The organism is Agrobacterium genomosp. 13 str. CFBP 6927, assembly GCA_900012615.1.
Lineage (GTDB): Bacteria > Pseudomonadota > Alphaproteobacteria > Rhizobiales > Rhizobiaceae > Agrobacterium.
Map to the genome: position 1 here is coordinate 171,123 of LT009757.1, position 57,671 is coordinate 228,793.

Annotated in this window: 44 protein-coding genes and 1 pseudogene (2 of these 45 cut by a window edge); 21 read left to right on the forward strand and 24 right to left on the reverse strand. The window is 54.4% G+C overall.

Going from position 1 to position 57,671, the window contains the following annotated elements:
* The 5 genes in view from AGR13A_RS15195 to AGR13A_RS15215 are tightly spaced (at most 34 nt apart) and all read right to left on the reverse strand, a layout consistent with a single transcriptional unit that may run on beyond the window.
* Positions 1–1,817: the 5' portion of a winged helix-turn-helix domain-containing protein gene (locus tag AGR13A_RS15195; protein WP_080837128.1), read on the reverse strand. The gene continues 1,060 nt to the left of window position 1, outside the view; the window shows 1,817 of its 2,877 coding nt (coding positions 1–1,817); its start codon is at positions 1,815–1,817; the stop codon falls past the left edge of the window.
* A 34-nt stretch (positions 1,818–1,851) separates the two neighbouring features.
* Positions 1,852–2,652 (reverse strand): enoyl-CoA hydratase/isomerase family protein, encoded by an 801-nt coding sequence (locus AGR13A_RS15200; protein ID WP_080837130.1) that lies wholly within the window; start codon positions 2,650–2,652, stop codon positions 1,852–1,854.
* Between the two features lie 9 nt (positions 2,653–2,661).
* Positions 2,662–3,417: an SDR family oxidoreductase gene (locus AGR13A_RS15205; protein WP_080837132.1), complete on the reverse strand. Its 756-nt coding sequence runs from the start codon at positions 3,415–3,417 to the stop codon at positions 2,662–2,664.
* A gap of 1 nt (position 3,418) precedes the next feature.
* Complete coding sequence (locus AGR13A_RS15210) at positions 3,419–4,573, reverse strand: thiolase family protein (RefSeq protein ID WP_308400254.1); 1,155 nt, start codon at positions 4,571–4,573, stop codon at positions 3,419–3,421.
* Entirely contained in the window at positions 4,570–4,953 is a 384-nt protein-coding gene (locus AGR13A_RS15215; protein WP_080837134.1) for a Zn-ribbon domain-containing OB-fold protein, read from the reverse strand. Before AGR13A_RS15215 ends, AGR13A_RS15210 begins: the two co-directional genes overlap by 4 nt.
* A gap of 131 nt (positions 4,954–5,084) precedes the next feature.
* Between AGR13A_RS15215 and gcvA the strand changes: the two genes are divergently transcribed.
* From gcvA to AGR13A_RS15240, 5 genes are all read left to right on the forward strand, one after another.
* Positions 5,085–5,990 carry a transcriptional regulator GcvA gene (gene gcvA, locus AGR13A_RS15220; RefSeq protein ID WP_308400347.1) on the forward strand — a complete coding sequence of 302 codons (906 nt, stop codon included), beginning with the start codon at positions 5,085–5,087 and terminating at the stop codon, positions 5,988–5,990.
* Positions 5,991–6,012: 22 nt separating this feature from the next.
* The gene (locus AGR13A_RS15225) at positions 6,013–7,227 is read left to right on the forward strand and encodes an adenylate/guanylate cyclase domain-containing protein (protein WP_080837137.1); all 1,215 of its coding nucleotides are present in this window, start codon (positions 6,013–6,015) and stop codon (positions 7,225–7,227) included.
* Positions 7,228–7,662: 435 nt separating this feature from the next.
* The gene (locus tag AGR13A_RS15230) at positions 7,663–8,259 is read left to right on the forward strand and encodes a (2Fe-2S)-binding protein (protein WP_139786128.1); all 597 of its coding nucleotides are present in this window, start codon (positions 7,663–7,665) and stop codon (positions 8,257–8,259) included.
* A complete protein-coding gene (locus AGR13A_RS15235) occupies positions 8,256–9,233 on the forward strand; it encodes an FAD binding domain-containing protein (protein ID WP_080837142.1) in 978 nt (325 codons plus the stop codon). The genes AGR13A_RS15230 and AGR13A_RS15235 overlap by 4 nt, the downstream gene beginning before the upstream one ends.
* Positions 9,230–11,452: a xanthine dehydrogenase family protein molybdopterin-binding subunit gene (locus AGR13A_RS15240; RefSeq protein WP_080837144.1), complete on the forward strand. Its 2,223-nt coding sequence runs from the start codon at positions 9,230–9,232 to the stop codon at positions 11,450–11,452. The genes AGR13A_RS15235 and AGR13A_RS15240 overlap by 4 nt, the downstream gene beginning before the upstream one ends.
* 165 nt (positions 11,453–11,617) lie before the next feature.
* On the opposite strand, the gene AGR13A_RS15245 is transcribed toward AGR13A_RS15240, so the two are convergent.
* Positions 11,618–11,896, reverse strand: a complete 279-nt coding sequence (locus AGR13A_RS15245) for a hypothetical protein (RefSeq protein WP_139786073.1) — start codon at positions 11,894–11,896, stop codon at positions 11,618–11,620.
* A gap of 246 nt (positions 11,897–12,142) precedes the next feature.
* Between AGR13A_RS15245 and AGR13A_RS15250 the strand changes: the two genes are divergently transcribed.
* Positions 12,143–13,281 (forward strand): IS3 family transposase gene (locus AGR13A_RS15250; RefSeq protein WP_167377556.1). Its coding sequence is split into 2 segments (ribosomal slippage): positions 12,143–12,401 and positions 12,401–13,281, totalling 1,140 coding nucleotides; the frame shifts between segments, so codons are not numbered across the junction.
* Here AGR13A_RS15250 and AGR13A_RS15255 read toward each other — a convergent pair.
* The 5 genes from AGR13A_RS15255 to AGR13A_RS15275 form a co-directional block, all read right to left on the reverse strand.
* Positions 13,247–13,870 (reverse strand): aldehyde dehydrogenase family protein, encoded by a 624-nt coding sequence (locus tag AGR13A_RS15255; RefSeq protein WP_080837149.1) that lies wholly within the window; start codon positions 13,868–13,870, stop codon positions 13,247–13,249. The two genes, AGR13A_RS15250 and AGR13A_RS15255, sit on opposite strands and share 35 nt — an antisense overlap.
* Before the next feature lie 54 nt (positions 13,871–13,924).
* On the reverse strand, positions 13,925–15,160 hold the full coding sequence (locus AGR13A_RS15260) for an MFS transporter (protein ID WP_080837153.1): 1,236 nt from the start codon (positions 15,158–15,160) through the stop codon (positions 13,925–13,927).
* A 238-nt stretch (positions 15,161–15,398) separates the two neighbouring features.
* On the reverse strand, positions 15,399–15,779 hold the full coding sequence (locus tag AGR13A_RS15265) for a response regulator transcription factor (protein ID WP_080837156.1): 381 nt from the start codon (positions 15,777–15,779) through the stop codon (positions 15,399–15,401).
* Positions 15,776–16,423 carry a response regulator transcription factor gene (locus tag AGR13A_RS15270; RefSeq protein WP_080837158.1) on the reverse strand — a complete coding sequence of 216 codons (648 nt, stop codon included), beginning with the start codon at positions 16,421–16,423 and terminating at the stop codon, positions 15,776–15,778. The genes AGR13A_RS15265 and AGR13A_RS15270 overlap by 4 nt, the downstream gene beginning before the upstream one ends.
* A 477-nt stretch (positions 16,424–16,900) precedes the next feature.
* On the reverse strand, positions 16,901–22,558 hold the full coding sequence (locus AGR13A_RS15275; RefSeq protein WP_080837160.1) for a trifunctional serine/threonine-protein kinase/ATP-binding protein/sensor histidine kinase: 5,658 nt from the start codon (positions 22,556–22,558) through the stop codon (positions 16,901–16,903).
* A gap of 357 nt (positions 22,559–22,915) precedes the next feature.
* Between AGR13A_RS15275 and AGR13A_RS15280 the strand changes: the two genes are divergently transcribed.
* Complete coding sequence (locus AGR13A_RS15280; RefSeq protein ID WP_080837163.1) at positions 22,916–23,857, forward strand: LysR family transcriptional regulator; 942 nt, start codon at positions 22,916–22,918, stop codon at positions 23,855–23,857.
* Between the two features lie 84 nt (positions 23,858–23,941).
* On the opposite strand, the gene AGR13A_RS15285 is transcribed toward AGR13A_RS15280, so the two are convergent.
* The gene (locus AGR13A_RS15285) at positions 23,942–24,826 is read right to left on the reverse strand and encodes a LysR family transcriptional regulator (protein WP_080837164.1); all 885 of its coding nucleotides are present in this window, start codon (positions 24,824–24,826) and stop codon (positions 23,942–23,944) included.
* 119 nt (positions 24,827–24,945) lie between these two features.
* On the opposite strand from AGR13A_RS15285, the gene AGR13A_RS15290 reads away from it, so the two are divergent.
* Complete coding sequence (locus AGR13A_RS15290) at positions 24,946–25,779, forward strand: oxidoreductase (protein WP_080837167.1); 834 nt, start codon at positions 24,946–24,948, stop codon at positions 25,777–25,779.
* Between the two features lie 191 nt (positions 25,780–25,970).
* Positions 25,971–27,743 carry a monovalent cation:proton antiporter-2 (CPA2) family protein gene (locus AGR13A_RS15295; protein WP_080837169.1) on the forward strand — a complete coding sequence of 591 codons (1,773 nt, stop codon included), beginning with the start codon at positions 25,971–25,973 and terminating at the stop codon, positions 27,741–27,743.
* Between the two features lie 12 nt (positions 27,744–27,755).
* Here AGR13A_RS15295 and AGR13A_RS15300 read toward each other — a convergent pair whose 3' ends face one another.
* The gene (locus AGR13A_RS15300) at positions 27,756–28,481 is read right to left on the reverse strand and encodes a gamma-glutamylcyclotransferase (protein ID WP_080837171.1); all 726 of its coding nucleotides are present in this window, start codon (positions 28,479–28,481) and stop codon (positions 27,756–27,758) included.
* 288 nt (positions 28,482–28,769) lie between these two features.
* On the opposite strand from AGR13A_RS15300, the gene AGR13A_RS15305 reads away from it, so the two are divergent.
* From AGR13A_RS15305 to AGR13A_RS15320, 4 genes and pseudogenes are all read left to right on the forward strand, one after another.
* A complete protein-coding gene (locus AGR13A_RS15305; protein WP_080837173.1) occupies positions 28,770–29,291 on the forward strand; it encodes a PIN domain-containing protein in 522 nt (173 codons plus the stop codon).
* A gap of 629 nt (positions 29,292–29,920) precedes the next feature.
* Positions 29,921–30,415 (forward strand): hypothetical protein, encoded by a 495-nt coding sequence (locus AGR13A_RS15310; protein ID WP_080837175.1) that lies wholly within the window; start codon positions 29,921–29,923, stop codon positions 30,413–30,415.
* Positions 30,416–30,640: 225 nt separating this feature from the next.
* Positions 30,641–31,211: pseudogene (locus tag AGR13A_RS25155) on the forward strand (IS630 family transposase); the annotation flags it as partial.
* A 595-nt stretch (positions 31,212–31,806) separates the two neighbouring features.
* Positions 31,807–32,340 (forward strand): SH3 domain-containing protein, encoded by a 534-nt coding sequence (locus AGR13A_RS15320; protein WP_308400255.1) that lies wholly within the window; start codon positions 31,807–31,809, stop codon positions 32,338–32,340.
* A 100-nt stretch (positions 32,341–32,440) separates the two neighbouring features.
* Here AGR13A_RS15320 and AGR13A_RS15325 read toward each other — a convergent pair whose 3' ends face one another.
* From AGR13A_RS15325 to AGR13A_RS15340, 4 genes are all read right to left on the reverse strand, one after another.
* Positions 32,441–34,378, reverse strand: coding sequence for an AAA family ATPase (locus AGR13A_RS15325; protein WP_080837177.1), 1,938 nt, complete (start codon positions 34,376–34,378; stop codon positions 32,441–32,443).
* Positions 34,379–34,423: 45 nt separating this feature from the next.
* The gene (locus AGR13A_RS15330; RefSeq protein ID WP_080837179.1) at positions 34,424–35,041 is read right to left on the reverse strand and encodes a hypothetical protein; all 618 of its coding nucleotides are present in this window, start codon (positions 35,039–35,041) and stop codon (positions 34,424–34,426) included.
* A 306-nt stretch (positions 35,042–35,347) separates the two neighbouring features.
* Positions 35,348–35,707, reverse strand: a complete 360-nt coding sequence (locus AGR13A_RS15335; RefSeq protein ID WP_080837181.1) for a hypothetical protein — start codon at positions 35,705–35,707, stop codon at positions 35,348–35,350.
* Positions 35,708–36,039: 332 nt separating this feature from the next.
* The gene (locus tag AGR13A_RS15340) at positions 36,040–36,297 is read right to left on the reverse strand and encodes a hypothetical protein (protein WP_080837182.1); all 258 of its coding nucleotides are present in this window, start codon (positions 36,295–36,297) and stop codon (positions 36,040–36,042) included.
* 1,208 nt (positions 36,298–37,505) lie between these two features.
* Between AGR13A_RS15340 and AGR13A_RS15345 the strand changes: the two genes are divergently transcribed.
* The 5 genes from AGR13A_RS15345 to AGR13A_RS15365 all read left to right on the forward strand — a co-directional run bounded on the left by AGR13A_RS15345 (position 37,506) and on the right by AGR13A_RS15365 (position 44,608).
* Positions 37,506–38,351, forward strand: coding sequence for a hypothetical protein (locus AGR13A_RS15345; protein WP_080837184.1), 846 nt, complete (start codon positions 37,506–37,508; stop codon positions 38,349–38,351).
* Entirely contained in the window at positions 38,352–40,619 is a 2,268-nt protein-coding gene (locus AGR13A_RS15350; RefSeq protein WP_080837186.1) for a DDE-type integrase/transposase/recombinase, read from the forward strand.
* Positions 40,620–40,623: 4 nt separating this feature from the next.
* Entirely contained in the window at positions 40,624–41,694 is a 1,071-nt protein-coding gene (locus AGR13A_RS15355; RefSeq protein WP_167377557.1) for a TniB family NTP-binding protein, read from the forward strand.
* 3 nt (positions 41,695–41,697) lie between these two features.
* Entirely contained in the window at positions 41,698–43,521 is a 1,824-nt protein-coding gene (locus AGR13A_RS15360; protein ID WP_080837190.1) for a TniQ family protein, read from the forward strand.
* Positions 43,522–43,747: 226 nt separating this feature from the next.
* Positions 43,748–44,608, forward strand: coding sequence for a hypothetical protein (locus tag AGR13A_RS15365; RefSeq protein ID WP_139786076.1), 861 nt, complete (start codon positions 43,748–43,750; stop codon positions 44,606–44,608).
* 387 nt (positions 44,609–44,995) lie between these two features.
* Here AGR13A_RS15365 and AGR13A_RS15370 read toward each other — a convergent pair whose 3' ends face one another.
* The 3 genes from AGR13A_RS15370 to AGR13A_RS15380 are packed head-to-tail and all read right to left on the reverse strand — an operon-like array spanning position 44,996 to position 51,055.
* Positions 44,996–46,783 carry an AIPR family protein gene (locus AGR13A_RS15370; RefSeq protein WP_080837195.1) on the reverse strand — a complete coding sequence of 596 codons (1,788 nt, stop codon included), beginning with the start codon at positions 46,781–46,783 and terminating at the stop codon, positions 44,996–44,998.
* Positions 46,780–49,575: a Z1 domain-containing protein gene (locus tag AGR13A_RS15375; RefSeq protein WP_080837197.1), complete on the reverse strand. Its 2,796-nt coding sequence runs from the start codon at positions 49,573–49,575 to the stop codon at positions 46,780–46,782. Before AGR13A_RS15375 ends, AGR13A_RS15370 begins: the two co-directional genes overlap by 4 nt.
* 1 nt (position 49,576) lies before the next feature.
* Positions 49,577–51,055: an ATP-binding protein gene (locus AGR13A_RS15380; RefSeq protein WP_080837200.1), complete on the reverse strand. Its 1,479-nt coding sequence runs from the start codon at positions 51,053–51,055 to the stop codon at positions 49,577–49,579.
* A gap of 138 nt (positions 51,056–51,193) precedes the next feature.
* Between AGR13A_RS15380 and AGR13A_RS15385 the strand changes: the two genes are divergently transcribed.
* Both AGR13A_RS15385 and AGR13A_RS15390 read left to right on the forward strand, forming a co-directional pair.
* Positions 51,194–52,273 carry a DNA cytosine methyltransferase gene (locus AGR13A_RS15385; protein ID WP_080837203.1) on the forward strand — a complete coding sequence of 360 codons (1,080 nt, stop codon included), beginning with the start codon at positions 51,194–51,196 and terminating at the stop codon, positions 52,271–52,273.
* Positions 52,248–53,003 (forward strand): hypothetical protein, encoded by a 756-nt coding sequence (locus AGR13A_RS15390; protein ID WP_080837205.1) that lies wholly within the window; start codon positions 52,248–52,250, stop codon positions 53,001–53,003. The genes AGR13A_RS15385 and AGR13A_RS15390 overlap by 26 nt, the downstream gene beginning before the upstream one ends.
* A gap of 385 nt (positions 53,004–53,388) precedes the next feature.
* Here AGR13A_RS15390 and AGR13A_RS15395 read toward each other — a convergent pair whose 3' ends face one another.
* Positions 53,389–53,862, reverse strand: coding sequence for a hypothetical protein (locus AGR13A_RS15395; protein ID WP_139786077.1), 474 nt, complete (start codon positions 53,860–53,862; stop codon positions 53,389–53,391).
* Positions 53,863–54,446: 584 nt separating this feature from the next.
* Between AGR13A_RS15395 and AGR13A_RS25220 the strand changes: the two genes are divergently transcribed.
* A complete protein-coding gene (locus AGR13A_RS25220) occupies positions 54,447–54,695 on the forward strand; it encodes a DUF4334 domain-containing protein (protein ID WP_139786129.1) in 249 nt (82 codons plus the stop codon).
* A gap of 72 nt (positions 54,696–54,767) precedes the next feature.
* Here the strand turns inward: AGR13A_RS25220 and AGR13A_RS15405 are convergent, their stop codons facing one another.
* The 3 genes in view from AGR13A_RS15405 to AGR13A_RS15415 are tightly spaced (each overlapping or abutting the next) and all read right to left on the reverse strand, a layout consistent with a single transcriptional unit that may run on beyond the window.
* Positions 54,768–56,699 carry a hypothetical protein gene (locus tag AGR13A_RS15405; protein WP_080837211.1) on the reverse strand — a complete coding sequence of 644 codons (1,932 nt, stop codon included), beginning with the start codon at positions 56,697–56,699 and terminating at the stop codon, positions 54,768–54,770.
* On the reverse strand, positions 56,699–57,217 hold the full coding sequence (locus AGR13A_RS15410; RefSeq protein ID WP_080837213.1) for an ABC-three component system middle component 2: 519 nt from the start codon (positions 57,215–57,217) through the stop codon (positions 56,699–56,701). Before AGR13A_RS15410 ends, AGR13A_RS15405 begins: the two co-directional genes overlap by 1 nt.
* A protein-coding gene (locus AGR13A_RS15415; RefSeq protein ID WP_308400256.1) for an ABC-three component system protein crosses the window boundary here: on the reverse strand, positions 57,210–57,671 show its final stretch. The gene runs 660 nt beyond the window's last position; 462 of the gene's 1,122 nt are visible here — the last part of the coding sequence; its start codon lies off the right edge, out of view; the stop codon is at positions 57,210–57,212. The genes AGR13A_RS15410 and AGR13A_RS15415 overlap by 8 nt, the downstream gene beginning before the upstream one ends.

The window sequence follows — 57,671 nt, forward strand, 5'->3', positions numbered from 1 at the left end:
TAGACTTCGGTCCAGGCTGATCGAGCATCTTCCCCAGCCCCTTGAATGTTCATGTACGCGCCGCCGAGTGCGACGTAAAACTGAAGGATGCGCGCATCGCCCGCGCCCCGATCGCTCATTTTTGAGAGGATGCGTTCGACGTACATGCGGCATTCACCCACGAGTGAGTGTTCAAACCACATCGGGATCGCGGCCAAAGTGAGGTTAGCCACGGTTTCCATCAGTTCACCATGTTCGGAAGCCCAGTCCAACGCGCCTCGAACTTCGTTGAGTTCGTGCTCGGACTGTAAGGTCGGGCAAACAAAGGAAGACTCGCGCCGTTGTCTTAGCATATTCTGAACATAGGTAAGGTGGCGCGATCGAGCGATATCCTCTCCTCCCCGCCGCCTCAACAACTCGTATGCGTAAGTTCGCGTTGTATCAAGCAGGCAGAAGTGCTGACGGTCGTCGACAATGACCACATTGAGCATCGATTTTCTGTAAAGCTCATTTAAACCGTTCATCACGTCTTGATCGGCAACTTCAGGATGACCTTCCCCTGCAACGGCCGTCGCGATCTCTAAAACAAACGGAGACTTTAGGACGGACAAGTTCTGCAACAGTTCCTGCTCGTAGTCAGTGAGCGTAGAAAAACTCCATTCGATCGCCGCTCGCATTGTCCGCTGCCGTGGAACGCCCGTTCGAAGTCCTCCGGTCAAAATCCCTAGATGTTGATTAAGGGCTGAAAGAAGGTGGTCGACTCCAAATTGCCCTACCCGGGCAGCTGCTAGTTCGATCGCGAGAGGAAGTCCGTCCAGACGGGCGCAAATACGCCCTATCGCCCCGATCGTTGCTGGCGCAAGCGTTAGAGCACACCCTGCGCCTGACGCCCGTTCCAAAAAAAGCTCAATTGCAGGATACGCCTCGGCGGTAACAAGCTCGTCAGCTTCGTCCGTCTGAGGGAATGCCAGCGGTTGTAACCGTGTGACCCACTCTCCCGCGATTCTCAGTGAATCCTGACTCCCCACCAACACCTTTAGATTGGGTGCCTCCGGTAAGAGCTGTTCCACAAACTCTGCGGCTGCATCAATCATGTGCTCGCAGGTATCTAAGACGAGTAAGCCATTGACACCTGATAATGTTCGCAGCACCTCACGCGGATCGGCATCCGATTGTTTAACCCCAACCGCCCGTGCGACATGGGCGAGCAAGAGCCTTTCGTCCTGCAAACCACCGAGGTCAATGTAAAAGACTTCCCTGCGGCCCCAGCTATCCCAGCGCGCAGCAATCTCTTTGACCACACCAGTTTTGCCTATCCCGCCTGGACCCGTGACTGTAACAAGTTGATGGTTTAGTAGCCGCTCGGTCACCTCTGAAATCGTGCCGGCGCGGCCGATGAGCCTTCTTCTCTTGGGAAGCGCACTCGTTGTTTCCGCAAGCTCCGAACTTAGACGGAGGCCCATCCGTTGCGTGGGAACGATCAACGAATACCCTCGCCCGCTTCTATTCACGACAAAGCAGCCACTCCCGGATTCCGTTAGCGCACGACGCAGGTTCTTAATTTGCACACGAAGTGTGTTCTGCTCGACCGTCGTATTGGGCCAAACAGCCTTCATCAGCTCGTCTATGCTTATGGTCTGGCCCTGTCGACGAGCAAGATAAAGAAGGATATCAAGAGCCCTCGAGCCAATCTGAGCTGGCTTCCCATCGGCCATCAATATACGCTTTTTCAGCAACAATTGGCATTTGCCAAGATTGATTGCGTCCACATCCATCTCGCTGTTCTCGACCCTAACCATCACTGTGGTTGTCGTTTTCAGCGCATAGCCTTCCATCATCGAATACTCCGGGCAAGTGAATCGATGTTGCCTGTCAACGCCCGACGTACTTAGGCTTACGCTTTTCTCGGAAAGCCAACCTTCCCTCACGCCGATCAGCGCTATCTCTGAGCACGCCCCACGCTAGCTCAGACATCCGAAACGCCTGCTCAATCGGGAGGTGAGCAGTCTCCGATGCCAACATCTTTACGAGTTGAACGGCAAGCGGGCCGTTTGCGGCGATCGTCCCAGCGACATTCTGCGCGACCACGTCCAGTTCCTCAGTCGGCACAATTTCTGTTGCTAACCCAACTTCATAGGCTCTTACCGCTTCAATCCGCTCTCCCGTCAACAGCATTCGCATTGCAAGGTTTTTGGGAAGCGCCCGAAGGATGCTGGGCACACCGCCGCCAGCCGGAAGGCTAGAAACGACCACTTCCGGAAGACCGAACGAGGCGTCTTGCGCCGCGATGATGAAGTCACATTGCAACGCGAGTTCCAGTCCCCCGCCGAGACAGAATCCATTTACGGCCGCGATCAGGGGCTTTTTGATTTCAAGAGACTTGAGATCAAAAAGTTTTACGTACAAACCGCGTTCGGAAGCGGCTAGGCGCGATAAAGCGAACGCTTCCACAAAACTGTGGTCAGATTCGATCGTGGCCCCTAGATCAGCGCCGACGCAGAAAGCTCGTCCTATTCCCGTCAGGACCATCACCCTGACAGAAATGTCGTCGTTTGCCGTCGCGATCGCTGCTCGAAGGTCGACAAGATGTTCGACATCCAAGGCGTTTAGCTTCTCAGGACGATTGATTGTAATTGTGGCAATGTGATTTTCGATTGTCGTTTCAACTGACATGTTCCCGCCTCACACGCTCGGACTCGATAGCGAACGGCCACCGCACACGTAGAGCAGCTGTCCAGTGATGTAGGAGCTCTCTCTAGCGATAAAGAAGAGCACGGCCTGTGCGATATCGTCTGGCGTTCCAATGCGTTGCATTGGAACGCTCTTCTTCAAGCGTTCCTGGACATCATCTGCGAACGTCTGAAACAGAGGTGTCTCCACGATTCCCGGAGCAACCGCATTGACGGTGATACCCTGGCTTGCGAGTTCGATCGCGAGACTACGTGTAAGACTAACGACTCCTCCTTTGGCTGCTGAATAATTCGCTTGCCCAAATCCCCCAAGCCACGCTCTGGATGAGATATTTACGATGCGGCCAAACTGCTGTTCGATCATCGTCGGCACAACGCTTTTGCACGTGAGAAACTGCGACTTGAGATTGGTGGCAAGCACACTATCCCAGTCGTCTTCTTCCATCTTGACCAACCTACGGTCACGCACGATGCCGGCATTGTTGACCAGAATGTCGATTCGACCATGACGCTCCCGAACCTGACGGACCGCGTCTTCAACTTCCGCACGACTTGTGATGTCCGTCTTTAGGCCGGAGACTCGCTCTACGCTATACGAGCGCCTTAGTCCGTCGACGGACGCCTGCAGCGCGGCGGCGTCAAAGTCCAGTATCGCAACGTCGTGGTTTGCTTCGAGGAGCTTCTTGGCGATGCCGAGGCCGATGCCGCGCGCCCCTCCGGTGACAATCGCTATCTGCTTATTGCCCATGTCAAACTCCCAGAATGTGTACGGCAGATGCAGCATGATCTACGCCAGCAATGCCGCCGCCGGTGCATTGCGTTAAGCCGATCTTGGGACTTTCGATTTGCCGGCCGTCTGCACGTCCTTGCAGCTGCCAGGCAACTTCAACCATCTGAGCTATCCCGGTCGCGCCGAGAGGATGGCCCTTGGCGAGAAGACCGCCACTCGGGTTCACTGGAACACGGCCACCGAGAGCTGTTTCGCCGCTTCTCAAAAGCGAAGCTCCCTCACCATGCGCTGCAAGCTGAAGCGCCTCGTAGTAGATGAGTTCGGCTATCGTGAAAGCATCGTGCAGCTCCACGACCCCAACATCTCGAGGGTCGACCCCCCCCTGCTCGTATGCCATGTTCGCAGTGCGCGCTGTAATCTCCGCATCGAGTATGTCGTCGCAACCGAGTTCCTGGTAACCCGACTGAACAGCAGACGCCAATATTCGAACTGCCGGACTGAAGCTGAGCGGCCGTCGGGTGGTGAGAACTAGAGCCGCAGCGCCGTCCACCGCCGACGGGCAGCACTGCAGCAGTGTCAGAGGCTCCGCTATTTGACGAGAGCCGAGAACCTCTTCAACGGAAACTTTAGTTCGCTGCTGGGCAAACGGATTGAGTGCGCCATGCGAACGGTTCTTCACCGCGATCTGCGCGAGAATTTCGGGAGACTCGTCGCGCTCATACAAATAGCGCGAACCGCGCATCGCATAGACCGTCGGGAGGGTCATACCTTGAGCAGCGTAAAGCTCGGTCTTGTAGTCGTTGCGCTGAAGCGGAATCGTTCCACCGCCCAATTTGGTCAACTGCTCGACGCCAAAGACCACGACCGTTTCGTAAAGACCAAGCTTGAGGGCCTGGCATGCGAGGTGGACAGCTGTCGCTCCGCTCGCACATGCGTTTTCGACGTTGTAGAGGGCGGGTCCCGTTATACCCATGTCCCGCATAAGCACCTGACCGAGTACCATTCCGCCGTACACGTTGGAGGCATAGATCGCCTGCACCTCCGACTTGGCAACCCCGGCATCTTTGAGAGCGTCAAATACGGCGCGTTGCGCAAGGTCTTGCATGCCCAAATCTGCGTAACGCCCAAACGCAGTCATTGCTGCACCGGCGACGTACACTTCTGCCGACATCATTTCCCCTCCTCTACGACCGTGAAAAAGTAGGTTGTGTTCGGGTCCCCATCTGCACGAACATGCAACTTCGAACCGATGACGGGCTTTTCGCCCGGCCGAAGATGTAGGCGTCCAAACACACGGACATCCTCAGGAAAATCGGCATAGACCAACGTGAATGGCGGCTTACCCATCTTTGGATTTGGGTGAATCGTCGTATGGCTGTAGAGTGTTGCTTCGGTCGAAAGGGTTATCGGCTCGAAGCGATCAACCGACGGCGAAGTTGCCGGAAGTCTTGGGAACACGCCCTTGCCCGTTTCTTTATCGCGGGATGCCTCAAGTCGAACGAGATCGTCGCGCCCTCCAGCCTCATGCCGGTTCGCTACCTCAATCGAGGTCATATGATTTCCTCCACAAATGCGATGTATTTCAGTTGAAGCATTTTACCCAACAGGCGTCGTTATTAAGAACGACAAAGCGGCGCATGGGTGTTGACTAAAAGACAACATCTAAACTAAGTTTCCCCATGGACATGCTACCCCCGCTGAACTCTCTGAGAGCTTTCGAAGCAGCCGGCCGACTGCAAAGCATACGTCGTGCCGCCGAGGAATTGCTCGTGACGCCCGGTGCCGTAAGTCGACAGGTCCAGCGCCTCGAGACCTTTCTTGGCATTAAGTTGTTCCGTCGCGATCCGCGCGAGATCGTATTGACGGTAGAGGGCGAGCAATATCTGGCTGCAGTCAGCCGTCATCTCGATGCAATCCGGGAGGAAACGCAAAAGTTGACCGGGAAGAGGGCTAAGGAAATATTGCGTGTCAGAGCGTACACCACTTTCTCTATGAAATGGCTAATTCCGAGACTTCGCACGTTCTCAGATTCCAACGGTTCTACAGAGGTGCGGCTTACGACATCCAACGAAACAGTGGACTTCGAGCGCGAAAGTGTGGATGGTGCAGTACGACTAGGTGACGGCAATTGGCCCGGGCTTGAGGTCGATCGACTTATGCGCAACGAATTGGTGCCGCTTTGCAGCCCCGCGTTTGCCGCCGAGCACGTGATCCGAACTACAGATGACCTCCAATCCGTACGCCTTTTACACTCGCTTGTCCGTCCGGACGATTGGCGGTTTTGGCTATTGGCTGCTGGCAATGAAAAGGTCGACCCCTACGCGGGTGATAAGTATGCCAGCTCCACCTTGGCATACCAGGCGACTCTGGAGGGCCAGGGAGTAATGATGGCCCAGAAAGCCCTTTTCCTCGACGATATTCGCGCGGGGCGTCTTGTCCAACCCATCGACTTCAGTCTCGATAGGGGCGACTTCACATATTACTTTGTTTACCCACGCAACCGCCTTAGAAGTCCTGCATTCCGTCGTTTTCGCGAGTGGTTGCTCGCTCAGGCCGAACAAGCTGATCGAGGCGACAACCAGACCGAATAGTTCGAGCTAACGGAGGGGCCCCATGGCTCTGGTTGATATCGATCCAATACAAAGCTGGCTTGTCCAACAGGGCTTGGTCGGAAATGACGAGCTTGAGATGCTCACCGGATTTTGCGCTCGCTGCAACGAAGCCGGGCTCGGCCTGGTGCATGCCGTGATCTTCGTAGACACTTTGCATCCCGTCCTAGAATCGTGGGGTTTTCACTGGGATGCGGAGGCCGGTAAAGCTGAGACCCAGCCATTCCCACGGTCGGCTGCAGCCGATAATGCCGACCGCTGGCGCGCCAGCCCATTCTTCCATATGCAACTGGAAGGAAATGCCGACTATCGTGTCGATCTGACCGAGCAGGTTTCGGATCGGTTCCCCATCCTCACCGAGCTTCGTGAAGCCGGCCACACCGGCTACTTTGCCATGATTCATCCACTCAGTGGAGATGACGCGATCGGCGAGATGGACAACCTCTTTTCGCGGTGGTCCACGACCAAACCTGGCGGTTTCACTGACGACGATATCGCCGTACTTCGCGACCTCGTCCCAGCGCTTGCGCTGGCCATCAAAACCGCCGCTTTGCGACATATCGCCCAATCTCTAGTCAGCGCTTACCTCGGACGCGACCCAGGACGCCGCGTGCTCGAAGGCCGTATCTCAAGAGGTTCGTTAGAGAGCATCAACACAGTTTTATGGTACTCCGATCTCGTGAGCTTCACGGCAATATCCGAGAAAGTCGATAGTGCCACCTTGATCGCGCTTTTGAATGACTACGCCGAGGCCGCTATCCTCTCTGTGACAGAAAATGGTGGTGACGTCTTGAAGCTGGTCGGCGACGGAATCCTTGCAATCTTCAGCAGCCAATCACTAAGCGATGCAGCCTTGGCCTCTCTGGAAGCGAGACGAAAGCTTGTCGAACGCGTCGCACTGCTGAATCAGCAACGCCAAAGCCGAAGTGATGTTACCACCGATATCTACTTAGCACTGCACGTGGGCGAGGTGTTCTACGGCAACATAGGCAGCGCCGAGCGGTTGGACTTCACTGTGATCGGCCCCGCGGTCAACGAAGTATGCCGCATTGCGTCCACCTCAACGGCAACAGGTGGGTCCCTCGTTGTTTCCTCAGAATTCCTCGCGTTATTGCCTCAAGAAGCGCGTATCGCTTTCGTGGACGCAGGCGTTCACCATCTCAAAGGCGTCAGCCAGCCTAAGCAGCTTTATATTAGCCGCGGCAGTTCTCACGCATGACTCTGACCACCTTTACATACTGACGTATCTGATCCCGTTTCGAGCTCTGGCGCGAACTCTAAAAGGTTGACGCGCAGGCTATCGTGGAAGCGCGTTGATGGCCTATCCCTGCAGGTCAGGGCTGACATCTCAAGCCACCCAAAACTCGGCAGCGGTTTCCAGAGGCGGCATGGACTTAGCTGTAATAACCTTTGATCGACGCGACTAAACGATGATCGCGTAGACGAACTTATTCTTCGGCAGCACCACGGGGCAGCATAAATTCACAACTCTCAACATGCGCCATCCGCCCGGCCCTTGCTATTCTTTTAGCGGCTAGAATTCCACGATCCCGATTGCGGATGACCGTATCATTTTGACGAAGGGAGAACTGAGGTGTCAAACCAAGACTCGAACTCAGACGACAATGATCATGCTGATAGCGCTTGGGCAGACATTCTGTCTCCGTACTGTCTTAGTCGCCGTGAAGTACTGCAACTTTCCGCTGGAGCCGCGGCGTTTGCATCTTTGCCTTTCCTGCCGCGTATATCTAGCGCTCAACCGGCTGCGGTTGAGCTAGGAGAACCGGTCGACCTTACGCTGACAGTGAACGGGGAAGCGGTCGCGCTGAAGGTCGATCCGCGTCAATCTGTGCTCGATTTGCTGCGCGAGCGGCTGGCACTGACAGGTACGAAAAAAGGTTGCAACCAGGGCGCTTGCGGTGCCTGCACCGTGCTGATCAACGATCGTCGCGTAAATGCCTGTCTCGCTCTCGCGGTGATGTATGAAGGCACGTCGATCACCACAATAGAAGGGGTCGCCAGCGGCGAAGAGCTACAACCCATTCAGCAAGCCTTTATCGATCACGAAGGCTTTCAATGTGGATATTGCACGCCAGGGCAGATCATGTCGGGCCTCGGTTGCATCAAGGAAGGACACGCAGGTTCGCGCGAGGATATCAGCTACTGGATGAGCGGCAACATCTGTCGGTGTGGTGCATATCCCGGCATTGTTGCTGCAATAGAGCAAGCCGAACGGGAGAGCCGCACATGAAACCTTTTGCTTATCAGCGGGCATCAAGTGAAGCAGATGCAATCAGCGCTGCGGCTGCCGGGGCGCGATACCTGGCGGGCGGTACGACCCTTGTCGACCTGATGCGCGAGGAGGTTGAAACACCCGAAAGTATCGTCGACATAAACCGGCTACCACTGGACTACATTCGAGCCGAAAACGATGAACTCGTGATCGGAGCTCTGGCCCGAATGTCAGACGTGGCTGCCAACGAAGACGTTCGGCGATTACAGCCGCTTGTTGCAGAAACGTTGATCGAGGGGGCCTCGCCACAGCTCCGGAATGTGGCATCCATCGGCGGCAATCTGCTACAGCGCGTGCGCTGTCCATACTTCCGAATGTTGGATGCTCCGTGCAACAAGCGAGCGCCAGGTTCTGGCTGTTCAGCTATCGACGGCTTGAACGCAGGTACAGCGATTTTTGGAACGAGCACACAATGCATCGCTACCCATCCTTCGGATATGGCGGTCTCATTGGTCGCCCTCGACGCGACGCTACATGTGCGTGGCCCTGATGGAGATCGCAGTTTCCCTGTCGCTGAGCTCTTTCGTCTACCTGGCGACACCCCCCATCTGGAACACACATTGCGGCCCGGCGAACTCATCGTCGAGGTCCGAATACCCAATATCCCGTACGCCAGAAGTGCACGGTATCTGAAAGTACGCGACCGCCAGTCTTATGAGTTTGCCCTAGTGTCAGCAGCCGCGGCGCTCCAAATCGAGAACGGGCGCATCAAGGAAGCGCGCATCGCTGCTGGCGGTGTCGGAACGCGCCCCTGGCGCATGACAGCTGTCGAACAGGCCCTGGTAGGCAAACCAGCGACTCGCCAGACATTCGAGTCCGCTGCAGCAATTTCGGCGGAAGGAGCGCGGGCCCAATCGGGGAATGCGTTCAAAGTGAAGCTTTTACCGGCGACAATCACCAGGGCTCTTGAGATGGTAGGAGAAAGCGCATGACAACGTCGATTGGAACACCTTTGGCCCGTGTCGACGGACGTCTCAAAGTGACCGGGCAGGCAAAATACGCGGCCGAATTCAATCAGGACCGGCAGGCTTACGCGGTCATTGTCGGCAGTACGGCAGGCCTTGGCCGGATCGAGGCGATCAATGTGGCGTCAGTAGAGCAAATGCCCGGCGTCGTCGCAGTAATCTCGCATCTGAACGCACAACGCCTTCCATATGCGGCTCACCGCGGTCCGATTGATCCGCCCGCTGGCGAGCGCCTGCACGTGCTGCAAGATGCCGAGGTGCGTTTTTTTGGCCAGCCCGTGGCAATAGTCGTAGCCGATACGCTAGACCATGCCGAACACGCCGCGAACTCCCTGAAAATTACCTATGCCGCGCGATCTCCGCAAGTCGATGCCCACAGCGCGGAAAAGGTGTTGCCGGAAACCGCACGACGGCCAGGCTCGCGAGTGCATGCAGACATCGAACGCGGTAATGCAGTGGCGGCGCTGGATGCCGCTCCCGTCAAGGTCGACTTGGAATATGTCATCCAACGTGAGAACCACAACCCAATGGAACCTCACGCGACAGTGGCCGCCTGGAACGGCGACCGGTTGACGTTATGGAGCAAGAGCCAGTTCGTCGTCAACGAACAGGCGGAGATCGCAGCGGTCTTCGGAATTCCACCTGAGAACGTTGAGGTGATATGCCCGTTCATCGGTGGGGCTTTCGGGACAAGCCTGCGTACTTGGCCACATGTAACGCTCGCCGCTCTCGCTGCCCGCCATGTAGGACGTCCAGTAAAACTGGTCCTAACCCGCAAGCAAATGTTCTTCACTACCGGCCACCGCCCGTACACGCTCCAGCGCATGGCAATCGGTGCCAATGCGGACGGCAAGTTGACGAGCATAATCCACGAAGGCGCAGGCGAGACCAGCCGCTACGAGGAGTTTATGGAGGCGCTGACCTCGGTCACCACTTTCAACTACTCATGTCCGAATGTCAGTACCAGCTACAGGCTGATTCCGCTGGATACCAGCACGCCAACCTATATGCGCGGTCCGGGCGAAGCTAGTGGTGTCCACGCGATGGAGTGTGCCATGGATGAACTTGCCTACAAGCTCAACATGGACCCACTAGAACTGCGAAGGATCAACGAACCCACAATTGATGAGGGGCGAAACGTACCTTTCTCCAGCCGATCCATGCTGAAGTGTTACGATCTCGGGGCCGAACGCTTTGGCTGGAGCAGACGTACACCGGAGCCTCGTTCGATGCGTGACGGTCGGTTACTTGTCGGGTACGGGATGGCGACCGGCTCCTATCCGTGTCTGTTCGCACCTGCCAATGCGAGAGTACGGCTGATGCCCGACGGCACGGCGGAAGTCGAGGCGGCGGCGAGCGACATGGGCCCCGGCACCTATACGTCGATGACACAGGTGGCCGCCGAATTTTTAGGCCTATCGGTAGACCGGATCAAGTTTGCCCTTGGCCGTTCAGACTTCCCGGCGACTCCGCCGCACGGCGGCTCGATGACCATGGGCTCGGTCGGTTCAGCTGTTCGTGCGGCGTGCCTTGACGCACAGACGAAGGCTATGAATGCGGCCACGTTGAGCAACGGCAGTCCATTCTCAGGGATAGAGCGAGAACAGCTTGAATGGCGAAACGGATTGTTGTTCGCCAAGAACCGAGAACAAGCCGGAATTTCCTACCAAGAAATCGCAGCCATTTCCGATGGACAACCAATTATCGGCGAGGGCAGCGCGGCCCGGGAAGCGGAGATCGCCGGCGGCTACTCAATGCATGCCTTTGGTGCGGTGTTTGCTGAAGTGGCGATCGATCCCGACGTCGCTACTATCCGGGTCCGTAGGCTAGTTGGTGCATATGGTGCGGGTAGAGTGGTAAACCCGCGGCTAGCGGCCAGCCAATGCACTGGTGGTATGATAGGTGGTATCGGCATGGCGATAATGGAGAGGACGGTGCTCGACAGGCGCAACGGTCGGCCGATTAATGCCCATCTCGCTGACTATCTCGTCCCGGTCAACCTCGACACGCCCCACTTGGAGGCACACTTCGTTGAGGAGGAAGACACGCTCGTCAATCCGCTTGGTGTTAAGGGTTTGGGTGAAATTGCCTTGGTTGGAGTGTCGCCGGCAATCGCCAATGCAATCTTCCACGCAACAGGAAAGCGGGTACACGAGCTGCCTATCATGATCGAGAACCTGCTTTAGCAAGGATCGCATTGAGCTAGAAACATTGGGCGGCGTCGATCACGAAAGCGTAGTGATCCGAGCCGCCCAATTTTCGCTTAGCAGAAACTTCCCTGCTTGCTGTGGCCATGCTCCGCACTCCGGCCCATCAGCACACGCTGTTTGGGATGCCCCTTACCTCACTTACTACTGACATCGCCCTGACACCCATGACGAAGCTTCGGCTATCAATCCATCCACAACACCAGGCACACTGAAAAGCATGCCCAACACCGGAATCGATGCCATGTCCTGCCTTTCCACAGGACGGCCAGTGCTGACATCGAAGACGCGCGCGACATCCATGGCAAACTTGAGAACGAGTGCATTCTGGATCGCGCCGTAGGTCTGAACGAAATCCGTCTGATACCCCTTCAGGCCGGGCGGTACGATGGCGTTCTGTGCCTCCATGACTTCATGCGACATTATAGCTGTCTCGACGTCATGCCGGAGCATCGGAACGATCTTCTCTATTCTCTGGATGGCGTCGTTGCAGTCCACCGCTCACCTCATCTCCGCGTCGTATCACATACACACGCCGACGGTCATTCGAACCACGACGGCGACCGTTGTCGAAATGGGTCACATAGAGGTGGCTCGAGAAATCTGCACAGCTGGGATAAGTGGAATTTCTGCCTGACTTCGGCTTAGATGCCGGGAACAGGAGATATCATGACGAGACGACCGCGCCGGAACCACAGCCCGGCTTTCAAGGCAAAAGTGGCGCTTGCTGCTATCCGAGGTGAGCAGACTCTGGTGGAATTATCCCAGCAGTTCGACGTGCACGCCAATCAGATCAAGCAGTGGAAAGACCAGCTGCTTGAGGGGGCGACCGGCGTTTTCGGCGATGAAGCGAAACCGGAACCGGCGGGTCCGACCGTCGATGTGAAAACGCTTCACGCCAAGATCGGCGAACTGACGTTGGAGAACGATTTTTTGTCCGGTGCGCTCGGCAAGGCGGGCTTGCTGGGCGGAAAGAAATGATCGACCGCGAACACGAGCTGTCGATCGTAAGGCAGGCTAAGCTCCTCGGCTTCAGCCGCGGCAGCGTCTACTATTCGCCGCGCCCAGTGTCCGACGCCGATCTGGCACTGATGCGCCGGATCGACGAACTGCATCTCGAATATCCGTTCGCGGGAAGTCGAATGTTGCAAGGGCTTTTGAGAGGAGAAGGGTTGAATGCCGGGCGGCTCCATGTCACCACGCTGATGAAGAAGATGGGCATCGAGGCGATCTATCGCCGCCCGAACACCTCCAAACCAGCGCCAGGACACAAGATTTATCCCTATCTTCTGCGCAAGCTGGCGGTTACCCGGCCCAATAAGGTATGGGCGATGGACCTGACCTATATCCCCATGGCGCGTGGTTTTGTCTACCTCTGCGCCGTTGTGGACTGGTTCAGTCGTCGGGTTCTGTCGTGGCGATTGTCGATCACGATGGAGGCGGACTTCTGTATCGAAGCGGTCGAGGAAGCGCTGGCTCGCTATGGAAAGCCGGACATATTCAACACCGATCAGGGATCGCAGTTCACCTCCATCGACTTCACCGCCGTGCTGAAGAAAGCTGAGATTGCCATCTCGATGGATGGCAAGGGCGCATGGCGGGACAATGTCTTCGTCGAACGGCTTTGGCGGTCGATCAAATACGAGGAAGTCTACCTCCACGCCTACAAGACCGTGTCCGAGGCCCGAGCGGGGATCAGTCGCTATCTGAACTTTTACAATACTCGACGTCCACATTCATCTCTTGACCGGCAGACGCCGGATCAGGCTTACTTCAACGCGCTGGCACCGATGATGGTGGCGGCATAATCGAGGCGGAAATCCACTTAACGAAACGCTCGAAACTGTTCAGGCAAACCGAGCCACCTCTCTCTGATGGCTTCGCGACGACCGTGTTGCCAACAGCGAGTGCCGGAGCAATGGCTCTTGCGGCCTGATGCAACGGGGCGTTCCAAGGCAATATTACCCCGATCACGCCAAACGGATCGCGGCGGGTGTAAACGTGGTAGTCCGGCCCTTGGTTGATAACTTCACCGTCCATAACGTTCACGATGCCACCGTAGAACTCGAAAAACTGCGCTGTGAGGTCAATGAGCGTCGGCATCTCGTGCCCGGGCTTTCCAGTCTCTGCACTTTCGATTTCACCGAGACGCTTTCCGTTTGCTCGGATCACCCGACCCAGTTCAACCATAGTCCGGCCACGTTCGGATGGCCGCATGTCACGCCATTCCGAAAATGCATTATCCGCCACGTCGATTGCCTGCCTCACCTCTGCGGCGCTACTGTAGGTGACCTCCTCCAACTTCTCCCCGGTCCTCGGATCGATCTTTATGCCAAATTCATCGACCGACGCCCCGACGTTTTTACCGCCGATGTAGTTGTTGATCCGGATCGTCATAGTTTTCTCCTCAGTTCGATATTAGCCTTTGAGATTTAGATAGTTGCGGAAAACCTATCCGGGCAGTTCCTGTCCAAGCTTGGGTTGGCGTGGGTCCTGAAGCGGCTTGCTGCGTGCAATCGCCAAAGCGAGTACAAGGACGAGGCCGCCGACGCACATCGTGGCAATCACCAGCCCTGGCCAACCGGAACGGTCCCAAACAACGCCTCCGAATGAACCTAGCACGCTCGAACCCGCGTAATATGCGAAGAGGTAGACGGCACTTGCATGGCCACGGTAACCGAAAGCCCGACGTGTTACCCAACTCGACGCAACGGTATGCGCGCCAAAGAAGCCCGCTGTCACTACGCCGATCCCAGTTATGATCAGCCAAAGCGGCGTAGTGGCCGTCAGAAGCAATCCGACGAGCAGCATGGCGACCGGCCAGCCCAGCGTCAAACGAACACCAATTCGCCCTGCGAGCTTCCCAAAAGTCGCGGAACTTACGGAACCAACGATATAAAGAAGGAAAATCGCACCAATCTGCGAATGACTTAGCTCGTAGGGTGCAGCGCGAAGGCGAAAGGGACCATAGTTGTAAACGGTGACAAAAACTCCCATCCCGAGAAAACCGCATGCGTAGAGTGCAACAAGGACTTTGTCGGTCAGCACGATCCGATAGACCCCAATAAATCCCGAGAGTGATCGATTTGTGGGGGCAAACCCTCTCGGTTGTGGTGCGGTAAGACAGAAGATCACCGCCGCCGTGATGCTAAACAGGCCCACTACCGCCAGAGCCCACCGCCAATCCAACCATTCGGCGGCAATTGAAACACCGAGCCGCCCAATCATTCCGCCAATTGCCGATCCCGCAATATACAAGCCGAGTGCGGGACTGATTGCCGCTGGCGTCACCTCTTCAGCCACGTAGGTCATCGCGACCGCCGGCACTCCTGCTAGTGCAATGCCAGCAATACACCGAAAAACGAGCAGGATTTCCCACGTGGGAGCTAATGCCGCTAAGGCTCCAGACAGGGCCGCGAGGATTAGCGAAACCATCAACACAGTTCGCCGCCCAAACCTATCAGCAACCCAACTTGCGAAAAGAATACCGACGGCCATCGGGCCAGTGGCCAACGAAACGGCGAGACTTGCGCTCTGCGGTGACAAGTGAAAGGCGTTTGCAAATTCAGGTAAGAGTGGTTGCACACTGTACAAAAGCGAAAATGTCGAAAAACCAGCCATTATCATGGCTATCGACAGACGATAATATTCGGCTGTTCCCATTTGTATGAGTCGTGGTGCATCCATCACTTCACCAAAAACGTGCCTTCGCGCAACGAGTCAGCAGTGCGAAGCTCCATCGCGATGCTGCACGTCCAACCGTCCCTTCGGCAAATTAAGAAAAGTGAATTTTCGCTTCTGCGGGTAATACGCCATAGCTCGGACTTATTACGGCAGGCCAATACCCTTAGCTCAGCTTCTCAAACCGATCCCACGAAACGCACGCCAATCACTTACGGCTCGTTGAAGGACAATGACTTCATTCTTAAATCGGGCCGATATAGATTGCAGACTGGAGGGCGGCGATAAGCATTGTACTGTCGAAAGGTTTCTTGAAAACTCGCTCCTTGCCCTGAAAGGCCGAGCCGGCGAGCGAAGCCATCTCCGAGTCGCCTGTAATGTAGAAAATCGGAAGTTCGGGCCGCTTGAGCGTCGTCTCGCGACCAAGTTCCACCCCATTCATATCCGGCATGGCGATATCGGTGATAAGGCAGTCGATCATTGCCAACCGGGTATCCGATAAAAGCGCCTTTGCAGAATTGAAGGTAAAAACCTTAAATCCTTTGGATTCGAGTAGGTCGCGTAGCGCTTCCAACACTTTTGGGTCATCGTCTACGATGGCGACGGTATTTCCTCGGGCGCTCATTGTGGGCCTAATCCAGAATATCTGGAATGAATGATGGAAATATCTAATTTTGTCGCCATGCGCACGAGGTCCGGCAACGACGCCGCCTTCATCTTTTGCATTACGTGCCCGCGATGAACCTGTAATGTAATTTCCGTAATGCCGAGTTCAACGGCAGCCTGCTTGTTCATGAGACCGCTTACAATGAGAGGGAGCACCTCACGCTCTCGGGGTGTAAGACTTTCAAAACGTCCCCTAAGTGCATTAAGTTCCTCTCGCTCGAGCAAGCGCTTTGTATCGAGCTCGATCGCCGCTCGTACGGCGCTTAGGAGGGCCCCTCCAGCAAATGGTTTTACCAAGAAGTCTACCGCACCAAGCTTCATCGCACTCACAGAAGACGGGATGTCTGGATTCCCGGTAAGAAACACAATCGGCGGGTGATCATGACGGTGGATTTTTGCCTGAAACTCGAGGCCGCTCATGTCCGGTAAATTGATGTCGAGGACAAGGCAACTCGGTTGCTGGGGTCTAGGTCCTACCAAATACTCCTTTACCGATCCGAGCGCCACGCAACGAAGGCCGACGGACGCAAATAAATCGCACAAGGAGACTTGTACGGCAGGGTCGTCGTCAATAACGATGACAAGTTTTTCTCCATCCGACACTGAATACACCTCCTTGGAGCAAGTGCAAAGAGCCTAACATATCTAACTATTGCGCTGAATATTTGAACACACGAAACGAATCACCACTACACAGGCTCCCACTGGGAGAGAGTTTCGGTTGTTGAGGAGCGGCGGGTTCGACTGCATCTACCTCTCGTCAAATAAGCTATCTGCCCCCGACACCTTATTCCATTATACCTTTATGTAAGGCGTGCGCTGCGCTTACAGTGCCCGTTCTCCTTTAGCTGCGACGGAGTTTGACCCAACAGGATTTCGAACGCATGTCAGCTCCCTCGTTCGTTCTGTGTGGCATCTATTCCCAACAGGAGCCTCAGTCGCTCAAGGTACTACACCCCGAATATTTCTCCGGCGAAAAAATAAACTCTGAGCAAAGTCGGTTCAACACCGAAGCCTTCTGTTGCACTCAATCTTGGCACGTCGATCATCAGCGGCAAGGTTACTGGAGCGCCAAGGCGCTTACTCCTCTGTCGCTCGACTGGAACGTGATCCGGGAAGCCAGAAACCGACACTTGTACCTTGAGGTAAGCACGGCTCCCCCCATATCCGTCCACCATAGCTTTCAACAATGGTTTTGCAGATCGCCAATCCTATTCCCAAACCTTGCTGTTTCGTCGAGTAGAACGCCTTGAAGAAACGGCCATACTCTTCTGGGGGGAGTGAGGGACCGGTATCGTTTACCAATGTTGTGACGCCACCTTGATCATCGATTTGGGTGGAGATAGCTAGATTTTTCTCGCCTTCCTCCATTACTGACATAGCGTCAATCGCGTTAACAACCAGGTTCACGATCACCTGCTGCAACTGAATTCGATCAGCCGTAACAAGCGGCGTCATTTTCGCAAATTCAACTCGGATGCTTATCGACTTATGACGGGCCTCCGATTGCAGCAACGGAAGGGTGTCTAGCACCAATTCATTGACATTGATGGGTTCGTGAACGGGAGCACTCTTTTTGATGAGCGCCCTAATTTTATCCAATATCTCCGAGGCGCGATGACCTTCCTCTTCGGCTCGCAGCAACGAGCGCTTGGCAGCTTCTATATTGGGTGGCGTCGAGGAAAGCCATTGCAAGCCGGCATTCGCGCTTGCAACCATCCCGACTAGAGGCTGCCGAATGTCGTGTGCGATCCATGTTGAAAGGTGCCCAACTGTGGCGACACGGCTTGCATGGGCAAGTTCAGACTGCAGCTCACGAAACCGCCGCTCACTTTCGACGGCCTTGCGTTCTGCCATCTCACGTTGTGTCAGATCAAGAATGTAGGCTACGCCCTCGCTAGCGGGGACGTCGAATGCTGCAGCTCCAATCAGAACCCTGACCCGAGTCCCGTCGCGTCTAAAATATTCCTTCTCGCGAGGCTGCATCGCACCGGTCGTCGCGAGTTCCGACAACTCAGATTCGACTTGAGCTCGCCAATCCGGTGGCGTCATGTCGAACCACGCTAGTCCTCGAGCAAGGTCCTCCCTGGTATATTGCGTCATTGTAAGGAACGCGTCATTCGCGTCCAAAAGTCGGCCATCCCGTCCCCAAATGAAAATGCCAATGATGTTTGAATCGACAAGTCTTCGAATTCGGGATTCTCGCTCTTTAAGATCACGAATTAAACGTACCTTATCGAGGGACGCCGCAGCCTGGGATGCCAGAAACTTTAAAACAGCAATGCAGCTGGTCGTGAACGCTCCAGGGGCCAGATTGTTCTCAATATATAGAAGCCCGACTCCGTTGCCCGCGTTTGTCAGTGGAATGCAGAGAACTGATCGAAGGCGGTTATCACGAACGTAAGGATCGTCCCTAGAGATATCCCTAATGGAAGCGTCATCGAGCACAACCGCAGCACCAGTCCTAGCAACATAAAGGACAACCGATCGAGCGAGGCCAAACGACGATACATCGTATTCGTTTTGGTCAACTACCAACTCGTCCAGCTTAGTCGAGGCTTCGGCCACCACCCGTAACCCAGAGGCTCCCATGTCGAGCAGAAGAACCGCGCGTTCCGCACCTGAATGCTCAATTGCAGCCTTCATCACAATGTCCACCAGCCTCTCAAGTACAGTCTCGTTGGAGACCGCCTCAAGGACTTTGATCACAGTATCGAGGTCCAAGTGCTCCAAGGAGGCCGAGCTTGTGGATAGCTCCGAAGGCAAAGCAGAACCTTTGACTGCATCCGCCGAAAGAGCAATCTCCACATCCAATAGAGTTACCTTCGCGTCTGCACCCCATTTGTGAAAGCGAGCACGCGCTTCGCGCAATAAAAGATTACCAGTTTTCGCTAATCCACGAGCCATATAAAACCGTGCAGACGCCTCGTAAGCGACCGCCTCGTCCTGCAAGAACTCGTTTTCAACTGATAACCGGATGCTTTCCTCGTAAAGGCGTTGAGCCTCAAGATCGAGCCCGTCAAGCCGCGCGGCTTCTGCCATGACGAGCGCATGTTTTCCGGCGAAGGTAGGTGAGCAGGTTTGTTCAAGCCATAGGCGCAACTGATCCTGGAAGCGATTGAAGCGTATGCGAAGTTCGCCATTCGATCCCTCCCCGCCTTCATGAATGCGTGCTGCGCAAGCTAAAGCGCCGTAGAATTGATAGTCGAGGTGTTCAATTTGAACTATTTTGCAGGTCCCCGTCACTACCATGTCAAGAATACTCACAGCAGAGACGAACTCGCCAGCCAGATAGTGCAGCATCACTTTCCGAGTCCAGTAGAACCACCCCACCGTTGGAGCTCTTGCCCCGCCCAACTCCTGTTCGAAGGCAAGTTGGTCGAACTCGGCATCACTGAAGTCGGAGATGTGTAGTGTAAGGCCTCGCAAACACGCGCTGGCTCGCTCGGGCACCAAGGCCATATCGGCACCGTCTCGATATCCGGTATTTCGAGCCCTCTCTCTTAATTCAGCCAACTCGGCGGCTTCTTGATGGAGGTCTCGCCCTCTCTGAAGCAGGGTCATCGCAATGAACGCGCAGGGAAAGCAAGCGAAGAAAATGTCACCCGCCTCAACTCCGGCCCTATACGCAGTGCGGTACCACTCAATCGACGTGGACAACGACTGGGTCCAAGAAGAAGTGAGGCTCATTGTGTTGTAAACTCGAGCCAAGTCTACTAGCGCCTTTTGCTTTTCTGCAAGCTCGCAAGCCAATCGTACAATGTGATAGCCTTCGTCATAGCGCCCGAACGCCGGACCCATGATCCAGCCAAGCATTGCCAAACCTTGGTTAGAGGAAGGTGCTATACCGTATTGAAAACTGATGTTTACCATCCGACAGGCGATCAAAGTTGTCAGATTGAAATCCGTGAAGAAAGCGGGTGGCCACATTTCTGCAAGTATCTTCATCACCGCAAGCATTTCGGGATTGGTCATAGCTGGGAGCTTTGAGAAACTGGCGATTGGGCTCCCGTCCAAGGCAGTTGAGAGTGACTCGAACTCCCTTTCGACCTCGGATTGCTTTGGATGATCGGGAAAGTCGATGTCGAACAGGCGCAAAGCTGCCAGTCCACTTCGGACGGCAGCAAAATTGTCTGATTGGACTAGATGAAGTTCAACTTTAAGACGATAGACCGTGGCAACATGAACCTTCGTTTCGGCGAGGTGAAGAAGTTGCTCTACTAGGGCCCCTGCTTCATTGAGGTTGCCTGCCATGAACGTACATTCGGCTTTCTGCAGGGCGAGGGCGAATATTAGGTCGTAGTTGGTCTGCCATCCTTCCTCTTGGAGATATGTCATGCCCTGCGTCAGATAGCCCATTGCCGCTACGTATGCGCTTGCAGCCTTTGCCTTAATCCCCGCGCGAAGATTCAACGATGCGGCCAGCAGCTTCGTCGGCTCATCTTTGGGAACTGCTGCTCGGTTGAACTGGTCGACCACATCGAATAATTGGTCCTCCACATCGACGCCGTAGAACGCAACAAGCTGTGACGCAATTTCTTTATGCGTCGAGAGCCTTTCATCCTCTGAAAGCATCGCATAGGCAGCCTCTTGGACACGGTCATGGGCGAACGCATATGCCCCGTCTACCCTCACGAGCAGTCCCATTCGTAGGGCTTCCTTCAGAAGGTCTTGTGTGTCGCGCTCTCCCTTCCCAAGAACGAGATGGAACCGGTCAAGGTCAATCGAACTTCCCATGCAGGCGGCTAGTTTCAGGGCCTGCAAAGATTCACCGGAAAGTCTGTTCAATCTTGCTACCATGAGGTCTACGACGCTCTCGCTTACCTGCTTGGTCGATATCGCGTCCTCGTCCCAACACCACTCAAGCGCATTGCTATCGTAGTAGATGAGATTCTCGTCGGCCATAGCGCCAATGAATTGCAAGATGAAGAAAGGATTCCCGCCGACCTTGCTGCAAATTATCCGGGATAAGCGAGCAACTTTATTGGGCTCTGTCTCAAACAGATCGCTCAGCATCAGCGAGACGTCAGCAGGCGATATTCCAGATAGCCGAACCTCGTCGAACGGCCTATCGGCTGCGCGGATAACGTCCAGACGGTGGGTTAAAGGGTGGCTCGGGCCAACCTCGTTGTCTCGAAACGCCCCAATGATCATCAGATGCTTGAGGTCTTCGCGTGTCGAAATGTGCGTAAAGAGATCGAGCGTGGCCAGATCAAGCCATTGCAGATCATCAAGGAACAATACCAGAGGGTGCTCCCTGGTAGCGAAAACCGCAATAAAATTCTGAAAAACGGTCATTAGACGCGTATGGGCCTCGGGCCCAGACAATACTGGAACTGATACTTGGTGGCCAATAATGGCTTCTAGTTCGGGGACTAGGTTGACCATGAGTTCGCCGTTAGTGCCAAGCGCACCGAGTAGGCTAGCTCGCCAAGTGGCTAGCTCGACCTCTTCCTTTCCAAGTAGCTGCTGGACAAGCCCCTGAAACGCCTCCGCAAAAATCGAGTAAGGTATATCGCGCTTGTATTGGTCAAATTTTCCGGTCGCAAATAGCCCGTTAAACGGCACAAGTGCCCTCTCCAGCTCCTTGACGACGGACGTTTTCCCAACGCCAGAATATCCCGACACCAGTACAAGGTTTGAGCAACCGCTTTCAGCCATTTCGTTGAAAGCGGTGACGAGCCTCTGGACCTCTTGCTGTCTCCCGTAAAGACCTTCTGGTACCAGGAGTTCAGCAGACACATCGCCCCTGCCCAGCTCGAAGACCTCAAGAGAACTCCCGTGAAGTATGTCAGTAAGGCAGCGGTTAAGGTCTTTCTCAAGTCCCGTCGCGGTCTGGTAGCGGGCCTCGGCGGCTTTCTCCATGAGCTTCATCAAGATTGCTTCGACGGCCTCGGGAATATCGGGCCGTAACTCTCGAGGAGATTTTGGCTGCCGAGCCACATGACAATGTATCCATTCGGCTGCGTCGTACGCGACGAAAGGCAATGACCCGGTTAAGAGCTCGTATAACGCCACCCCGAGTGAGTAGAGGTCGCTTCTTGCATCCACTGAGCGATTCATTCGACCGGTCTGCTCAGGGGCCATGTACTGAAGGGTACCCTCGATCACCTCGGGAGGCATCGTTGTACGCCGTTCGCGCGGTAGGCGAGACGCAAGGCCAAATCCTGTAATTCGAACATCGTCGAACGTTTCGCAAACTAAGAGGTTAGCTGGTCGGATATCCTTGTGTATCAGTCCGCTGGCATGCATTGCCGCGATAGCTCGACTGCTAGCCGCAGCCACGCGCAAGAAGTCGGCCAGGCGAACCGGGGTCCGAAGGATTTCCGAAAGCGGACGACACAGTTGGTCGTCATACGAAAGTGACCCGGATTGAGGCTCAAATCCGCGAGGCCGCAAAGCCCAGGTCGCATCCAATTGGTCCCTAATCTGGAACTCACGGCTCAGGCGTTTAAGGTATCCTCTGGCAATACCCCCGCCCGAGGGAAAGACAACAAGTAACGGTGGCTCGCCGCTTTGCAAGGCCACTCTATAAAATACTCTGTCGTCGTCAAACCAGAGTACTTCGCCATTTATCGGGTTAAGATAGTCACGGCAATCTACGGACGTCATCGCGCAAATACAAGCTTTGGTTGACTTCAAGTGATCTGCATGAGTGGCGCGGGTTTTGCATAGTGGTCCTGCACCGGATAGAAGCCCCACGTCGAAAGGCCCGCGCTGTGCGCTTTCCATCGACATGGCAACAGGAGTTTTCTGCCTCCCTTGAGAGTTGTGCTGGGTATTCAACTTCGTTCCAACCAGTCATATGGCTACCTCAATTGTTGGCGCGGACGCCTCAATAAAGATCAGCAACTACATATATGTCGATGCAGCAGGAGCGATATACGTAGATACAGCTTTCCGCGCTCGACCCATGTAGTCAATTATTCCAATGAGCTATTGGAACACTTAGGTAATCATAAAGTATTACTAAAATAGCCATAGGCCATCACATTATTGACGAAACGCCCCATCCGCGACAGAATAAATTCCAGCAGGAAGGGCGTCAAATTCCGAATCCACGTAGTTCTATTACCGAACCTGATAGGCTTTAAGATGAACATCCGTCAGATTGAAGCGCTCCGAGCGATTATGAAGGCCGGTTCGGCGTCTCGAGCGGCCGAAACAATGGGAATCACGCAACCCGCTGTTAGTCGCTTGATTGCGGAACTGGAGAAGGCAATCGGATTTCAGCTATTTGACAGGGTTCGCGGTCGGTTGGAACCCACAGATCAATGTCGAATGTTCTACGCCGATGTCGAGCGAACATTCGTCGGATTGGAAGTGTTGAAGCATTCGGCTTCCCAGATTCGCGAGCGCGGGCCAGGCATCGTCAGGGTTGCGAACATGCCAGGAATTGGGCTGCTAGTGGTCGCCCGAGCGGTGACGGAGTTTCGACTGCTGCACCCCGAGGTCGTCGTCTCATCGCAGTTGATGTCCACCGCTGACGTATGGACGGCACTCGGAACTGGCCAGATAGATATTGGAGTGGCTCCCAAGGAAACCGATTTACCCCACGTCGAGTATCTTCATTTCTCTGGAGACGGCGCAATGTGCGCAATGTCGCCACGACACAGGCTCGCTTCGAACGAAGTCATCACACCGGCCGATCTCGACGGAACCGAGTACATCGCCCATACACCCGCCGCCCGAATGCGGCGCGCGATGGCCGAATTGATGGAACAGGGTGGCCATAAATTTAACGTTGTCGCTGAAACACCGATGTGCATGACATTGCTTTCGATGATCAGCAGCGGCGTCGGTGTGGGGCTTGTGAATCCAATGTCTGTTGAGGGCCTTGGAAACATAGACGTAGTTCTGCGCCCTTTTAAACCGACTTTGCCTCTGAACTTCTTCCTGGGATATCGCACCGATACGCCGCCCTCACGCTACGTGCTTTCCATGGCCCAATGCCTGCTAGATGCCAGGCCGATTGGCGAAACAGGTTTACCAGCGGAGCAGCGTTCATCGGAGGCTCTGCGTCAAGCAATCGCGTGAACACGAAATTTGCTCCCAGTTCCATTTGTCTTATGCAGCTGAAGCGTCGCGATTATCGCAACCGTTTCTCCTTTCGTTCAGCACCTATGCTTTGATGGCATCAACAAAGGCTCGAAATCCCGCCGACATGTTTCTTCGGCTCGGATAATAAAGGTACAGCGGCTCCTCGGGCTGGCACCAATCCTCCAAAACCTTGACCAATCGGCCCGCAGCAACAGGCTCGGCGACCCGGTCTTCCCACACGTAAGCGAGTGCGACCCCTTCCAATGCAGCTCTGGTCATCAGTTCGTGATCATCGAGCGAGAGTGGTCCCGTGGGCTGGAAGACAATAGTGCGGCCATCTTTGGAGAATTCCCACGGATAGCGCGCCCCTGAGGGAAACATATTCTGGATGCAAAGGTGCCGCTTTAGATCATGTGGTGTGTCAGGGACAGGCCTGCGTTCGAAATATGCTGGTGACCCGACGACCACCAGGCGCAGTCTAGGCCTGATCCGCACCGCGATCATGCCTTCAGCCACGCGTTCGCCAAAGCGAATCCCGGCGTCGTAGCCCTCTTGTACAATATCGACGAGCCTGTCCGTGGCGCTGATCTCTAGTTCCAGGTTCGGGTTTTTCTCCAATAGCGGGCCAATAACCGACCCGATCACAAAGGGCGCTATCGAATTTGGAACGTTCAGCTTTACTCTTCCGAAGGGCGTATGCCGAAATCTGTTCAGCGCGTCGAGTGCCGAGGCAATCTCAGCAAATGCAGGATCGAGATGTGATTGAAGTAACTCCCCCGCCTCCGTCAGAGAAACGCTGCGCGTGGTTCGATTGAGAAGGCGGACACCAATCCGGTGCTCGAGGCTGAGAACCGCGTGGCTAACCGCAGATGCGGTGACCCCCCTCTCTTCACCAGCCTTCCGGAAGCTCTTATGGCGGGCGACTGCTGCAAATGCCGACAACTCGGAAAGCTCCGTTGACCTCATTGATGAACCCTGTTCATTATTGTTTCAAAAAAGAATAGCCTTATACATCAGTCGAAACTCGGTCAAATTCCTTCTCATCAGCAACGAGCTGGTAAACAACTCAACGGAAGGAGACCATCATGAAAGTCTGGTTCATCACGGGCGCATCCCGGGGATTTGGAGCGCTTATCACCAAAGAGGCCTTGGCCGCCGGCGACGCTGTTGTTGCTACCGCGAGGAATCCCAAGACGATCACCGAGCAGATCGGCGAGCATCCAAACCTTTTGGCTGTTGCGCTTGACGTCACGAGTGAAGCCCAGGCCAACGAAGCCGCGGCTGCCGCAATCCAGCGCTTTGGAAAGATCGACGTGCTCGCAAACAACGCAGGTTATGGCCTGCTCGGCGCGGTCGAGGAGGCGACGAACGACGAAGTCGAGGCAATTTACGCAACCAATGTATTCGGCCTGTTGAAGGTAACACGGGCAATTCTGCCGCACATGCGCCGCCAACGCTCCGGTCATATCTTGAACTTCTCTTCGATAGGCGGTTACTTCGGCTTTCCGGGATGGGGCGTCTACGGCTCAACGAAATTCGCTGTCGAAGGCCTTTCAGAATCCCTGGCGGCTGAGGTCGCGCCATTTGGCATTAAGGTCACAATCGTGGAGCCCGGATTCTTCCGCACCGACTTCCTGAACGACAATTCCTTGACCGTCAGCCCGGCCACGATCGCAGACTATGTCGGTACGCCCGCAGGAGATATGCGCGAGTTTGCGGCGGCCGCCAACCATGGACAGCCGGGCGATCCTGCCAAGTTTGCAAAGGGCGTCATAACCCTTGCGAACGCCTCCAATCCCCCCCTGCGAATGCAGTTTGGCAGCGATACTGTCGCCAAGATCGAGGAGAAAAACGCGAGTGTGGCCAATGAACTTTCGCAATGGCGAGACCTCGCTCTTTCCACAGACTTTACTGCCTAATATGCCCTTACGGCCCTGGCGATAATTCGCCGGGGCCGATCGTTGCAGCGCATTACCTAGATGTCGCCTACACCAATCGGCGGACGGTGTGAATTTTTGCTGCCTATTGAGAAATCAATTGCCTATCCGATGGCCGGTAGAGCAACATTTGCTGTAGCACCTAGAGTGTCCACGCGGTTGGGGAATGTAGAATGGCTTCCGAAGCGCACGGTATGGAGCTACTGCCCATAATAGGGCTCCTCAGTGCTGCAATTGTTGCAGCTCCACTATTCAAGCGCCTCGGCTTTGGATCAGTCCTGGGCTACCTTGCTGGGGGCGTTGTCATCGGCCCGTTTGGCGCGCGCCTGTTGGATGACCCGGCGTTCATACTGAACGTGGCCGAACTTGGCGTCGTGATGTTCCTTTTCATAATTGGGCTAGAGATGAGGCCTTCACGTCTGTGGGGTTTGCGACGTGAGATTTTTGGGCTTGGTGTCGCACAAGTCGGTTTGTGCGCCATGTGCCTCACCGCCGTAGGCGTTTTCACGGGTTTTCCGCTAGCCCCTTCGTTCGTAGCCGGTGCCGGCTTTGTTCTGACTTCTACTGCAGTAGTTATGCAGCTTCTTGAGGAGAGGGGCGAAATTTCCACCCCTAAGGGCCAACGCATTGTCTCAATTCTCCTGTTGGAAGATATGTCGATTGTACCCCTGCTGGCACTGGTGGCCTTCCTAGCCCCCATCGTTCCGGGAGCATCGTCAGCGAATGAAGGTATAAACTGGTTGGCAATCGGCATCGGGATCACATCGATCGCAGGCCTGGTTTTGGCAGGGCGCTACCTGTTAAATCCATTGTTCGGCGTGATCGCTAGTGCTGGTGCACGCGAGGTCATGACGGCTGCGGCACTCCTTGTGGTACTAGGTTCGGCATATGTTATGCAACTCGGCGGGCTATCCATGGCCATGGGCGCATTCCTCGCTGGCGTGTTACTATCAGAATCCACGTTTCGGCATCAATTGGAGGCCGATGTTGAGCCGTTCCGTGGCATCCTGCTCGGCCTCTTTTTCTTGGCTGTGGGGATGTCGCTCGATTTAACCGTTATCGCCAACAACTGGCGGACCATTCTTTTCTATGTGGTAGCTTACATGGTTGTGAAGGCGATCGTGATTTATGTCGTCGCTCGGCTACTGAAATCTTCCCCTTGGGAGGCACTCCAACGATCGATATTCATGGCACAGGGCGGAGAATTCGCTTTCGTGCTTTACACGGCAGCGTTGGCCGTCGGTATCCTCACCCTCGAACAGAGCGCAATACTGACGTCCATCATCATCATTTCCATGGCGCTGACGCCGATTCTAATTACCCTGCTAAGTTTTATTGAGAAGTCAATTCCGCCGACACTGGAAGAAGCTTGGCGGCCTGAGAATCTCAAAGGCAGCGTACTAATCATAGGATTTGGAAGGGTTGGGCAAATCGTTAGCCAGCTGCTTCTCGACCGTGGTCATGACATTTCGATCATTGATACCGACGTTGAGATGATCAATATCGCACGAGAGTTCGATTTCGAAGTCTATTATGGCGACGGGAAGCGGCTCGACATCCTGCATGCAGCAGGGGCTGAACGCGCCAAGACAATCATCGTATGCGTCGACAAATCGGAGGATGCCACCCGGATCGTTGAACTGGTGAAGGCTGAGTTCCCCTCGGTCCCTGTACTGGCGCGCGCGGTCGACCGAAGACATGCCCTTACGCTTCAAAGAGCAGGTTCTGACTTTCACATCCGGGAGACCTTCGAGTCTGCCGTGGTCCTTGGACAGAGGGCGCTTGAGATGATGGGAGCGGAACTTCACGAGATCGATGAAATTGCCAACGTTGTCCGACAGCGCGATGCCCATCGATTTCAACTGGAAAAGTCAGGCGGCCTGTCTGCCGGAAAGCCTATGTTTAGCGGCAAGCGCATACCTCGGGAGATTTCGCCCGACGTTTAATTTACTAAGCATTTAGCTTGAAGTGATGACTTGATTGGTCGTGACTGTCATCGTTGGGTGAAGTAGCCTGATTTCGTCGGCAACCAACTTCTGGAGAAGCCACAGTTTTCTGTCATGTATGCCAAACTCTTCAAGATGGAGAACGGTGTTGTAGAGATACGCGGCGCACGAGCCCGCGTACCCGCACGCCCTAGCCAGCATCCACGCTACGCGTTCAATAGGTTGACCAAGCATTACACCTTCACCCGGGAGAGGGCCTACCCAGAAACTCAACGCGCGTATGGGGCCTTTGCCAGATAGAACCTTGATCCATCGGGTGGTGTAAATGCTCTCTTGGTCCCAAACCTCTCGTCGAAGCAGTCGATCGATTGCTTTTTTGTGATCGTTTCTACCTACTTTGAGCAAAAAACCGTCACAACGCCCACCCCGCTCCAGGGCCATCATCAATCCTGGTTGCTCAGGCGTTCCTCGCCATGTGACGAGTTCAAGGCAGAATGACCGATGCCAACCATAAGCCGTACCTTTCATTCGATCTGTGACCTCGAACTCTGGTTTCCAGATGAGTGAACCGTAGGCAAAAACCCAAAGATCGCCGTCACCAATTTCCTCAGAAAACCGGGAGACCAGGTCACTGTAGTCAGTATTGGAAAGCGGCGTCCATCTTTCGTCGGGTGGTGGCTCAGCTACCGCACGCTCGCAAAGTGCTACCAATTCAGGTGTGAGAGACATTTTACGCATCGATGCACCCCGACCTCCGCTGTAATAGAAGGTGGAACCGATTGCCCTGTCAAGGTTACGCTTCGGTGGCTGCCGACGCGCCCTCAGCCGAGACCTTCGCATTCAACCCACATCGAAGTTGTGCGAATTCCTCCCGCTAAGGGCACGCCTTACGACTGATATGGTCGATGATTGCCGCAGCATTTACACTCGTCAAAATCTGAATCACAACTACTTGCCGTTGACCAAATATCTCCTGCAATCAAAACTCCCCAAATCACTTCACGATGTCCCGACGGAGACCCGGGCATGTTTCTTTTAGACACGAGTGTTCTAAGCCAAGCCCAATATAAAAAAGCGCATCCTTCTGTCGCTCAATGGCTAGCCGACCAAGAAGATTTGGCGATACCGTTTCCAGCGCTTTTAGAAATTCAACAAGGAATCGTTGAAATTGGTGCGAGACAGCCGGCACTCGCCGCGGAGATTATGGCTTGGTTCGATGAATTACTCGAATGGGATTTTCTGTACCCAGAAATCAACCACCAAGTCGCCAAAACGCTCGCTAAACTACATTGTTGCGAGCCACTAAGACATCTGTGGTATACAAATCCAGAAAACGCGAGGAGGCGAAAACCCGGACAGGACCTGTTTATCGCAGCCGTCTCCATCGCACACAATCTGCCGATAGCAACGCTCAACGGAAAAGATTTTGCGTTGATAGCCCACTACTTCCCACTGCCTGGCGTGTACAATCCGGCGTTCTCGATGTGGGTCGTCGCAAAATCCGACAGACCAGTTACCGCCACCCAAGCGACAGCTAAATATGCTTAGCGATCTTTCGGTCCACCACGAGAAAGCAGAGGGCCGACTGGACCCTTCATCCGTGGCTTGAATATAATTTCAAAGAGCCCGTTCTCGTCGCGCACGCTTTGAGGGCTATCGTTACGTGCAGCCTCGAAGACTTCGGATATCCGAAGTTCAGCATCTTTCCTCTCCCAAATGGCTGTCGGTTCCCTCACATGATCCTCTCTTCGATGAAGTCCAACAATAACCGATTCCTACCGGACTGTGAACGTGAACGGACCGACACCAAGAAGCGAGTCCTTGATATACCATTTTAACCTTACTCCCCCGGGATGCACTGTTGGCTGCGGCAACACTTAGTTGTTCCTCAGCTTGCGTCCGAGTCGACAGCGCTCTCGCGAGCTCGCCCGCTGTCGGGCGACGATCCCACATTATGTCGACCAATCTCTGTCGGGGTCCTAGAAAACTGCTCCAAAAGTAAACCCCGCAGAAAGCCAGTACCGATGTCGCAGTGAAGACGGTCGAAGTCGGCAATTTACCAGCCTGCCTTGCCTTCATGTACAAGTACACTTTTCGGCCGGTTAGTTTTCATTAGCAAATTCAGGTTAGCAAAAGGGCCTATGCCGAAACTGCGATCATGCTCGAGGATGGCCTGAATGGACGAAGCGCTCACACCAGAGGAGAGGTTCTGGAAACCGCGTAATTCCAATGATTTTCCGGATGACATCATTTCAAAGTTCGCCAACACGTTACGCGACGACAAGCGCGACTGGCTCTATGAATTCCATTTTGCTTGCCACCAACGGACGATAATTTGGGATGAATGCGACAACGACCGTTTTGAGGAGGAAGCCCCTGCCGTCGCTGTCGGTTTTGAGATCATCGAGATGTCGGAAGGCCTTTTCGAGGCTATAACTCCAGAAGGTATGCACTCTCTGCTCTTTACTGGGTCAAATGCACGGTCAATAAACGCTGCATTGAAGCAAGCACTTTTTCTGGAAAATCATAGAGCGGGCACAGTGGACCATTCCGATGCTTTTCTGACACTAATTGAAAGTGAATTACAAAAAGCGCGAAAAGGGATTTTCGCAAATTGGAAAGTCGCAAGCCAAGACAAGCGCTTTCTCGCAAGCACCTCCCCCTCCGAATAACGATTGCCTTCGAAAGTTCCGCCCACGGGTGCCAAATTAAGCCTACCTTTCTATGTCATGGTCCGAAACCACTCGCCGAGGGCTGCGGAACAGAAAAACCCCACAGCATTAGTTCCAGGGTCTGAATTTAGAGCGCGTCCATTGAACGCGGAATCGGGTTGAGGATTCCCCTGGCTGCCGAATTCTGATTCCATCGCCCCGACTGTTGATTTGGTCGGAGGCAATATGACCCGAGCTTTTAGTGATGATCTGCGTAGCCGCGTTTGGCTGCGTCACGCGATGGCATGTCGGCGCGATCAGCGGCGGCCAGATTTGGAATTGGTATTTCAACGGCCATCGCCTGGATCGCCAGCGCACGGGCGGGTCAGTTGAGGCCTGCGAAGCAGGGCCGACGCGGTGGCTCACGCCTCGATGCGCACAAGGACTTCATCATCGGCATGATCGAAAAGGAAAAGGATATTACGCTCAACGAGATGGTTGTGCGATTGCGTCAGGACAGAGCCGTATCGATCGGCCGCAGCGCGCTTGACGTCTGGCTGCGAAAGCGCGGCTGGACTTTCAAAAAAAGACCGCACATGCACTGGAGCAGGAGCGTCCTGACCTCCTGAAACGTCGTCAGGATTGGTTCGACGGCCAACTCGATCTCGATCCGGCGCGGCTCGTCTTCATCGATGAAACCGGCTTGAGCACGAAGATGTCTCGGCTTCGCGGACGGGCCCTTTGCGGAGATCGATGCCGCTCACCGGTCCCGCACGGCCATTGGAAGACAACGACGTTTACCGGCGCGCTCAGGCTACTCTTCGAGGTTGACCTCAAGGTTCTTGAGGGATCGGAAATTTTCGATCTGGAGTTTTTTTAGTTTCACAGAAGCGCTCGCAAACTGTAGCAATAACCAGAGATATATTAGTGATGCGCGATTCGCGCTACACGAGAAATTTGCTCAGTCCAAAAAATCCAACTCCCCAGCATATCGAAGAAGCTGAAGCTGCCTCAGCATGAACCGATTCGGCAGAAAGGAACGCGTGCCAGGACTGTCGTCGAAAATCTCCACTGAATTTGGTTTATCGACGAGCTTCCTCCGAGCTGACAAAACGGGCTGCTTCTCACCCTCTCACATACACGTCCCCAAAAGCCAAGAAAGCTACCACCTCTAGGCATCGGCCCTCGAAATTAACCATTAAGTTGAGGGTGGCCATCAATGCTACTTGCAGAACATTTTAGCCCTCGGCAATATGCCGCGGGGGCTTTCTATGAAAAAACGGTACTGGCTGCTTTGTGGACTTATCCTATTCGGGATTTCGAAATTGGGGGAAACGCCGTCGAAGTCCGGCGTAACGACACAGCCAAGTTTCTCAACTGATGCGCGCGTCCTGGAACCTCCGCCGTCGACAATGAGCGACCAACAACCTACCTCCCCTTCCACAACAACTTTGTCTCCAGGAGGCGAGACGCCCAGATCGCCGAATTTCGCAGAAATACGAACCAAGTTTGTTAGCGGAAGTGGTGTCGCACTGCGCGGTGCGCCAAACACAAAGGCCCAAATCATTGATAGACTAGATCGAGGACGAAAAGTCGACCTCCTTCAGTCGGAAGCAGAGTGGTCTAGGATCAAGGATATTCTGACCCAAAAGGAAGGATGGGTTGCAACCAGGTTCTTGCAGGATGACAAGCCCAAGCGAGAGGAAATCTCAAAACCTTCGGAATCAAAGAGCAAGCCTCCGCCAACACTATCACCACCAATAATCATCCAGCGGATCATCGCCGAATCCGTCGCCAGCTATCCCGGCACATGCGCCTGCCCTTACAGCACGGATCGCAGGGGCCGAAGATGTGGCAACCGAAGTGCATATTCAAAGCCCGGCGGCTATGCCCCAATCTGTTTCGCACAGGATGTTACGAAATCGATGATCGAAGCCTATCGCTGACCTATTGGAAGCGCAGCCAAAGATGCCCGCGCCTACATGCAGCGATGAACCTTCGCCGACCGCTGCTTTCGTTGCCGAACGCGTCTGCCAGCGTTCCGGTCTAAGAGACAACGCTGCTCTCCCGATGCGCTCTTACGGCCGCCTTAACGACGTCGGCGGATAAAGTTCCTTCGCGTACCAGCTCAGCGTGGAGATCAAGAAGAACGCTCCGGTATTCTTCAAGCAACAATTTCGCGCGCGCAAATTCATCTTTTAATGTCGCTTCAACAGACTTAGCGACACCCCTCCGCCGATGACGATATCCAGCCAGAGCGCGCGGGCTGCTATCAGGCTCGACGGTTAGCGTTTTTCCGAGACCCCAGGTGACCTCCAACATTGTAGCGATATCCGTCGCGCGATTTAGGTCTGCCGACAGATCACCGCCGCCACTGTTTTCGAAATCCTTGAACAGCATTTCCTCCGCAGCGATACCACCCAACAGAACTGCAATCTTGTCTCGAAAGTGAGTGGCAGTCCGTCGATTGAAATGCTGTTCCTCAAACACGGTAGTTCCCATCGTCTGGGTCGACTTGTCGACACGAACGGTTTTTTCGATCGAGACCGCGACCAATGGCTCTGTCTCTAACAGAACACCGAGAATTGCATGGCCTAGTTCATGAGCGGCTACGCAGCGCTGGACAGCTAAAGGAACTGGGATTACGGGCGGCATGGCAGCTACGAGGTCGGCAATCAGCATCGAACGCTTTGCTTTCCGCGCACGGCGACGAGCGTCGCGCACACATCGTTCAATGTCTGCGCCCGACCAGCCTTCACTGGCCAAAACGACAGTCTCCAGTGGCTCATGAGCGAGTTCTTTGCCGAGATAGAACCGGAAGATGTCTTCACGTCCGCGCTCGTCCGGAAGCGGAATGGTAAAATGGCGTTCAAGCCGGCCCGCACGCAGAAGCGCCGGATCAATTACTTCTGGGTAGTTTGTCGCACCAACGATGATCACGCCTTCATGAATCTGCGCCCCGTCCAACAGTTCCAATAGCCCATTGACCACTTGCCTATGGTAATTGTCATTGCTACCGGTCCGGTCGTTGCGGCTTGTGAAACTGTCGAACTCGTCAATTAGCAGCACTGACGGCGCTTGGGCCGCGGCCTCCGAGAATGCTTTTCGCATTGCCTTCAAAAGGTCGCCAAGATGACCCCTCGCCTGCCACCTTGCTGCCGATGCGAAGATGAGCTCGGCGTTACAAGTCCGTGCCAGCGCAGCTGCGTACGACGTCTTTCCAGCCCCCGGAGGACCCGACAGCAAGATACCGCATTCTACATCGCTCCAAGGCAGCATACCCGCTTTCCACGCCACCAGGTCGTCAGCAAGCTCAATGCCCCAGGCTTTCGCGTCACCGTAGCCCGCAAGATCATGGAGTGTCGGTCCTGCTGGTGCGGTGTCGGACGACGGCCTTGGTTGCTCGGTCCGTGGATATCGTCGCAAACGGTCTAGGCTGGCCTGCAGCGATCGGTTTCGCCTCAGCCCAAGCTCGACACGCTTGGGCGATAGGCTCGCAAGGAAATCTGCGTCAGCATTGGAGAGTGTCCCCAAGCCCATTCGCCGGACTACAATTTGATAGTCAGTTGAACACGGAGCGGGCAAGGAAACCACAATGTCTGCGGAAATGCGGACTTCGCTGGTTAGAAGGTCGTGGTCCTCGAGTAGAATGATCGCGCGCTTTAGGTCTCGCAGTTTTCTAAAGCCCGAAAACTCGTCCGAAAGGTCAGGTTCCTCATCCACGACCAGAACGAAGCAGTTGCGCTTGTCCCCGTCCAAGGACGCGCTGCTCTCAAGTAGGTATTTGGCGGCCATCTTGAATGAGTGCACCTCAGCGTTGGGCGGCAAAACGAAAGCCGCCACGAACGATGATTGCCGCCTTAAAAGATGCCGGATCGGCCTCGTCATCGAGACCATCGCTAAATGAGTTGGGAGGTCAATCTCAAGGTTCGAGCTATGATACGGATCGAAGCTCGCCATCAAATTGGCTGTGTAAGATTGCATGTGATCCTCGGATAACAGAGAGAGCGGACTAGGCTGACGTCTCAGTCAGGACCGTATTCGCCGGACCAACGTTTCCGGGCCGAGCAATTCTGTATCGAGGTCTACCTCTACGAATCCGCGCAAAATTAACTGGGCGAGCGCGGCAATTGGCCTCGTCTCAGCAAAGACCGTCAAGCAGTCGGCAACGGTAAGGGTGCCGTGCTCGTTCAATGCTGCGAGCAATCTCAGGCGGTCGCCGAGTGCCAAGGTATGATTGCCGTAGCGAAGCAGGTCCCTTGCATTCTGCAATCGGTACCCGTCATAGACTTCTTGATGGACCAGACGCCGATACCTGAATCCCTGGCTGTGGGCGCAGGTCTCAATATCCATCATATCGATAGTCATTACCCTGTCGGGTGCATCGAGTAAAAACCGACTACCGTCATCGTCAACAATACCAAAATCTGGAACGTGGGCACCTCTCCCGCAATCCAGTGACATTGGCATACAATGCCAAGAGCTGATCGAGGGGTTCACGTCAAAAAGGCAGGCGGTATCTCTCGCCACCTGAGAACGGAAGATCGCCGGTCCATCGCACTTGACGGTCGCCGAAGGTTCAAAATCACGGATTGATGCGGAATTGCGGTTTGCACGAATTAACTTCGCGGCATCTGCGATACCCATTATCGAATTCCTCAACGCAATACTGTTGATCGTCGCCGTGAAACTCACGGCGGGGAGTGGATCAACCTATTCGTATGAGGCGGGTAAAGTTTTTCATGAGCGGAACAAATACAGAACACTCACCCACATGTCAAGCGCTTCGCCATTCGTCACGAGTCACCGATGGTGAAAAACAGTATTACCTCTCCCCGTCGATCTGGATCAAGAACGCCGCAATAGCCGAGATGCTTCGTGAGCAAGGTACCTATTTGGTTCTCGCTCAACCAGACAGCCTCAAGCCGAATAAAAATTACTACAATTTACACGTCACGCTGAGTTCGAAGCACCAGATATGTCGTTATTAATCAACGGATTTCTGGCCACCACTGGGTTTGCCGCTCTGACAAATTTCCATCCCGATTCAAGGAGATGATCCAAGGGCCCAGGTAGATCGATGTCTGGATCGACCTCTCCGGGATGCGTCGACCTAAAAAAGATTACGTGGGAATTGTCTACTGCGAAGTCCGCCGCATTCCTCAACTTAACAACCGGCTTTCCAGCTGAGGATTGCAGAGCGAGGACCTGGGAACCCACTTCGTAAGCCCTTGCTTTGTCCTCAAAGGCACCGATGTCGAACACTGAGTAGATATCGCCACACTTCCAGTACGTCACGACTCTATAAATCATACTTCAACCCCTCCAAGCTTCTTGCAGGGGTCAAGGTGGCAGGCTCATAGGCAAGACACCATCCGTGCGGTCCGCCACGACGACATTGCGATGCGATATCTGTGCAGCCGGCCAAGCCTTACCGTCGAGCGGTTACTGGCAGACCACTGTCATCCCAGGGCGTCCGGTTAGGGGATGTTCAACAAACCCGAGGCTCGGGAAGCCTGCCGTAACGCCAGCCCGCCTCATGTTTTACCGTCCACTACATGTTCAAAGCCTTTCCGCCTCATCTGCCTCTGCCAGTCGCACCGTCAATACCTTGATCGCCAACTCGACGTCGCCTTCCTCAACCATCAAGGCTGCCAATAGATGCCGGACCCGGGTACCTGCGGCATCGGAATGTTCGCCCAATTTCCTGCAATGGCTTTCCCTTTGGGTACGAGGGCAACTCCCTTATCGCTGACCACAAGCAGAACACCGTCAAGCGATCGGTCCGGGTCGTCAGCGTGCAACTTCAGCATAAGTTCGGACACGGCTGATGTGGCCGCGAGAATCCGGCGGGCGTGCACAGCCTCAGAAGCGCGAAAGATATTGGGGGATTTCAAAGACATTGTGGCTCCTTATGTCCGTTATGGGCACTCTGTGGGGCATCTAAAAAGATCGGACCTCGGCGGAGCGGTGGTTGAAACGGTAGCTGCGGACCTTAGAAGTGGCAGAGAGAAGCTCCGGGCAGATGCTCATGGTCATTTGCTAGCCCTCCCTTTCTGAAATCAAGCGATCGAATCGCTGCCACCATGAACCGTCCGTTACCAGTGTTATGTGCTGTCCCGCTGTTAAACCCCGGAAAATAACCAACTTTCCGGGAATAGTTAAAATCTTAGAATTATTACATTATAACAATAACTTAGATTATTTTCGTTTTTCGATCGATTTCAGTTGACGGACCCCAAAAGATCGTTAAACAGGCAGCTGCAAATCTGATGCGGCGACCTAACAGTTGCATGGTCCGCCGGATAACACGGGATTTGCCAGAGCGCGCGCGGCCCAGGACGACAACGGTCCCCGCATCGGAGTACGGTGTCACCCCGTACGAGCATGCTCCCCGGGGTGGGTTAATCCGGGAGAGAGCTTTGTTTCCCGAGTCGCTCACGGAGATGCTCCATGCCCGGTAACGCCAAATAATTCCTTTCAGGGACGCACGAGCTTCGCTCGTTCAACTTATCGCTATTGCCGCTTTGTTGCCCGCAAGTGGATCAGAGTGCGGAAAGGAGTGCCATGCCGACCCCACCCAACGACACCCTGTATGTGACCGAACACCTTTTCGTGGTTGTCGACTTCGGTTACCGCTCCCTCACCGGAACATAGAGCGGTTTCCACGTTAACTAGCCAGTAACCATCGCATGGGAACATGTCGCCAAGTTTAAACACCCGTCGCATACCGCCGGGTGTCAACCTGGGAGACGACCCATGCGAATATTGAACAAGGTATGTTTCGCGTCTCCGTGAGCAAGGCCAAAAGATGCCTTGGCCTGCGGGACGACCGCAATGAGGCCAAAAGGTAACCGGGATGCTCAATTTTACTGCCCCGAAAAATCCGACCACTCTCAACGTGATCTCACATTCCAGTCACGAGAATGACGGGTCTCGTGATTTCATGACGCTCGCTTGCCGCGCCGGCGTCACCACCTCCTCGCCCCTCATACGTCTGTAGCCGCATCAGCAGCCAGACCTGTCATCCGTCCGCAACGCGGGCTGGTGGCGTGTTCAATTCTGCAGCCGAGAGGCTCGCGGAGCGGTCCCGCATGGGGAGAGGTAGAGCATGGAAGTCGAGATTCCGCTTGCTATTCAGATTCTTCACGAGCGCCGTAAAGGACGCGATTTCCTCGCCGTCCCGTATGTGCGCACGACAAATTTCGCGTCGTCTGGCAGCAAAGGCCGCGTAGACAGCCGTCACCGTCAGGGTCGCTCATATCCGGTCATCGTTGAAGGCGACCGTGACATCTCCCTGAAAAACAAGCCTGACAGCACCCCTGTAGAAGAACGAATGAGCATTGTCAGCAACCGCATCACGATGCCGTTCGGGGAGAGCGGGGCCAGTCATCGTCTCGAAAGCCAGTTGGAAGCTGGCCTCTTGACGTTGCTTGCTTGCAACCCGCGCGTTGTGCGTGTGCGCACGCAGTTCGGACCTCTGCCATTCGTACATCAAGGAAAATTGTGCCATCACTATGCCGACATCTGCGCTGACTTCGACAACAATTGTCGGTCGCTGTACCTCGTGCGAGCGGAAGACAACCTCCGCGATCTGACTATCATCCATGAACTGTTGATGAAGCAATGCCTCGGTAGGTTCGCGCATCGCATTCACCTCTACACCGACCGCCCAATCAACAAGCCCGCCGTCTTGTGCGCCGAGGAGCGCCTTCGGTCACGCAAGCTCCAGAATGAAGCGACGAACCAACGGCTGATCGAAAAGCTCCGAATGATGGGGGGTACGGCAATGCTCTTCGACCTGTTTTCCGAGCTCTATCCGGCGATCACCTTCGCCGATAGCTGGACCGCCGTATGGGCCCTTATCGACAACAACGAGCTTCAGCACGACCATCCGCATGCTGAAGAAATGATCATGACGCGCCTCTCCCGCGTATCTCTCGCAAAGGGTATCTGAATGACGAAGAAAAAACATGATCCCCAAAAGGTGACCTACACGGAAATCGGGGCCGATGATCGTATCGAGTTCTTTGGACGTCCGTACCGTTTCGACGAGCGCTTGGAAGAAGGGGTGGTCATCAAGTCTGATGACGATCGGCCTCAAAATACCATCGTGCTGGCTTGGTCGGAAATCCGCGAATATATCCACCTAGATCAATTGGTCATCGAGAGGGGTTACTTCTCGAAAGAGAGTGCAATTAAGCGTTCCGCCAAACGGTCACTCGACAAGTTGCGCGAGGATGTTGCCCTCAAAACGGTCGCGGTGCGCCAGTTTCTGGAGGAGCTTGAAGAAGGAACGCTTACGAAGTCTGACGACGACATCAAGCAGTTTCTCCGCAAGTTTCGCTTAGAGAACGCGTCACTGATCGAAAAAGCCGATGACGCCCGGAAGGAGCGCGGCAACAAAAAGCGTGGGATCGTATCCCACCGTCAGTTCCGTCGCTGGGTAAAGGATTTTCAGAGAGGTAATCGTTTGGATTGCAGCCTCGTATGGAACCATCGTGGGCGCGTAGCTTTTGGCAGCAGTTTTTCCGCAGAGGAACTGAAGTATTTCGGCACGTACATCCGCGAATATTTGAGCGAAAACGTCCCGAATATGTGGGCAGCATATTCAAAGCTGGAACGCGATCATGCGCGGCGTGAATTGGTCAATCACAACCCGGGCCGGCTTTGCTCGTATGGCACCTTCCGTCGCATGGTAAAGGCGATGGACGAGTTCGTCGTAAAACTCGCCCGTGACAAGGACCATCAGCTCACCACACGTCAGCACGCCATCAGCCGCAAAGGTCTTCAACCGCGTTATCCGCTCCATGTCGTGGAGATGGATGAGCAGAACCTGGACCTAATGGTAATTTGCGAAATGTTCGGTTTCTGGGAGTTGCTCGACCTGGACATCCAGGACCGGATCAAAAAAATCGAGCGCGTTTGGATTTGTGTCGCTCTCGACGCATATTCTCGCTCGATCCTTGGGATGCGTGTTCTTGCTGGCGCGCCTTGTGCAGCAGAATCCATTGCCACCTTGGCCATGGCCGTCCGTGACAAGGAATACACGACCGCGCTTTCACAGGACGTGATCGAATGGCCTCAGTGTGGAGTTCCCGACCGCGTACACACTGATGCTGGAGCAGGCTTCGCAAACGACGAGTTCCCTCTCGTCGTCCAGGCTCTCACGGGTAAGCATGCGATTCCTCCGAGCAAGCACCCCCATCTTCGCGGCCGCGTAGAACGGTTCTTTAAATCTCTGTCTACCCGCTACATGCACTTCTTCTCGGGTCGGACTTTCGGGAACATCCTGCTGAAAGGACAGTACAAGCCAGAGAAGCACGCTCACATCACTCGCGAGATGCTGTGCGAACTTCTCGTACAGCTCATCGTCGTTTGCTATCACAACACGCCACACCGATCCCTTAGCGGTGAGACGCCGCTTGAGCGCTGGTATCGTGGCTCGCAACAGGAGCGCGCGGTTCCGCCTCCTCCCACTGTGGAGCAGTACCGAGACATCTTTGGCATCCGTCTCTTTCGAACGATCGGCCGTCGCGGGATCACTATCCTTGGGAACACCTACGCATCAAGGGAGCTCGATGACCTCGTGATGCACAAACTCAACTGTGAAGTGGAAGTACGGATGAACGATCGAGACATGTGGGCAATCTCCTTCAAAGACCCGCGCGACGACAATTGGTACGACGCATACGCCACATTTGAAGGCTTCAAAGGAGTATCGGTCCCGGAGTGGATGGAGACGGTCATCTATCTCCGCAAGAAGTTCGGAGAGCGCGCACCTGGTAAGGAGCGCGCGCGTCAGATCGTCGCCGACGCGTTGGCGGCCGTCGAAAAGACCGCTGAACAAACGCGGCTGGCACACGACATCGGTGGTCCACTGATTACTGACAAAACCATCAAAAACTTCGAACGCAAGAACATGATGAACTGGCAGTGGTCCAAGCACCTCTACGTCGACTTCGCTGATCCATCCCAGCGCCCAGTTTCAGACGGCACCACCGACCTTCTCGCTAGAGTCTCGGGGGACGACCCTATGAACCCAACCGGAACCTTTGACCCGGATGTCTTGGAGGAGCCGAACGATAAGCGCACAGCAAATGACGTTCCTCAGAAGATCAAACCTAAGACAACAAAGAACTCGCCGTCGTCCAGTCCATCCGTAGACGATGACGACGAGCTGGATATCGGCTCAGTCAATCTGCGTGTCGAAACGAAGGAGTGATCTCATGAGCCCTCAGCCCGCCAATTCCATGCTTGAGTTCCTTCGTTCAACCATGGACCCAGTCCAACTCATGCGCTCCGAGCTTCTGGCCAAGCTCGAAAATTTCTACGTCGCGACGAAGATGGACGATAAGTTCAGTCTCGAGTTCAGCATCATGATCTCCGAGATCGCTGCAGGCAATATGCCAGAGGGATATGCGATTGCCGTGCCGGGCAAATCCGGCAGCGGGAAGAGCACAATGATCCGACATAGGCTCAAAACCCACCCTGGTCTTCGACCTTATGTCGACCGGTACGGCAACAGCAAACAGGCCTGCCTATGGGTGAAAACACCTGCCGGATGTTCCATGAAGTCGCTGGGAGAGCATGCACTCAAGGCAGCGGGCTACCCAGGCGGCGCGCTCAAGAACGAAACCGCAATTTGGGACAAGCTGCGGGACGCTTTGATGGTCAAAGAGTACAAAATCGTCTTCTTTGATGAATTTCAGCACGTTCTCCACGCCCCAACGAGCAAGTCCAAAGAGCATCCGGCCAACCAGATCAAAGCCATCATGCAGTCCGACACTTGGCCAGTTTGGCTAATCCTGAGCGGCGTGGACGACATGATGGGTGTCATCGAGGCTGACCCTCATCAGCAAACATCGCGGAGAACCCGTGTCGTCGAGATGGAATTGCTTACGGAGCACGAAATCCCCTTCGTAGCATCGGTTTTGAATGAGCTGTGTTCCACCGTCGGTTTCACACTCTCGTTCAAACCTACCAGGAAATTCATCACGCGGCTCATGCACGGCGGTCTACAGCGGTTCGGAATGGTCGTGCAATTGATGAAGCTATCAATTCAAAGCGCCATCTTCGATGACAAGACCTTCCACCACAAAGTCATCAACCACGATCACTTCGCTGACGGGTATCGACGGCTCAGCAACTGCGATGACAACACCAATGTTTTCATCGCCGATGACTGGTTCAACATCGTTCGAGAGGTTGATGAAAACGGAAGGCTGACAACGACACTCGTGAACGGACCGAACTCAAGCCGCCGGACCTCACAAAGAATTAAATTGGGAGATGAGTAAACGATGTTGCAAGTTCCACTCTTCGCAGATGAGGTCCTGCCGGGGTTTGTTTCCCGTTTGGCGAAAGCCAATCGCATGAGTCCTCTAGGCTACTTCTGCAAAGCGTATGGGATGTCCTTCCATGGTCTGAACCACGGAAAGCCCGACGCCATGGAAATGCTTTCGTCTTTGGTCGGCCTACCAAGCGAGCAGCTGACACGCCATGCGACCGCAGTTACGTCCTATCGGTCGACGACGCTGTTCGGGCAGACATTTGAACAGGCCCTGCTGCTCAGGAATACCCTTCGCTTCTGCCCAAAATGCTTTGAGGCCGACGAGCTGTGCGACGATCGTATTCCTGGAACGCGTCGCTATCGGCGGGCACTTTGGCTCTTGAAGCCGTATCGCATCTGTCATGTCCACCACTGTGAACTTGTCGAGCTTCCCGGACGCAAAACCAGTCCTTCGTTCGACTTCTGCGTGGAACTCGATGTCGAACAGGAGGAAATTCAGAGGCTGTCTTCTGGACTTTCCGATCGGCCGGCCGGCCCTGTCGATTTGTTTATCGGTGACCGATTTTATAGCAACGGTTCTCATGGGCCGCTAATCGACCAGCTTGAGACCGCGGTAGTTCTCAACATCAGCCGCGTCCTTGGAGTGGCATTAGTTCACGGCAGAGACCAGACCCTTGAACTGCTGACGCGAGACGCTATCGGCGATGCCACCGACGTTGGGTATGAAGTCTTGGCGGGAGGCGTGGACCAATTTCACAAAGCTCTCGACCGCATTTCAGAAGGTGCGGCTGCAGGCACGTTTCTTCGTTACGGCCGCTTCTATACCCATATCCGGCAAAGCCAACACAAAGAGAGCTATCAACAAATCTGCGAACTGTTCCAGGCTCATGTGGCTGACAGATATCCCCTTACGGCCTCAGTGAAAAAGTTTGCGCGTACACAGGAGGAAAAATGGACGACGGTCGCGCATATTGCTGCTGTGACCGGGTTGTCCCCGCCCGTCGTTCGGCGTCGGCTCGTCGATGCTAACATTGACACGAAGGCGATCCCCGTAAGCGCGCTGGCGCTTTTTAACCGGATGTCCGGCGGCACGATCCAGTTTCGCAAGGCGGCAAATATCCTGAGATGCAAACCCATGTTGGTGAGCCAACTCACTGCCGCCGGTGTATTGCGTCGTTTGGACTTCGATCAAATCGGTCATCGTGGGAGACGTAACACCCGTTTGATTTCCGAAGTCGAAGTGAAAGAACTCCACGAAGCCATCCAGAAGGCCGCCACCAGCGCGCTTGAGCCAGAGATGCAGTCGATCAAAGAAGTTTCCGAGCGAATGGGAATTAATCGGATCGATCTAATCGTAAAAATCGTCAGAGGCGAACTGAAACGTGTCGCACTTAGTGGACGACCATCGCTCCTCGATGACGTTATGGTCCATCCGTCCGAACTAAAGAACACCAGATTCTTCGGCATCCACGTCGATAACGCGGAAGCTCTGGGGATTCTGGAAATTTCCCAAAGAAGTCTTTGGGCTCTTCAGAACAATCGATTGATTGGCTTTGACGAGGTGAGCTCAGACAATGGAGCTGTCTTCTATCGCGTGACGTCGCGAACAGAGTTGGCTGAATTCCGAGAACGCTATGTCACCGTGAACCAGCTCATCAAAGCGACTGGGCTAAGCCAACGGCAGGTCCGCAGTCTGATTAGAGGCAATGCGGTGCCGCCGGCCATCTCAACTGCGGAGGGTGGTTGTGCTTTCTACGATCGCGCGCGGATCGAGCCACTGATTGACGCTGCATCGCTGGTTGCGAATGCGGCTGGAGATATCGATTTTTCTTGATCATGTTTCCGGAGAGAACGCTCAATTAACGACGAGAGCAAAACGGCAGCGTTAACCATTGTTCTCTCCAAGAACTTCCGATTTGTACATCAAGTGATAGGGGCTACCACAAAGTTTTTGCGATCAAATGCTGGACTTTAACGGATTTAACCAACTACCGAAGGAGGCATCAGCTCGCAAGGTTTTCGGTAATAAATTACCACTAAACGATTTATCGGAGGTGCAAATGGGCACATACGATTTAAATCTGAAGAACATTTTCGATTCCGACGGGAGCGAAATAATTGCAAACCTGTTTGGTGAAAAAGTCATCAACCAGCAAAGCACCGACCTGTTGCTAGGCGTTCCGCGGTTTGCTGACGACTGGTACGAACTCGAAGACGGTCGTTTTCTTCACCTAGAATTTCAATCCACCAATCACCCGGCGATGGGCTGGCGTATGATCAATTACCGAACAGCGATGGCGTTCGCAAAAAGCCAATGGACCAAGCCGTTCGAACTTCGTCAAATCGTAATTTACTTCGGCGACGGTCCCTTACGCATGAAGAGAAAGTTTTCTGGATACGGTTTGTCTTCCAGCTACGAGGTCTACGATATAAGGGAACTGCCACATCCGCATTTTGACATTCACAACCAAAAATTTAACGTCAATTTAATGACGTTATTAGGTGAGACGGCAGTTTCACCGCCAAGATGGCTCGATATGATCTCACTGTCTTGTCGCTTGCGCGACAAGACAGTGAGATCATCCAGACTAATCAAACTCGAAGCTCTCGCAGGACTACGCGGTCCAGTATTTCAGAGCTTGATCGCAAAGGAGATTGAGAAATTGGCACTGGAACTTAATATCGAGCACACTACCCTCGCTCGAAATATTTACGATGCCGGAAGACGCAATGCATGGATCGAAATCCTAGTGGAAGACTACAGCGATCGGATTCCAAACCTCAGCGAACACTTAGAGAAACTCGACGCGGTGCAAGTAAAGTTCGTCTTGGACCAAGTTAGACTGGGCCACGACCTCTGGGACGCCTACAATGATGCGGAACGAGGTAATGCTGTTGTCACACCAAAGCCTAAAATCTGAAAGTTGGACGCCAGCAGGATCGTGACTTTGCGTCATGCCTTTTGACAACTCGAGGGTTGGTGTGGGCTTTGACGTCCCGAGGTCATGGCGTCCATAAATTTCGCCCCGAAACACCTCTAGGCGCTCCGAGACGAAATTGGAGAAAGCGGAGGGTGCTACGGAAAGGATTGCTTCCGTCGAGGGCTGACTTGCTCGAGTGGCCGGAATTTGACGCCAGCGACCGTTGGAGAGAGTACACTCGGCGTTCGCCTCGCGTTGGGAAAATTCGTTCTGGCAACGGAAAGCATGGCGGAATGGGCCGCCGTCGGAGACCACGCCCACAGTCGTGGTGTTACAGCTCACCATATCGCCGGAGGAGACTTTAATGGTCGCGCCTATGCCGCCCCTTCACTTTCCCACGATCTCGCGCGACTCGGGGAGCGTCAGTTCTATCGTAGACGTCGGCACCTTGCACACCGCATCCCAACACTCAAGTCGCTTGCAGAACTGCGTCACATTGCTCCGTCCCGCAGCCTGCTTTAGACTATTCTCCACCATGGGAGCCCAAAGGGACAGGAGGTTTTGAAATTCGGCCGAGACTCCCTGACGTTGCCAGATGACGTTGAGATCGATCTCATCCTTAATGCGATCACCCACTAGGGCTACGAGATAAGCAACGATTTGAGCCCTATACCCTGGGAAGTTTCCCTCTCTGACAGCCTTTTGCGCAGCCTTGAAGATTATGGCTTGAGCGATCAACGCTTTGTACCAGTCCTCAGTGGGCGTCCAGTCCTCCTCTTCCACGCGATCCAACCAGGCCTGGTAATTGTATTGAGCCCCGTTCGAAACAAGGTGAGGCGCACCACTCCATGCGTTGATGAACTTCGCAATGTCAGTCTTCGAGAATTTCCGAGCAGGCGGGCAACGAATCTTAAATCTCTTTTTGGCAGCTGTGGAGTTGCCTTCGCGCGAGCGGGCGACGTTGTATTGTCCACGAGTTCGCTCGAAGAACCAAAGGCCTCTTTCACCAGGTATCCAAACGCTCCGCGATAGACGTTCGATTTCAATGTGGAAAGGGCGATTGGCCGAAAAGTCTGCAATCTGCACGATGCTCTGCGTGTTCGCGTAAGACGACAGTTCGCCGACGAACTGAGCTTGGTCGCCCTCGCGTACGACCGTCAACTTCATCATTACCTCTGCCCTCGAAATATCGGTCCTCTCCGCATATTTCACGTGATGCAACGCAGCGAGGGTTTGACCTCCATTTACGATCTGCAGCCCGTGAACGAATATTATCGCGGAGCGGTCCTCGTTGAATTCGACGTCGCGAGCCGTGGCGGACAGACCATTGTTGTATGCGAGAAAGCGTTCCTGGTTGTTTTTCAACGTACGGCGTATTCCGACGTTCACCTTGTTGCTGCTTCCTAGAAAGGCACGAACGTTATGCTCCAACAGGGCGACATCGTACTCCTCGTATAGGTCTGCAAGGAATTCTCCCGGGAGAATGATCAGGGAGCACTCATAACTGGTGTCGTCCACCCGTTTGGATATCTGTGCTAGTGGATTTCCAACACGATCCACGAAAGGCACGCTAACATCGCGGACGGAGCGGTCGGTCAGGCGAGACAAACTCCGGATGTCGAACACCTCGCACTCCACGCTCCGGCCGTCAATTGGATCGAGATCGATTTCCTTTCCGGCAAAAACGCCATCGGTAAACAGAACAATGGTCACGGCTTCGACGTCATCGAAAGATTCAACTATGCGATCTGCAACGGCTCTAGCATCGACGGAGAGAGGACCCGTGCTCGTCCTATTCAAGGCGTCCTTTAAGAAGCGCAATGTCTGGCTAGCAAGAGAAATCAGAGCTGGTCGTTGTGCGGTCCACAGTTCCGTGGCCGACCGATAGTCCATGTTGAAAACGACTAGCTTTTTTCCGTCGTCACTCACCGTGCATCCGCCCACGGTGGACTTGATGTTGCCCTTCATGCCGGCATGAGAGCCGAGTTGCGCGTCGGGCAAACCGCGGGACGGAAGATACTGGTCCAACATCTGCTCAAGATAAATTTCGGGTCGTAGCGGCCGATCGCTTAGCTTTCGAGCGTCGGCCTCTGTATCCACGCTGGCCGCGAGGTTTTTAAGCGCTACGAGAAGCTTTGCTTCCGACGAATTTTCCCTCTCGGCGGTCGCGTTCATAGGTCCACCTCTTGGCCGCGGATGCTTTCCTCGATGTAGACGGCGTTCACGGTATAGCGGACGGCTTTACGCTTGGCCCTCTCGCTTCCAGGGAACGCTATGGCAACGCCAACGATCGGCAGGCTGCCATCGTAGTCTTTCTCATGAGGGAGATATACGAGGAGTAAAGGGTTTAGACCCATGTTTTCACGCACCAAGCAGTTGGACTGCGACGTCGGCTCTCGCAAGGGGGCTCCAGAGAGAGGGTCGGTGGGATCGTACCCTCTAGCGCGGTCCCACGCCACGTCATCGAGATCGATGCCGACATCGCGGTTGGTGACGAGACGCTTTATCCTGTAACCCGAGTTTTGGTTAACCAGGATGTCGGGACGACGGACTCGGCCTGTGATGTCCAGCCCGCCGACTTTGAAGGGCTTACCATCGTCGTCACCGTTAATAACGGCGACATTCCATTTTTTAAGGTCGCCGCTTTCTTCGAGTTGTTCGAGAATGTAGCTCCGCCAAAGCCTGCTATTTGCAAGGCGAGCCGATTTTTCCGTCTCGTAATCCGATAGGAATTCAAGAATTACCTTGCTGTGAACGTCTTTCCAAAGCAGCGACTTATCATAAGACCGCACCCGATCACCAGAGGTGTATAAGGGCGATGTCGACTTGCCGGAAACACCGAGGGCCTTGAGAAGGCTTGCCAACGCGTCACGGTTATTTTCGAGCACGGTTTTGTCGAGGCTGAAGCTTTTTGTCTCGCTGACCTTACCTGCATATGTGTCGTAGATGAGGATGTCAGCAGCATGCTTGCGCTTGTTCGCCGCTGTGGCTTTGAGCCGCTCGTGGCTAAGGACTTTGAGTCCATAGTCTATCGGGCGTATCCTCAAACTTTGCATATAGTCGAACTCACGCCTAAGCTCGTCGCTAGCGACCGCGATATGCTCGAAGGCCTCCTCTAGTATCGACGTGGTATAAAGCCTGCAAAGGTCGAGATATCCTGGCCTGTAGCCGAACCAGCGCCCCATTTGCAGAAGCGTGTCGTACATTTCGGTCTGCCGCGCAAAGTAGCTAACCGTCAGCCCTTCGAGCGTCAGTCCACGTGAGAGTTTGTCTCCTCCGACGGCGATGACATCAATCCCCTCGCCTTTGAAGTTCTCGTAGTCCAGTACGTCGCCAGCCTGGCCGTTGATCTCCTTCAGCCGAACCCTATCAGCGATGCTAGCTAGGGTTGGCGCGATTGTTCGCCAATCCGGAATGCGGCCCAAGTCTTGAAGACCTTCTATCCGCAATATGTCCGTCGTTTTCCCGAAGTCTTCGTCAAGTAGTCTGCGAAGCTCGTCCCAGATCGTTCCCGGACCGTCAGATTCATACCTAAGAGCACGCCTGGTTTTCGCGAGGAATTCGTCAATCTGGTCGAATACCAGCTTTTGAAGTCTCGTGAAGCGCGTTACGTGGACAAGCATCGAGTTGTGTTCAGTGACCTGCCCTCGCAGCTTTCTGATCGCGCAGGCTAACAAAAACGAAAGGATCGCGCGTCTCAGCGTCGATGGAAAACCATCGCTCGTCACGTCAGCCGGCTCGTGTATCTGCTTGTGCCGAGCGGGCATCCACTTCGCGAGTTGTAGTTTGTCATTGTCCGTTCCGTCGATTACCCGAACCAACGCATTGCCGTGAGACAGCCCATCGTCACGCTCTAGGCCGAACGCTCGCGTTGCACCAAAGTAGTTGCTCGGCGGGTGCAAATTGACGATGAAGTTTCTGGGAAATAGGTCTTTATCTTCTTTGTCCGTAAGGCCTTTAAAGTGGATGAAAATGTTGGCAAACGGCGTCGCGGTATATCCCACGTATGCTTTCTGCTCGAACAAACGCAAGATTTGCCGAATGGCGCTGTTGATCGCCGTCGGTTCGAAATTCCGGTCGGGCTGCATGTCGTTGCCAAACGACTGTCCGTGAGTATCGACGGAAGCATGATCGCTTTCGTCGTCGATGATCAGAAGAGGGACGCCTCTGATGTGGTTTGCGGGAACCTCGTCGTTGGTGCCCGCGAGGAAATTGCGAACGTTTTGCAGGTTCCTCGCGTTCTTCTTGACTACCAAAAGGATTGGTGGACCCGAATTCAAAGGTAGATCGAGCTGCCGTGCGATCGTTTTGTTAAAGTCGCCTCGCAATGAGCGGGTCGTTGCAGATATTGGCTCCGCACTTGGATCGATAAGACCTACGCCAATTGCTTCACGAGTATCACTCCGCCTACCGAGGAACCCTTCGTCAAGACGAATCTGCGTCTGCATCCGCAAGCTTTCATGCACACCGGCAAGTACGATGATGACCTTGTAGCCAGCATCTGCCGCCTTGCATACGAGGGACGTGTAGTTTGTCGTCTTGCCTGACTGCACTTCGCCCACCACGAGACCCCGCCGATCCCATGCTCCTGCTTTCTGCGGATCGCCGAGGAGACCAAGTACAAGATCGGTATCGGCATCAGATTGCGTCACAACCGTTTTGGGGAGCGAATGAAGAAGATACTTCTCGTATCGCGGCCAGTACTTCCACGATGAACGGTCTGTTCCGGGAAGCCAGGGCTCAGCCGAGCTATCATCGACAAGCACCGAAGCGGGGCCCACGAATACTTTGAACTTTTCTACGAGATCGGCAGCGAGTTGCTCGGCGTCGATTCCTCCGCCGAATACGCTCGAAGCCGACACCGCTTGGGCTTTGATGATTTCCGTGGTCAGTTCTTGGCCGTCGCGCAAAACGTTCCCGATGAGAATTTGGGCCACTGCAAGTGCGGCGTCATACTGTTCTGCCATGTCACGTCTCCGTTGCGCGCGCTTCGGCCGCGCCGGCTTCGGCGAGGTCAGGTCGGCTGGCAAACTGGGGTAATTCAAGAAGTCGCATAAGAGCCTCGGCGTTTGATACGCCGCCGCTTCTCTTGAGAGTGTAAAAAATTGTCTTCGCAAGCTGAATCAGAGATTGTTCTTCTGGAGACAGCGGTGTCGGTTGCGGCGTCGCCGCGGTCGCCGGCTGCATCGGCGCTGTGTTGTCAAGGAGATCGAGAAGCAATTTGAGGGACGCGCGAGATGCTTCCGTCGTCTCCGCCAGCGCCTGCCTCACAAGGGGATGTCGACGATTGATGGTGAACCGCGAGGCCGTGCCTACGTCTTTGCGTTTCCAAAGTCCGTCTCCGCCGACCAAAATCTTCGAGGACTTGCTTTCGGCCGCGGAGATAGAACGCCCCATCCTCCGTACGTGGTCGGCAAGTTGCACTAGGCGGGGGCGAAAAGCGACGGGCGGTCGCGCCGTCGACTTCATTAAATCGAGACCCCAGTCAAGGTCAGCTGCATTGGAGATATCAAGCGAAATACGGACGTTTTTGAAGGCGGCGTCCTGTTTCCATTCTTGAGTCCCCTTGCTGAGACCCAACCAGCCACCGCCCAGGACCAGACGGTCACCGCGATAGAGATAAAAACCCTGGGCGGGTATCCAACCTTTGGGACCTCCTGCGGACTTGAACTCCTCGTCGGTGAGGAAGCGTTTCGAGGGTAGAGCATGTCCCTCGAAAATCACCATCCGGTTGTTTGGTCCTCTGATGTATTCAATGCGCGTCGAGGATCGTTGCGGATGCCCGGCCATCAACGGGTCCCACGGCCGTACCTCACTTCCGTTTATCTTGATCTTCAACGTTCGTCTTTCTAGGAAACGGTGGAACGTCATGGACAGGTGTCCATCGACCTCACTGACGGCTTGCCAAAAGAGGTCGCTAGAAGCCAAGGTCCCGGAATTGTTCAACGTATCCAAGCATTCCCACAATACCACCGTTCCGCTTGTGTACCGCGCGATGGTATCCAGCCTTTCGTCAGAGCCAGGCCTGGCGTCTTCCAATACCTCCCACTGGTCGGTCGAAAGAATGTGGTCCAAATCAATACGTCGAGTAGCGGGCGGCCTGCCCGTCATTTTTGACCGCACCGTGATGCACCGGCATTGGGACCAGCTTGCGAATTTGAGACCGAGTCCAAAACGACCTAAATCACCGGGTTGCCGTTCCTTGCTTGGGTCACGTCCAAAGCGAACCGCCTCCTGCAGCGCCGACTCGACCATGCCACCACCGTCGTCGCTGACTCTGATATACGAGAGCTCTCCGTTCCAGAAGAACGACACTTGAACTTCCGTCGCACCGGCGGACACGCTGTTGTCCACCAAATCAGCGACTGCTGTCTTCAGGCTGTATCCCAGATTCCGCAATGACGGAGCGATCTCACTTGGATAAGGGGTAACATCGTGTGCGTTCATGCTTCCCAAGACCAAGTTCCGTCCGGTAGATTTGAAAAGGATTGACACAGGAATCAGCTGCCACGACTCTACAACCGGTGAGCTGCAAGGTGATTCTAGTCAGCATCGTATTAGTGGCAATTTGTGATTGGAAGCGGAATGATTGGCATCGACTTATTTTCAGGAGCTGGCGGCATGTCGCTCGGTGCTGAAATGGCTGGTCTTAAAACAAAGCTTGCGATTGACTTCGATGCGTCTGCATTTGCCAGCTACGCCTACAATCATCCGGATACCTTCGTTTTGCAGGCTGACGTACAGAGCCTGTTGAACATTTCCGTTCCATTCGACAGCCGCGATATAGTGGTCTTCGGTGGGCCACCGTGTCAGGGATTCTCCACATCAAATCAGAAGACACGGTCTGTCGAAAACGACAAAAACTGGCTCTATAAGTCGTTCATCAACTTCGTGAAACGGATCAGACCTGGTTGGGTAATTTTTGAAAATGTCCGCGGAATCCTCGAGACCGAGGGCGGGATGTTCGCCGAGCAGGTAGAGGCAGATATTAGAGGATTAGGGTATGGCACGACCAAGGGGCTGCTGAACGCGGCCGAATTCGGCGTACCACAGGTTCGATCGAGGTTTTTCCTTATCGGCCGTTTCGGCGAGGATGCGCCCGCGCTCCCCTCGCCGCCTCCGGGAACCGCGCTTGTGAGCGTCGATGAAGCGATCGCCGACTTGCCCGAGCTTGTAAACGGAGCAAGCGTTTCCCGCCTTCCCTATCGCGGGCCTGCCGTGTCAACCTACTCCCGGTTGATGCGGCACGGAGCTCTCGAAAGCGAAAATAATATTGTGTCTCGAAACTCCGACTATGTGGTGTCGCGTTACCCCTACATCCCCCAAGGGGGCAATTGGGCGGACATACCAGAAGAGATGATGACCAACTATCAGGATCGCACGCGTTGCCACACAGGAATTTACCGCCGTCTCCGTCCGGATGCTCCGTCAGTTGTGATCGGAAATTTCCGAAAGAACATGCTGATCCATCCCCACCAGGACCGGGGTTTATCCGTCAGGGAAGCAGCCCGTCTTCAGTCCTTCCCCGATAGCTTCGTCTTCAAGGGTTCAATCGGATTTCAACAACAGCAAGTCGGGAACGCAGTCCCACCTCTTCTGGCAAAGAGCATTTTCGAGACGGTCCTAAAGGCTCATCGCAATGAACCCCAAGACATCGCAGCTTGAATCTACCCCAACAGGCTACAGCGAATGCTATCTGGCATTCATCGACGTCTTGGGATTTTCAAGCATCATCTCGAAAACGGCGTTGGAACCCAAGCTTATCACTGCGGTACATGAGGCTCTGGACGGAATCACTCGGCGGGCGAAACTTGCGAGATCGCCAGAGATCGGCATTCAGATCACCAGTTTCTCAGACAACGTCGTGATTTCGATACCCGTCTCTCCTGCGGGCTTGTTTCACATCATGGGCTTGATAAACAATTTCAGCCAAGAGCTACTCAGTCTGGGCATGCTTTTTCGGGGTGCTATTGTCAGAGGATTCATCCTCCATACAGCCGAGGTTATTTTCGGCCCCGCTCTAGTCGAGGCTTATCAACTAGAAACCAACATCAGCTTGCATCCTCGCGTTATGCTTAGTGACAATGTGATGGCCGACGCAAAGGCATACGTCGTACAATCAAAAGATCGGAACATGCTCCTTCAACGGTTGGTAAGAGAGGACGCCTACGACGTCCCTTATCTAAATCTGTTTGCTGACTGGAACGACGACAATGACGCTTGGAAGCCAGAGGCGATCGCAAAACTGAATGTTCTGAGGGCCATCATCGAGCGGGGACTTTCAGAAAACAAAAGGCGTCCGTCCATTGCGGAGAAGTATCGTTGGATGGCACGCAGGCTAGACGCGTTCATACTTGAGAAACGACTAGGGTCTCATGTGCCGACGATCGGCTAAGGAAATTAAGTTTTGCTGGAAGCAAAGTTAACCTACGATACCGGTCTACCGTGTATGACTCTGATCATAGACCGAAGCATTATATGAATATGTCCCACGGCCGAAACTTGTACAAAGCTGTCAATATCCAATCGGGCCGAAGGAGCTTCTGCCCGCCATTCGAGGCTACCGATCATAGGCTAACCTACGAATATTGGAGGATTGCCGCGCTCATCAGTCGTGTAAGGTGAGTCACCGACAAGCCTACCGTAAACGCCGAGCGGGTTCAGTGCATCACGTGCAACCATGCAGTCGGATCAAACTTCTCTGTCAGGTCAATAGAGGGCGTAGCGTTCGGCCCGAAAAAAATACGTAGCCCCAGAGGATCAACTCCGGGGCTACGATTCTAGTAGCAATAGAACGATGCAAGGAACGGGCTATGCTGCTCATCCTTCTCTCCCTCATCCGCGAGAAGAGCCTTGAACGACTGCGGGTGAGTTTCGATCAAACGCTGAAGAACTTCGGCATCGAAGGCTCCCATGGGTTCGCCGTCAGGACCATCCAAGTCCCACATCGGTAGCGTTTCTTCCCAGATCACATCGGCGTAGCGGCCCAACCAGTCACCATCGGGCGCATCTTCGAAGGTTAGTGATCCACTCTTCCGCACTGTGACGATGTCGCCAAGGTTACCCGGACGCTGCTCCAGCCATTCTTTCACTTGATCATAGATTTCGTCAGGTCCACCCACGAAGCTGACATGGAAGCGATCCTCGTTTCCATGCTCAGAGATATTTCCTTCGGAAGCTGAAGCTACCGTGTGAATATTCCGACCACGAATGTCTTCTTGGCGACCAGTTCGGGTGAGATCGAGATTCGGCATGATGTCTCCTTGTTTGCCGTTAACCATCGTCGTCTTCGACGATGTATGGACTCGGCTAAAGAGACATCTTCTGACTGAGAAGCCAGAATAGTGCGGCCGGCAAGGATGTCTACGTCCAAGCCATGGAGGGCATCAAATGCAACCGACTGGTCAAACGCCGGGATATGATTTCGGGTCTGATGCACATACTGCATAGCTCATATCCTCCTTCTCTGCGACGTCGCCCGGTTACCAATGTTGTTGATACTGGAGCACATCGGAACGATGCCTGCAAGCAAGAAATTCAAGCAAACCTTTGTAACTGTTGACAATTGAGATGTTCCAAAATGGGATTGGCGTCTTGCGTCATCTCGACTTCGATCAAATCGGTCACCGAGGGAGACGTAACACCCGCCTGATCTCACCACGAGCTCGCTTGATCCAAATATGCTCTCGATCACAGAAGCGTCCGAGCGAATGGGAATCCACCGGATCAGTCTGCTTGCAAAAAACGTCAGAGGCGAACTCAAACGCGTAGCACTCAGTGGGCGGCCCTTGCTCCTCGATGACGTTATGGTCCATCCGTCGGAACTAATGAGCACCAAATTTTCCGACACTCACGTCGTCAACACCGAACTGACTACTTCAGAAGGATCAGTGAGAATGAACTGGCGGGCATGATGGTCGTACGGGGCGATGAGCGCCGGTACTTCTTTTCCCTCAAACGCGTTCTTGCTTCAACTCCAGGAAAATCGGCGCTGTGTCCCAGGCCGTATGCGGTCCTATCGACTATCACGACCGCGGAGGGTGGGTGCGCTTACACGAAAACCGCTTCATCGAACTTCTCAAACTGAGCTGTGGCAACATCGACAATCACCCTTCCGGTCTGCAGCCAAGCGAGAGACCTACCGCCACGTCATTCCTTATTACTTGTTTGTGGCACGGTCGGGAATGAAACCCCTCCGCTCGCCTGGCTTAGCCCCAAGGCCGGCGAAAATCTGTAGGTTCAGTTTGTCGGCCAGCTCAGGTGGCGGCTCCTTGTTGTCGAGAACGATTATTTGCATAGACGGATCGACAGACGCTAAGCTCTCCCAGAATTTGGGCTCAATCATAGGCTCAATCCGGCCATCGTCAGTTTCAACGTCCGTTTGACCGCGACCTTGCTTCACAGTCGTCAGCGGAGAGTCGAGCACAATAAATCCCGGATGCGGCTTTCCGCGGCTGCGGCAATATCTCAACAATGCCACCGAAATAGCCGCATGCATTACTGCTCGGAATCCCTTTCCGTGAGCACGACGGACTTTCCCATTGACCTTAATGTCATATTGGCTTTCCTCGAATTCGACTCTGACGTCGTCTTTCCAAGACCAATCCTTGAGGACCGCTTCGATCTCCTTGCACAGTTCGGTCGTGGCCATGGGATCGAGAGGAGCCCATTTCAGCTTCTTGTGGGGCTCCTCAATAGCCTTTTCAAGTTCCGCCTTCATCCTCTCGAGCTTCGCGGCTTCGGAGCGGTCGGCGCGAGCTGACTGTAGATCAAGCCGCTTCTTCACTACGTCGTCCAGCGATGCTTTGGTCTGTTGACGGGCAGGGGCTAAAACGGCGTCTTGTAGTCTGTCGATCTCCTGTAGCCGGGCGGCGTCTTCACTTGCGCCACGCTTCCAGTCATCGCGCCTTCGTCGCAGGTCGAAGATCGCGTTTTGCAGATCAGCCTGCAATCCACGTATCTTGGCAGCCTCCGCCGAAGCCGATGCATAAACCTCTTCAGAGCTGAATTTAGGTCCAAGATGATCTGCGTGGTCGTGGTCCGCTCCGTCGAGCGATTGCCCGCATAAGGGGCAAGCGTTGGTCTGCAGTCCATCAAGGTAGTAAGAGCCTTCCGCAATGAAATCGAGACGCTGGAGGTCGGACAAATATCTTTCGTCAAGCAGCTTATAACGGGTCAGCATGGCATCGAGGGCGACAACCTGTGTCTCGGACTTCACAAGCGACTGGTAGACGGTTCCTCTCTCTGACTGAAGCCGCGAGCGCTCGGCCGCGTTTCTTTCAAGAGCTTCCGACAATCTGTTGATGGTATCTTCCAGGCGGTTGATACTCTCCTCTTCTTCATCTGCCTTCCGCTCCTTCAGACGAGCGTTCAAAGGTGCAATTAGGTCCGCTAAGAGATCGCGTTGCGCTTGAAGCCGCGCAGAGACGATTTCTCGCTTTTCCTGGGCGACGATACTAGCGTCGTCTTTTCCGGTTAAGAGATACGAAAACATGCGCTTCTCTGCCGTGTCGCCGAACCCACCCCTCAAAATGGGAGAGCCTTCGGTGATGATGTCGTTTTCATCGACAAGGAATATCGGTAGCATGGTACGGATTGACAATCGCTGGGTCTCGCCGCCTGCATTCTTCCGCAGCGTCACTGTCTCAGGCAGCCCGAAGAACGGAAACACCCTCGAAGTGACATCGGGCACAACTGACCGCCCCTGGCGCTTCGAGGCGAGGATTTCCACCTGATTGTCATCGCTGCGAACCCGTTCCTCATCGGGGCGAGGCGCTTCGAAATTGTCGTCGCCGATCACGTCGCAGATGGAAAGGGAATAGGCGAGTACCTCGCCACCCTGAAGACTTCGCTCCAGAGTGAGAACCTCATCCTCGGCGTTCCTGAATTCGAGCCAAACCGTCTCGTAGTCGGCAGCTTCATCAATCGTCTTTTTTAGCTCATCTGCACCGAGGACATAGTCGACGAGCCTCGCGAGGTAGCTCTTCCCGGTATCGGAGTCGCCAGAAATCACGTTTGGGCCACGATTGAAGCGTATCATCGCGTCGAGCTGGCCCCTCCCCGTCATCCGTATCTCAGCTATTCGCGACATCAGAGAACAATATCCTTCACGGCTGCAAGGGCATCGAATTCCGCTCCCCACTTTCCCACCTGGTCCGCCATGTAGGCCTGTAGACGGTCATCGGTGTATGAGTCGAACCTCTCGGCTACCCATTTGGCACGATCCCGCAAACCTTCGGCGTAACTTGTCTTCAGAAGTCCGACAAAAGCGGATGTGAGGTCGGAGCCGGAATAATAGATTCCGCGATCAGTCATGTGCCTGACTACAAGCTCTCTCGCGCACATCAGGGATAGACCGGTATTGACGATCTGCCGCTTTATAATCCATTCCACTCCGCGGTTCGGCACCGCAGGGTGTAGGCTCGGACGCGACCGGTCGACGTCTCCGGAGTGAACGACGAGGTAGTCGTAGCTGATGAGGCGTTGAACGTCGAATAGAGCCGGCTTGGATGCTGACAATATGAACAGCAACCGAAAACCGCATTCGACTGGAGTGTTGAACAAGCGCGGTGGTTGCGGTCTTGTTTCAGCGAGCGCGGCGTTAGTCATTCTGGCACCATTTCGCTATGCCGTCGTTCGCCAGATGATGGCATATGCCTTCACGATCCAATGGTTCCATGTGAGGCTTGAGAACGTGTGCGTCGATCTCCTGATGTTGGGCGGCTTTGACCGTCGCAGTTAGACGTTCATGACCGCTGGCCGCCGGACCATTGTAGGTATGATATAGGCCGTCCCCGAACTTCTTCACCAGATCATGAAAGAATTCGACGTGTTGCATCTGATCATGGGCGAGGCGTTTGAGCCCTTCAGCGCTGTAAAACGTGATGCGCGAACGCTCGAACAATGTAGCGGATTTGCGGTGGGTCGCGAAATCAGCTTGTTCTGTCACCGGCGCGGAAATCATCTCGCTAATCACCTCGTAAAGCTGCCGAACGTACCCGCGCTCTTCTTCCGCAATTGTGGAAGGCGGAGTTGGAGGAGGACCTCGTTCACTCAGCTTTTT

Excerpts from the sequence above, each read along its gene's own strand:
- AGR13A_RS15200 (WP_080837130.1), bottom strand. The coding sequence starts at position 2,652 with ATGTCAGTTGAAACGACAATCGAAAATCACATTGCCACAATTACAATC.
- AGR13A_RS15205 (WP_080837132.1), bottom strand. The coding sequence starts at position 3,417 with ATGGGCAATAAGCAGATAGCGATTGTCACCGGAGGGGCGCGCGGCATC.
- AGR13A_RS15210 (WP_308400254.1), bottom strand. The coding sequence starts at position 4,573 with ATGATGTCGGCAGAAGTGTACGTCGCCGGTGCAGCAATGACTGCGTTT.
- AGR13A_RS15215 (WP_080837134.1), bottom strand. The coding sequence starts at position 4,953 with ATGACCTCGATTGAGGTAGCGAACCGGCATGAGGCTGGAGGGCGCGAC.
- gcvA (WP_308400347.1), top strand. The coding sequence starts at position 5,085 with ATGCTACCCCCGCTGAACTCTCTGAGAGCTTTCGAAGCAGCCGGCCGA.
- AGR13A_RS15225 (WP_080837137.1), top strand. The coding sequence starts at position 6,013 with ATGGCTCTGGTTGATATCGATCCAATACAAAGCTGGCTTGTCCAACAG.
- AGR13A_RS15235 (WP_080837142.1), top strand. The coding sequence starts at position 8,256 with ATGAAACCTTTTGCTTATCAGCGGGCATCAAGTGAAGCAGATGCAATC.
- AGR13A_RS15240 (WP_080837144.1), top strand. The coding sequence starts at position 9,230 with ATGACAACGTCGATTGGAACACCTTTGGCCCGTGTCGACGGACGTCTC.
- AGR13A_RS15245 (WP_139786073.1), bottom strand. The coding sequence starts at position 11,896 with ATGTCGCATGAAGTCATGGAGGCACAGAACGCCATCGTACCGCCCGGC.
- AGR13A_RS15255 (WP_080837149.1), bottom strand. The coding sequence starts at position 13,870 with ATGACGATCCGGATCAACAACTACATCGGCGGTAAAAACGTCGGGGCG.
- AGR13A_RS15260 (WP_080837153.1), bottom strand. The coding sequence starts at position 15,160 with ATGGATGCACCACGACTCATACAAATGGGAACAGCCGAATATTATCGT.
- AGR13A_RS15265 (WP_080837156.1), bottom strand. The coding sequence starts at position 15,779 with ATGAGCGCCCGAGGAAATACCGTCGCCATCGTAGACGATGACCCAAAA.
- AGR13A_RS15275 (WP_080837160.1), bottom strand. The coding sequence starts at position 22,558 with ATGTCGATGGAAAGCGCACAGCGCGGGCCTTTCGACGTGGGGCTTCTA.
- AGR13A_RS15280 (WP_080837163.1), top strand. The coding sequence starts at position 22,916 with ATGAACATCCGTCAGATTGAAGCGCTCCGAGCGATTATGAAGGCCGGT.
- AGR13A_RS15285 (WP_080837164.1), bottom strand. The coding sequence starts at position 24,826 with ATGAGGTCAACGGAGCTTTCCGAGTTGTCGGCATTTGCAGCAGTCGCC.
- AGR13A_RS15290 (WP_080837167.1), top strand. The coding sequence starts at position 24,946 with ATGAAAGTCTGGTTCATCACGGGCGCATCCCGGGGATTTGGAGCGCTT.
- AGR13A_RS15295 (WP_080837169.1), top strand. The coding sequence starts at position 25,971 with ATGGCTTCCGAAGCGCACGGTATGGAGCTACTGCCCATAATAGGGCTC.
- AGR13A_RS15300 (WP_080837171.1), bottom strand. The coding sequence starts at position 28,481 with ATGCGTAAAATGTCTCTCACACCTGAATTGGTAGCACTTTGCGAGCGT.
- AGR13A_RS15305 (WP_080837173.1), top strand. The coding sequence starts at position 28,770 with ATGTTTCTTTTAGACACGAGTGTTCTAAGCCAAGCCCAATATAAAAAA.
- AGR13A_RS15310 (WP_080837175.1), top strand. The coding sequence starts at position 29,921 with ATGGACGAAGCGCTCACACCAGAGGAGAGGTTCTGGAAACCGCGTAAT.
- AGR13A_RS15320 (WP_308400255.1), top strand. The coding sequence starts at position 31,807 with ATGAGCGACCAACAACCTACCTCCCCTTCCACAACAACTTTGTCTCCA.
- AGR13A_RS15325 (WP_080837177.1), bottom strand. The coding sequence starts at position 34,378 with ATGCAATCTTACACAGCCAATTTGATGGCGAGCTTCGATCCGTATCAT.
- AGR13A_RS15330 (WP_080837179.1), bottom strand. The coding sequence starts at position 35,041 with ATGGGTATCGCAGATGCCGCGAAGTTAATTCGTGCAAACCGCAATTCC.
- AGR13A_RS15335 (WP_080837181.1), bottom strand. The coding sequence starts at position 35,707 with ATGATTTATAGAGTCGTGACGTACTGGAAGTGTGGCGATATCTACTCA.
- AGR13A_RS15340 (WP_080837182.1), bottom strand. The coding sequence starts at position 36,297 with ATGTCTTTGAAATCCCCCAATATCTTTCGCGCTTCTGAGGCTGTGCAC.
- AGR13A_RS15345 (WP_080837184.1), top strand. The coding sequence starts at position 37,506 with ATGGAAGTCGAGATTCCGCTTGCTATTCAGATTCTTCACGAGCGCCGT.
- AGR13A_RS15350 (WP_080837186.1), top strand. The coding sequence starts at position 38,352 with ATGACGAAGAAAAAACATGATCCCCAAAAGGTGACCTACACGGAAATC.
- AGR13A_RS15355 (WP_167377557.1), top strand. The coding sequence starts at position 40,624 with ATGAGCCCTCAGCCCGCCAATTCCATGCTTGAGTTCCTTCGTTCAACC.
- AGR13A_RS15360 (WP_080837190.1), top strand. The coding sequence starts at position 41,698 with ATGTTGCAAGTTCCACTCTTCGCAGATGAGGTCCTGCCGGGGTTTGTT.
- AGR13A_RS15365 (WP_139786076.1), top strand. The coding sequence starts at position 43,748 with ATGGGCACATACGATTTAAATCTGAAGAACATTTTCGATTCCGACGGG.
- AGR13A_RS15370 (WP_080837195.1), bottom strand. The coding sequence starts at position 46,783 with ATGAACGCGACCGCCGAGAGGGAAAATTCGTCGGAAGCAAAGCTTCTC.
- AGR13A_RS15375 (WP_080837197.1), bottom strand. The coding sequence starts at position 49,575 with ATGGCAGAACAGTATGACGCCGCACTTGCAGTGGCCCAAATTCTCATC.
- AGR13A_RS15380 (WP_080837200.1), bottom strand. The coding sequence starts at position 51,055 with ATGAACGCACACGATGTTACCCCTTATCCAAGTGAGATCGCTCCGTCA.
- AGR13A_RS15385 (WP_080837203.1), top strand. The coding sequence starts at position 51,194 with ATGATTGGCATCGACTTATTTTCAGGAGCTGGCGGCATGTCGCTCGGT.
- AGR13A_RS15390 (WP_080837205.1), top strand. The coding sequence starts at position 52,248 with ATGAACCCCAAGACATCGCAGCTTGAATCTACCCCAACAGGCTACAGC.
- AGR13A_RS15395 (WP_139786077.1), bottom strand. The coding sequence starts at position 53,862 with ATGCCGAATCTCGATCTCACCCGAACTGGTCGCCAAGAAGACATTCGT.
- AGR13A_RS15405 (WP_080837211.1), bottom strand. The coding sequence starts at position 56,699 with ATGTCGCGAATAGCTGAGATACGGATGACGGGGAGGGGCCAGCTCGAC.
- AGR13A_RS15410 (WP_080837213.1), bottom strand. The coding sequence starts at position 57,217 with ATGACTAACGCCGCGCTCGCTGAAACAAGACCGCAACCACCGCGCTTG.